Consider the following 57,008-nt stretch of genomic DNA (forward strand, 5'->3'; position numbering starts at 1 on the left):
GGTGCGTAGCGCGGGTGGGGGGTGGCCGGCGCTGGCGAGGGTGCAGTGGCGGGAGATGGGGTCGTAGACGGCGTAGAGGCAGGTGGCGCCGAGGTGGTCGGCGCCCTGGCTGCCGCTGGCGGTGTCCTGGTCGGTCGTCAGACGGGTGACGACGTCATCGAGACGGGTGAGGAGTTCCTCGGGGGTGGGGTCGGCGTCGGCGAGGGTGCGCACGGCGGTACGTAGCTGGCCCATGGTGGCGGCGGCGCGGATGCCGTGGTCGACCACATCGCCGACGACGAGGGCGACGCGCGCCCCCGACAGGGGGATGACGTCGTACCAGTCCCCGCCGACGCCGGCTTGGGCGCCGGCGGGCAGGTAGCGGGAGGCGATCTCGACGGCGGCCGGTTGGGGGAGTTGCTGGGGGAGCAGGCTGCGTTGGAGAGTGAGTGCGGTGGCGCGTTCGCGGGTGTAGCGGCGGGCGTTGTCGAGGCAGATGGCGGTGTGGGCGCCGAGCTCCTCGGCGAGGAGGAGATCGGCGGGGGTGAAGGGTTCGGGACGCCGGTGGCGGGCGAGGAGGGCGATGCCGAGGGTGGTGCCGCGGGCGCGTAGTGGGACGATCATGATGGAGCGGATTCCGTATTCGCGGATGCGGGCGGCTCGGGCGGGGCTGTCGGCCACCCAGCGGGTTATCTCCGGGTCGGAGATCCGGTAGTACGCGGCCTGGCCGGTGGCGAGGACTTTGGATATGGGTGAGTGCGGTGGGTAGGTGTCTGTCTGGCCGAGTGCGACAACGGCTTCGGACTGGCCTGGGAGGGCGGACTGGTGGGCGGTGCGGCGTAGGGCTACCGGGGTGGTGATGGGGCCGGGTGCTGGTTCGTTGCCGTGGTAGACGGCATCCAGCAGGTCGACGCTGGCCCAGTCGGCGAAGCGGGGGACGGCGATGTCGGCCAGTTCCTGGGCGGTGCGTTCCACGTCCAGGGTGCTGCCGATGGCGGTGTTGGCCTCGTTGAGCAGGGTGAGGCGCTGCTCGGCCCAGTACTGCTCGCTGATGTCGAGCGAGGTGAGGAACACGCCTCGTACCTGGCCTACTGGGTCGCGCACGGGAGACATGGTGACCGCCCAGGCGCGCCTGTAGGACTCGGCCTGTGCCCGGCGGAAGGCCTCGTACCGTGCCGGCTCACCGGTCTCAACCGCCCGGCGCAGCTTATCCCATGCCTCGCGGTACGCGGGGTGGGAAAACGCCTCTGTTGCGGGACGCCCGCGTATGTCGTCTTCTCCTACCCCGAGCATGCGGACCCCCTCGGCGTTCAGCCGTCTGAACCGCGCCTCGGTATCGAAGATCGCCAGACCGATCGGAGCCTGGGTGAACGCCCAGTCCACCAGCGCCAGATCAGCCCGGTACTCGCGCAGGTCCGGCGAGGCGACAGCGGTCACGAACCATTGGGCCACCGCCTCGTCGCTGCCCAGCAACGGCTGGGCGCGCAGCCATACGTCCAGGCCGTGCCCGTCGCGGTGGCGAAGGGCCACCGTCCCGCTCCAGTCCTGCCTGTTCGCCAGGCGGCGCCGGGCCGGCTCCGGAAGTGGGACGGCAAGAAGATCGAAAACCGCCCGCCCGACGATCTCGGCCGGTGGGTATCCGAGCAGCCGGCACGCGTTCGTGCTCCATGCGGTGACCGTGCCGTGCGCATCGACACCGGCCGTTACCACATGTTCCAGAGGGAGATCGCCGAACTGCTCTCCTGACATGATGTTGTGTGCTCCCTCGCCGCTCAATCTCACCCCCGTCTTCCCCGTGCGGACGCGGACGAACCGGGATCGCCACACCCTCCTTGTCTTGCATCCACGCCCCTGGTGCCGGGCGCGCGCTCTTATCCGCCGTGGTAGAGCCGTTGCAGATCGACGAGCTGGATGGTGCGGTCCCCGGTGGTGGCGGTGGGGTGTGCGTGCAGTAGCCCGCGGACGTCATCGAGGTGCTGCAGGTGACCGATGCCCATGGTCTCGTTCCATCTCAGTGCGTGTCAGTGCGTGTCAGTGCGTGTCAGTGCGCATCGGGCATCCAGCCGGTGGTGTGCGCCCACTCCTGCGCCCGGTGCGTGATCTCGGTGATGAGAGCGCTTTTCGCGTCGGCGTAGGCGTTCATGTCGGGCCAGTCCCGGGCGGCAAGGCTGCGCTTGAGGGTTTCGTAGGCTGCACGGTCGGTGGCGTTGCGGCGCAGCCAGTCACGGAAAAGCAGGTGCCGGCGCTCCCAGCCACTGCCGGCCGTGCAGACATGCACGTGGACGGCGAGGTCGGGCGTACGGAACATGCGATGCCCCAGCTCGCGGACCCGCAGGACGTACCCGGCTGCGACCAGCGGTCCGGCGTAGTGCTGCTCGGCGTCGACGCCGGGGACGCTGACCTGGACGTCGACGATCGATTTGGCGGCCAGTCCCGCAACCGCGGTGGAACCGACGTGGTCGACACGGACGGCGGTGGCGGCGAGCGCGGCGCGGATGCGGCGCTGTTCCCGGGCGAACCGGGTCGGCCAGTTCGCCGAGTAGTCCACGATCACGATCGGGCGGTGCTCGACACCGCCGACAAGCTCACGACGCACGGTCACGTCCACGCCTCCTCGTTACTCTCGCTGTTCTCGTCCTTCTCGACGTTTGTCGGTCCGCTGCGCGGCGGTGTGCTCGGAGCAGGTTCTTATATGGAGCAGGTTCTTATATGCGGTACAGCCGGCGTTCCTCGGGCGTCAGGTGCCGGACGAGCCGGTTTTCCGCCTGTTCGAGCAGCAGATCCACGTCGCACGGCCACAGCCGGGCGGTCCGGTCGTTGCTCGCGGATGCCAGCCACATTCCGTTGGGGCTGAAGGCGACCGCGCTGACCCAGTCGTCGTGTGACATCCGGCAGACCTCCGCACCGGAGGGGACGTCCCACACTCGAGCGGTACCGTCCCTTCCACCGGTTGCGATCATGGAGCCTGTTGCGTTGAAGGCGGACGTTTTCACCCAGCTGCCCCCGCCGATGCTCCTGCTTTCCGCCCGCAGGTCCCCGGCGTCCAGGCTCACTGTCCAGATCTGCAGCAGGCCGCCTGAGCCTGCGACCGCCAGGTCGCAGCCGTCCGGGCTGAACGTGATCGACCGGATCTCCCGCGAGCGGCACACCTCGTCAATCAGGTCGGATCTCAGGAAATCCCACAGCCGGACCGAGCCTTCGACGTCGGCTGTCGCCAAGACGGATCCGGATGGATGGAAGGCCGCCGCCGTCGTGTCGATCCCCCGCCATACCTCGGTTGCGGTGTGACAGTCCCAGACCGCCGTGATGCGGTCGTCGGTGAGGACGGCGACGTGTCGACCTGCCGGATCGAACTCGACGCTGGTGATCCATCCTCCCGGTCTGGTGGCAAAACGCTGATGGTTCCCGGGAGCCGTCAGGTCGAGGACGCGGACCGTTCCGCCGGCGTCCGCGGTGGCGAGCAGGCGGCTGTCCCGGCTGATCGCGACATCGTTGACCATGCTCCTATGCTCGACGCGCCTGACGATCTCCCCGGATGCGGTCTCCCAGACGGTCGCCGCACCGTCGTCCCCGCCGGTCACCAGCCAGGAGCCGTCCAGGTTGAAACGGACCCGGTTGGTCGCGGCGGCGCCGCCGACCTCCAGCACCTTCTCACCGGTCCGGATGTTCCACAGTCTGACCGGTCCGTCCTCGCAGGCGGTGGCCAGCCGTGAACCGTCGGGGCTGAAGCAGACCGCCGTCACCAGGTCGGGGTGTGAGAAGCGGAGGAGCTCCGCCTCCGCCCGTGCCTTCCACATCTGTGCCGTGCGATCGGCGGAAATCGTCGCCAACCGGGTGCCGTCGGCGCTGAGCTTGATCTGGATGAACTGGTGACTGTGGTCGATGCGGGCCGTCTCGTCGCCTGTCGCCACGTCGTGGACCCGGATCGGGCCGTCGCGGTAGGCGATCGCCACACGTGAGCCGTCGTCGTCCGGTGACATGGCAACCGGGGAACTGCGGGCCCGAAACCTGATGATTTCCTTTCCGGAGTGCGTGTCACGGGTCGAGACGGACCGTTCGAGGCTGGCGGAGAAGCAGACCCCGCCGTCACGGGTGAAGACGACGTCCTGAAGCTGTTCGGGGTGGTCCACCCGGAACACCTCGCGGCCATCGGCGGCACCGACCATCTTCAGCGGGACGCGGTCGGTCGCCGTCACGATCCGGCTTCCGTCCGGGGTGAACGTGACGGCGTGGATCGGTTCGTCGTGCGATATGACGAAGAAAGGGGCGCCCATACCCAGACGGACCAGAGCCTGCCCCTTCTCGTTGGTCGTCACGATCCGGAGGCTTCCCGGGCTGAAGGCAACCTTGTCGACCGTGTCGTCGGTGATGTGTATGAGTTCCTGGACGAGGCCGAGGCCGACGCCGAGATCCCAGATCAACGCCGATCCGTCAGCTCGAATCGTGGCCATGAAGGTGCCGTCGGGGCTGAAGATCGGAGCTTTTACGCAACTGTCGTCGCTGATCAGCTGCTGCGGGCCGTCCGGGGAGTCCAGACCCCACAGCTGCAGCCGTCCGCGGACGCTGACGGTCGCCAGTCGTTGCGCGTCCGGGCTGAAAAGGACGGCGAAAGCAGGCTCGACGTGCCGAAACTCGACGTGCCGGAAAGGGCGAATCGCCGAAAGGTGGGCCGGCCCGCCGCGGATGGTGTTCCATATCGAGATCTTCCCGGTACTGTCGCCGACGACGACGAGGGATCCGTCCGCACTGATGTCGATCGCGTTCACCGCGACCGTGTCCTCGGTGCTCCACACCAGCTCCGGAGAGCTTGCGAGTATCCGCCGGACGGCCAGATCGCCGGCGAAGGTCGGTTCGCGGCGCAGGGATTCGATGGCGATTGCCAGCGCTGTCGCCAACGCGGCCGTGCCGTCGACTCTGAGCAGATCCGCGGTGGCGGCCAGCCGTAGCGCATCCGCTCGTCGAGCGTTGCGTTCCGCGTTCTCGCGATCCTGCTCGGCGCGTCTGCGTGCTTCTTCCGCCTGCGCGAGCGCGGCCGCAGCCCGCGCGTTCGCCTCCTCCAGCTCGGTGATTCTTCGCTGCTGGGCGTCGCGGCTTCGCAGCATGAGGGAGCGGACCACCTCCGGAACCTCTTCGGAGCGCTGCTGAAGATACTGCTCGGCCTCCCATAGCGCCGCTCCCGTCAGCAGGTCGTTGGGGCCCCGGTCTTCCATGCGCTGCCGCCAGTCGAGGAAGTCGGCGTCCTCCCGCATCCATCCGGCAAGCAGATTCCAGGAGGTGATGAGTGCTTCATGCGCGATTTCCGCGCGGTCATTGTCAATCATGACCAGTCGTGCCCGGCGTCCTGAGAGCGCGGTGAGCGTCCGCCATTCCTCGGGTGGCATTTCCGTGCGCAGCGCGGTGCGTCGTACCGCCGGTCGGCTGTCTGCTGCCGCGGTGACCAGGCGCAGCAGCGCCCTGCGCAGGAGAAGCTCGTCCCCTGGCGTGCCTCTGAGCCCGGCGACGACCGAGGCCGCGTGACGGTCCAGCGCTCCTTCGACCCCGCCGATCGCCTCGTACTCCTCCTCGGTCAGCCGACGGTCGTGTTGGTGTTCCCACATCTGCGACAGCGTGAACTCCAGCAGCGGGAGCGCGCCTTCGCCGACGGTTTCCCTGGCGATCCTGGCTGCCAGCCCACGTCCATAGCTGACGCCATGGCGCCTCGCCGGTTCCTGGATGACCCGGCGCAGGGCGGCCGAATCCATCGGTGACACCGAGAACAACCGGTCGCGCAGCAGCCAGTCGATACCCGGAAGCTGCGTGAGGGCGGCGATGAAGTCGGATCGGATCGCCGCCACGATCGTGAACCGCGCGTCGCCGTCCTGGCCGGCTGCCGCCGCCTTCTCCAGCAGCCCCAGGAATTCCGACCGTTCCGCCTCGTCGACCTCCTCCTGCAGCAGTTGCTCGAACCGGTCGACGACCACCAGGACGGAACGAGATGCGATCCGGCTCAGCCGGCGGAGTGTCTTTGCCAGTCCGTCGTCTCTGAGCTGACCGATGAACGCGTCGAGCCGGCCGGTCGACGAACCCGGCGGGAGTCCGTTTGTCCGGGCCAGCTCGAGCGCGAGTGTGTCGAGGGGATCCTGGTCGAGCTCGACCAGCACGGACAACCAGTCGCCGCGGTCGTCGAGCCTTGGAATCAGGCCGGCGCGCAGCAGTGACGACTTTCCCACCCCGGATGCGCCGAACAGAACGACCAGCGATTTTGTCTCGACCTCGGTGATCAGCCGTTCGGTGTCCGCCTCGCGGCCGAAGAAGAGATTTCGATCGCTGCTGCGGAAAACTGACAGACCGCGATAGGGATTGGGTGGAATGGTTCTGTCGGCCAGTACGTCCGGCCATACCTCACGCAGCGCCGTGACGGGCACCGCATATGCTTCGCCGCTCCCGTCGGCAGCCGCTATCGAGAGCATTCCGGTGACCGTCCCGGACGCCCTGTCCCAGACGGGTGAGCCGCTGTAACCCTGTTGGGCCCGGAAGAAGGAGCTCGCCGCCGGGTCGAGCTGGAGGCGTCCAGCTCCGGTCCGCCCGAGAAGCGTGCCCTGGGACCAGGCGCCGGCAGACCGTCGGGGCAGGGAGGGTATGCCGTACATCTCGACAACCGCACCTGATCCCGGATCCTCGTGCAGCCGTGCGGCAACAGCCCCGGCCGGCATTCCCTCGCCGACGTTTTCCATACCGGCCACGTCCCAACCGCCGGTGTCGGAATGCACCGGTCCCGGTGGCGGCGACCACGCCTTCACTCGTACCCGTCGCGTGGGTGCCCCGTCCACACCTGCCAGCAGGGGAAAGTCCACGGTGAGGATGACGTCCGTCGCGGGCCGAGGGGGGTCGTTCCGGTCCCGGCCGAGGGCGCTGTTGACCACGTGGGCGCAGGTGAGCAGATGGCGCTCGCCGACGACGAAGCCGATCCCGACGGGACGGTCGCGGTGTTCGCCGTCCCGGCCCAGCACACGGACGATGACCCCGTCCCTCGACACGGTACCCATCGCGGATCGTTTCAGGACCCGGGTGCCGGGCTGGGTTCCGGTCCGGGATCGGACGCGGCCAGGGCGGCGGCCCGCCCGGCCGGCTCCACCTGTCCGTCCGGCTCGGTCCGTCCGGCTCGCTTCCAGGTCATGGAAACCGCGAAGTTCACCTCGGTGGTGCCCTTCGCGAAGATGATCCCGGTCTCGCCGCCCACGTTGAGCCCGAACTCGACGGTCACCTCGTCCGGACCGACCGCACGCAGCCCGCCGACCACGGTGGACAGCGCGGGTCGCAGGCCGTTCATCATCTCCTCGAGTGCCTGCCGGGCGCGGGCGGCAGCCTGCCCGGGGCTGATCGAGGCGAGTTCCAGGCCCTCGTCGAGGCCGCTGGGGCGAACCTCCGCGCCGGCGAGGTCGTGCTCGTCGACCTCGACGACCATCCGGCCATCGCCTCCCACCGGTACTTCCAGCAAGGCCATGCCCATACCCCCGTCATCGGCTCACGGCCCGCTCCCATGCGGCGAACCGGGTCGATCGTGAGAGTACTGCCACGTTCCGACGCGGCCTGGATCCAGGAACCCGGGCGATCTGGGCCGGGGGAGGAGCCGTGGACGGTTCGGCCGACACGGGCTCCGTCCCCGTCCGGGGTTGTCCTCGGGGTCTATTGCCGGATAACGCGTCACCGTCGATTCTGTACCGGTAGCCGCTTCTGTACCGGTAGCCGCTTCTGTACCGGTAGCCGCTCGTCCCGGCAGCCTCCGCTGGTCCGCGTGGTTTCGCTGGACCCCTGGTCGCCGGTGCGGTTACATTTGGACGATGCGCGCCGGATCTGCGTCCTGGACGGTGATGCTCGATCCGTTCTGGGTCTCCCGTCGCGCGCATCACTTCGACCAGATCTGTTGCTGATCCGATCCCACAGACGCGCGGGCGGTCCGACGGATCGCCGCCCGCCGTCGCGACCGCTGGCCATGCCGACCACACTCGTGCCGCGTGCGGCGTTCCCGGCGGTGGTGACGATCCGCATTGCGGCCGGCGCCGCCGGTCACGCGGCTGTGTGACGCGGCCGTGTTGCACGGTCATGACGCACCAACGACCCGTCCCGCTGCCTCGGCGTGCCCCGGCCGCTGCCGGCACGGAGAGGACCTCGACATGACCTCCTCCGCGGACGCGGGGCCGGCGCCGGGCCGGTCCCGGCGCCGGATGGCCCTAGGCGCGATCCTGCACGGTTCCGGCGGGCACATCGCCGGCTGGCGGCACCCGTCCTCGCCGCCGGACGGCCAGCTCGACCTCGACCATCACATCCGGCTGGCCCAGACGTTGGAGCGGGGGACGTTCGACGCGCTGTTCGTCGCCGACGTCGTGGCCATCTGGGGGCACCAGTACGACTCGTTGCGGCGCACCGCCCGCGCCGATCACTTCGAGCCGTTGACCCTGCTGGCCGCATTGTCCACCGTGACCGAGCGGATCGGTCTGGTCGCCACCGCGACGACGACGTACAACGAGCCGTTCCACATCGCGCGCAAGTTCGCCTCGCTGGACCACCTGTCCGCCGGTCGGGCCGGCTGGAACGTGGTGACGTCGGTGGTCCCGCTGGAGGCCGGCAACTTCGGTCGGGACACCCATCTCGAGCACAGCACGCGCTACCTGCGGGCCGAGGAGTTCGTCGAGGTCGTCCGGAGGCTGTGGGACAGTTTCGACGACGGCGCGGTCACCCGGGACACCGCATCGGGGCACTACTACGACCCGGCCGGTCTGCGTACCCCGCATCATGGCGGGCCGCATTTCACGGTGCGCGGGCCACTGAACATCTCCCGGCCGCCGCAGGGCCATCCAGTGATCTTCCAGGCCGGCTCGTCGGAGGTCGGCAGGGCGTTCGCCGCCCGCCACGGCGAGGTGCTGTTCACCGTGCAGACCTCGCTGGCCGGCGCCCAGGCGTTCTACGCCGACGTCAAGGCGCGGGCGGCGGCGTACGGCCGGGACGGCGACCACGTGCTGGTCTGGCCGGTGCTCTCGCCGTTCGTCGCGAGCACGCAGGCGCAGGCCCGCGCACGCCTGGCCGAGCTGCAGGAACTGGTGCACGACGACGTGGCCCGCCGGCTCGTCCAGGACAACATCGGGGATCTCGACCTGTCCGGATACCCACTGGACGGGCCGCTGCCGCACATCGGCGCGACCAACCGGAGCAAGAGCCGCCAGGAGCTGATGCTCGACCTGGCCCACCGCGAGAACCTGACGATCCGCCAGCTGGCGCTGCGGTTCGCCACCGGCGGCGCCGTGGTCGGCACCCCGGAGACGGTCGCCGACCACATCGAGGAGTGGTTCACCGCCCGTGCCGCCGACGGTTTCAACATCAATTTTCCCTACCTGCCGGGCGCCGCCGAGGACTTCGTCGACCACGTCGTTCCCGAGCTGCGCCGCCGCGGCCTGTTCCGGCACACCTATGAGACGGCGACGCTGCGCGGACACCTCGGGCTGCCGCGTCCACGGGTCGGCGCCTCCACAGGTCGGCGCCGGACGGCGGCCGGTGACCGCGGGGCAGCGGGGCAGCGGGAAGGATCGGGGGAGGGGAGCCGATGATCGCCGCGCGCCGCAGTAGGCAGCTCCACCTCAACGCCTTCCTCAAGCCTCCGGGGGAGTTCCTGGCCGCCTGGCGGCACCCGAACGCCGTCCCCGACGCGGGCGTGAACATTCGGCACCTGATCGAACTGGCGCGGACCGCCGAGCGGGCCCATTTCGACGCGCTCTTCTTCGCCGACCTCGTCGGGGTGCCCTTCGCCGACCAGGAGGTGCTGCGCCGGGTCTCGGTGGTCAACGACTCCTTCGAACCGACGACCCTGCTCGCGGCGCTGTCCACCGCCACCACCCGCATCGGGCTCATCGCGACCGCGTCCACCACCTACAACGAGCCTTACCACCTGGCGCGGACGTTCGCCTCGCTGGACCACCTCAGCCGGGGACGGGCGGGCTGGAACCTGGTCACCTCGCTCAACGACGCCGAGGCGCGCAACTTCGGCCTCGCCGAACACGTCGAGCATGAGGAGCGTTACCGGCGGGCCGCGGAGTTCCACGAGGTGGTGACCGGCCTGTGGGACAGCTTCGACGACGACGCGTTCCGCTACGACCAGACGTCCGGGATCTACTTCGACGACGACAAGCTGCACCGGCTCGACCACCGGGGCAGGTACTTCTCGGTGACCGGGCCGTTGAACATCCCCCGGTCGCCGCAGGGCCGGCCCGTCGTCGTCCAGGCCGGGTCCTCCGAGACCGGCAGGTCGCTGGCGGCGGCGGTCGCGGATGTCGTCTTCACCCAGCATCCCGACGCGGCCGCAGCCCGGGCCTTCTACGTCGACATCAAGGCGCGGGCGGCCGCGGCCGGCCGTGACCCCGACCATGTCGTCGTCCTGCCGGCGCTGTCCACGATCGTCGGCCGTACCCTCACCGAGGCCGAGGACAAGGCCGACCGGCTGTACGCGCTGCTCGATCCCCGGGTGGCGTTGGCCGATCTCGCCTACTGGCTCGGTGGCGTCGACCTGTCGGCGTACCCGCTGGACGGGCCGCTGCCGCAGCTGCCCCTGTCGAATCAGAGCCGCAGCGCGCAGCGGCTCATCGTGGAGCGGGCCCGCGCGCGGAACCTGACCATCCGCGAGCTCGCCAGGGGCCTGGCCCGCGACGACCGGACCATCGTCAGCACCCCGGAGGGGGTCGCCGACCACATCCAGGAGTGGTTCGAGACACAGGCCGCGGACGGTTTCAACGTGATCTTCCCGTACCTGCCGGAGACGCTCGACGACTTCGCGAACCTGGTCATCCCGCACCTGCAGCGGCGTGGCCTGTTTCGGACCTCCTACCAGGGACGGACCCTGCGCGAGAACCTGGGGCTGCCCCGGCCGGCCAGCCGGTACGCCCGCGGCCGTGCCGGCGCGTGATCCCGGCCATGCACGTCCAACCGGACGGCGGTCGCCGGCCGCCGTCACCTCCGGTACGCGACCGACGAGGAGGCCGACGATGACCGACAGGCCCGACACCGTCACGTCCGACACCGTCACGTCCGACACCGTCACGTCCGACACTGGCAGGCCCGGCTCCGCCGCGTCCGAGACCGCCCTGCCCACCCTGGACATCGGTCCCTACCGCACGGGTGGCCCCGGGCGCGAGGCGTTCCTGGCGGCGTTGCGCGCGGCCTGCCACGGGCCGGGTTTCTTCTACCTCACCGGGCATGGGATCCCGGCGGCCACCAGCGCCGCCGTGCTGGAGGTCAGTCGGCGGTTCTTCCGCCTGCCCGAGCCGGTCAAGCTCGAGATCGAGAATATCCACTCGCCGCACTTCCGCGGCTACACCCGGCTCGGCCACGAGATCACCCGGGACAACCCCGACGTCCGCGAGCAGATCGACATCTCCGACGAGCGCCCCGCCCGCCGGCTCGGCCCCGACGACCCGCCCTACCTCCGCCTCGACGGCCCCAACCAGTGGCCGGCCGCGTTCCCGCAGATGCCGGCGATCGTCCAGACCTACATGGCCGAGCTGGGACGGCTCGCCCGGACGCTGGTCCGCGCGTTCGCCGAATCGCTCGGTCTGCCCGCCGGCCACCTGGACCCGACGTTCGCCGTCGAGCCCCGCTCGCACCTCAAGCTGATCCGGTACCTGCCCGCGCCACCGGACTTCGCCGCCGGCTACGACCAGGGCGTCGGTGCGCACAAGGACGGCGGCTTCATCACGTTCGTCCTTCAGGACGACACCGGCGGTCTCCAGGTCGCGCGGAGCCCGGCCGCGGGCGCCGGCGCGCAGGTGGCGCGGAGCCCGGAGGCGGCCGCGGGCGCGGGCGCGCAGGCGGCGGACGGCGACTGGATCGACGCCAGCCCGGTACCGGGGACCTTCGTGGTCAACATCGGCGAGATGTTCGAGCTGGCGACCCAGCGCTACTACCGGGCGACCGTGCACCGGGTCGTCAGCCCACCGGCCGGGACGGAGCGGGTGTCGGTGGCCTTCTTCTTCGGCCCGCGGCTGTCGGCGACGCTGGCGCCCCTGCCACTGCCGGAGGAGCTGCGCCGGCAGCTGCCGGCGGTGGAACCTCCCGACCCGCGCAACCCCATCTTCGCCGAGCACGGCGTCAACACCCTCAAGAGCTGGCTGCGCAGCCACCCCGAGGTCGCGCGGCGGTACTACTCCGAGGTCGAAGCGCCCTCCGGACGGGGTGCGTACTGACCATGCCGGCCATGCCACCGCGCAGACGTCCCCGACCGGTTGGTCGTCTCCGACCGGTTAGGCTGAACATCCGTCACACAGCCCTCATCGGCCGCAAGACAGCGAGAGGAAACCCGTGACGACCGCGCCCGCGACGCACAGCTTCGACACCCGGCAGATCCATGCCGGCGCCCAGCCGGACCCGGCGACGGGCGCCCGTGCGGTGCCGATCTACCAGAGCACGTCGTTCGTCTTCGACGACACCCGTCACGCGGCGGACCTGTTCGCGCTCGCGGAGGTCGGCTTCACCTACACCCGTGTGGTCAACCCGACTCAGGACGTCCTGGAGAAGCGGGTCGCGGATCTGGAGGGCGGCGTCGCGGCGCTGGCGACCGCCAGCGGCCAGGCGGCGCAGGCGCTGGCGATCCTCACCGTCGCCTCCGCCGGCGACCATCTGGTCTCGTCGTCGTCGCTGTACGGCGGGACCTACGCGCTGTTCGCCCACACGCTGTCGGAGTTCGGCATCGAGACGACCTTCGTCGACGACCCGGACGACCTGGGCGCCTGGAAGGCCGCGGCGCGTGCGAACACGGCTGCGTTCTACGGGGAGACGATCGGCAACCCGCGCGGGAACGTCCTCGACATCGTCGGCGTGGCCGAGGTCGCGCACCAGGCGGGCGCGCCGCTCGTCGTCGACAACACCCTCGCCTCCCCGTATCTGGCCCGTCCGCTCGAGTACGGCGCCGACGTCGTCGTGCATTCGGCGACCAAGTTCATCGGCGGGCACGGCACGTCCATCGGCGGTGTCATCGTCGACGGCGGCCGGTTCGACTGGGGCAACGGGCGCTATCCGCGGTTCACCAGCCCGGACCCGGCCTACAACGGGCTGGTGTTCCTCGACGCCTTCGGGGAGACCGCCTACATCGTGCGGGCGCGGGCCAAGCTGCTGCGCGACCTCGGCCCGGCGCTGTCGCCGTTCAACGCCTTCCTGCTGTTGCAGGGGCTGGAGACGTTGTCGCTGCGGATGCAGCGGCACTCGGCGAACGCGCTGGCGGTGGCGCGGTGGCTTGCCGACCGCGACGACGTGCTGTGGGTCGCCTATCCGGGGCTCACCTCCAGCCGCTGGCACGCGGCGGCCGACCGGTATCTGCCAGCCGGCGCCGGCGCTGTGCTGGCCTTCGGGATCCGTGGCGGCGCGCAGGCGGGCCGGGCCTTCGTGGAGGCGTTGGAGCTGCACAGCCATCTGGCCAACGTCGGTGACGTCCGCTCGCTGGCCATCCATCCCGCCACGACCACCCACGCCCAGCTCACCGAGGCCGAACGGGCCGCGAGCGGGGTCAGCGGGGAGCTGGTCCGGCTGTCGGTCGGCCTTGAGGGGATCGACGACATCCTCGCCGACCTGCAGACCGGCTTTGATGCGGCGGCCGGACTATCCGACGGTCAGCCATGACCGGCTGACCAAGGGGACGTTCGACGCAGTCACCCGGAGCCGACCGCCGCGGGAGTGTTGTCGCCGCGGAGGAGGGGGAGCAGGCAGGGCTCCAGCAGGGCGATCAGCCGCTCGGGCGACGCCTGCTCCACCTCGTCGATCTTCAGCAGATGTCGGGTGACGATGAGCCCGACGAGCAGCGTGCAGATGAGGCCGGAGCGCAGGGCCGCCTCGTCGCCGTCGAGCGCTCCGGAGATCTTCACGGCGCCGTCGTCGAGGAAGGCGTAGCGGACCGCCTCGGCGGCCTGTTCGTGGGTGAGCATCGACCGCAGCGTCGCCAGCATGGCGTCCGGCTGCTTGTCGAGCTGTTGCAGGAGGTAGCTCAGGACGCGTCCGCCCAGCTCGTCGGGCGGTCCGGGCAGGCAGCCGGCCAGGTCGAAATCGATGGCGGAGGCGGCTTGGAACAGCGCTTCCTTGGAACCGAAGTGTTGCATGACCAGCGCCGGGTGAACGGGCCGCGTCCGTCTGGTCCCGACGGGGCGCCCCGGCGGGACCCCCCGTCCTCCCGTCGTCGCGGGCTATCTACTCTGGTGAAGATGGAAAGCGTGATCATCGCGGGCGGTACGGGAATGGTCATCGGAGACGACGGCTCCCGGCCGGGCAGTGGTGACCGTGACATCACACGTGGAACCGTCACAGGGTAACCATCACGGAGTAACCGTCCCCTTCAGCAGCCGAGGAGCCGTTGCATCCCATGACCGAGCTTTCAACGCCGCCCGCGGAACCTGGGCGCGAGATCCTGGTGATAGGCGCCGGTCCAGCGGGTCTGAGCGCGGCGTTCCAGCTGCACAAACACGGGATCTCATCCACCGTGCTCGAGGCGGACACACAGGTCGGTGGTATCTCCCGGACGGTTGAGCGCGACGGCTGGCGGTTCGACATCGGCGGTCACCGGTTCTTCACGAAGGTCCGGGCGGTCGAGGAGCTGTGGCACGAAATTCTCAGTGACGCCGATTTCCTGCTGCGGCCGCGTAGGAGTCGCATTTTCTACAACGGCGCCTACTACGACTACCCGATCAACGCCGGGAATGCGTTGCGCAATCTCGGCCCGGCCGAGGCCGCCCGGTGCATCGGCTCGTACCTGTGGGCCAGGGCCCGGCCGCCGAAGGATCAGACGGACTACGAAAGCTGGCTGGTCGCCCGTTTCGGTTGGCGTCTCTACCGCACTTTCTTCAAGACCTATACCGAAAAGGTCTGGGGTGTTCCGGTCAGCGAGATGCCGGCCGACTGGGCCGCTCAACGGGTGAAGAGCCTCTCCCTGGCGAACGCCATCGTCAACGCGGTCTCGCCACGTCGTAACCAGAAGAAGATCACCTCGCTGATCGAAGAATTCCAGTACCCCAAGTTCGGCCCCGGGATGATGTGGGAGGTATGCCGCGACAAGGTCACGGCTGCCGGCAGCAAGATCGTGACGGGTACGACCGTGGTGGGCATCAGGCACGCCGGCGGCCGCGCGACGGCGGTTGTCGCGCGCGACGGCGGCGGGGGAACCACCGTCTACCCCTGTACCGACGTCGTGTCGTCCATGCCGATCTCCGAGCTGATCACGGCGATGGATCCGCCCGTCCCACCCGCTGTCGCCCAGGCCGCCCGCGACCTGCGCTACCGGGACTTCATCACCGTCGCGCTCGTGGTGCCCGCCGAGAAGGTGCCCTGGGACGACAACTGGATCTACATCCACGACCCGCAGGTCCGGACCATGCGCATTCAGAACTTCGGTTCCTGGTCGCCGTTCCTGGTCAAGGACGGCCGTAACGTGCTCGGTCTGGAATACACGGTCTTTGAAAGCGACGCCGCCTGGACGGCACCCGACGACGACCTCATCGAGCAGGGCAAGCGGGAGCTGGCCAAACTCGGCCTTGTCGGCTACGACGACATCGAGTCGGGATACGTGGTTCGCCAGAGCAAGGCCTATCCCATCTACGACGACCGTTACCGGGCGAACGTCGATGTGATACGCGGCTGGCTCGGCGGCAACACGACCAACGTGTACCCGGTCGGCCGCAACGGCATGTTCCGGTACAACAACCAGGATCATTCGATGCTCACCGCGATGCTCACCGCCGAGAACATCGCCACCGGCACGAACCACGATGTCTGGTCGGTGAACGTCGAGGATGAGTATCACGAGGAGAAGAGCGGCTCCGGGGCCGGACGACCCGGCGGGTCCCTCGGTACCGGACGTGACGCCCCGGTCCTGTCGCGTGTCTCGCTCGACGCTGCGGCAGGCCCCACGCCGCAGTCGTGACGGCTGCGACCCCTGTCTCATCCGGGTTCTGGGCGAGGGAGGAGTCGCGGCCCAGCCGCCTGAGTCAACCACCTACCGATCTCAGGATCGTCACAGCACCGTGAGTGGCGTCAGCCCGTCCACGATCCGGGTTCCGTTGTCGGACCAGACGTCCACCTACCGAGTCCGCTCGCTGCTGACACAGAGCCGTGCCCGGCGGCTCATGACAGTTGTTGTCGTTCGCTGTGCTGCCGTTCGCTGTGCAGCCAGATCGACACCGCCTCGGTGCGGCTGGCCGCGTTCAGCTTGCGCAGGATGTGTTTGACGTGGGACTTCACGGTTCCCTCGGAGATGATCAGCTTGTCGGCGATGCGTGCATTGGTGTCGCCGGCGGCCATCAGCCTGAGTACGTCGAGCTCTCGTCTGGTCAGGCGGGAGTCCGCTGGCCAGTGGTCGTCGTGCAGCGGGCGTTCGGGTCGGGCGAGCTCGTGATCCGCGCCGTGTGCGCCGAACCCGATCTGACCCTCGAAGTCGTTCATCGCCGTGGCCAGTCCCTCGGTGTAGCGCAGCATCTCGGTGCGCATCTGGGCCAGTCGTTCGAGGAGGATCGCGCGTTCCAGGGCGTAGCCGAAGCCTTCGGCGAAGATTGCCAGGACGTCCCGGTCGAAGTCGGTGAGTTCGCTGCGGTGGAAGTAGCGGTCGGCGTGCAGGAAGCCGATCACCCGGGCGCAGGGCATGATCGGCACCGCGACGTAGTTCCTGCACTGGGAGACCTCGGCCATCGGCCGGTGCACGCGTGATTCCTGCTGGACGTTGGTGACGGTGAGTGGTCGTTTCCGTCGCACGATCTCGGTTTCGAACAGGTTGGGCACGAGCTTCTGCGGGTTGTCCCGGCCGGCCTGTAAGATCGCTTCCGCCCACTGCTTGTCCCCATCGACATGCAGTGCTTCGGCCACCCAGGTCGATTCGTGGATGCGTGACATGATCGCCCGGTCGAACCCCATCGTGCACACGATGCTCGGGGTGGAGGCGATGAGTTCGGATACCGAAGCCGTCTGGTGTAATCGGCCGAGGGCGGTCTGCGCGTTGCGCATCGTGCTCGACCGGTGGTGGGCGCGTTCCTCGCGCACGCTGTTGTCGGTGTTCTTGAGCTGGATGAGCAGTGGCAGCAGGTCGTCTGCGCATGCCAGGCGGTCGGCGGTCGTGCGGTCACTGGTTGCGGCTGTGTGTACGCCGTGCCAGATGGCATCCAGGGCGGTGCTGGCGGCGGGTAAATCGTTGATCTCCGTGACGTCGGGCAGGCGCTGCGAGTTGAGTAGTTTCTGAGCTTTGCAGATGATCGCGAGTACCTCGCTCAGCGTCTGATCGGAGATCGACCGCTGGTACACGCGGTCCCCGATCGTCGGTTTGTGGTTTCTCCCGTGACACCTGATGTCCCCGGTAGACACGATGAGCCTCCTCGACTGGCGCAAGCGTCCGGCGCTGGACGCTCGGCGGATCATAAGCTAAAGTTCGACTTTGTTACGTTTTGTCCATATTCATCACCCGATCGCACTATGGACACACCAACCTTCCGGCTAACTGGCCCTCCGGGTCACTGGTGCCGGTGCGGCCGAGCTCCTTTTTCGGAGAGAGTAACGGGTCTATTGCATACAACGGAGTTAATTCATGGCAGACCCCGCCGAACCGGTGATCGGAGGAACCGGACGGGTCGCTCGTCGTGCTATCCGGCGCAGGCAGCCTGCGAGAGGGAGCGGGCGCTGCGTCAGCTGTCCCCCCACTGTGTGCGCATCCTTGTACTGCACCGTCTGGGGACGGCGTGGCGGACGTCGAGGAGATCGCCGATCGGCTGCCTTGTACTGCACCGTTTGGGGGCGGCTGCGGCAGGGGGCATGGCGGCCGGGTCCGGGGCGGGGCTTCCTTCCCGTACCTGCTCGTTCACGGCCGGCTCTACCGGCAGACGACCTGCTTTGTCGCACCGTGACAGGAATACCACTTTTTGTGATGAAACTCCAGTCGTCGCAGCCTCCTCCTAGCGGCAGGCCGGCGGATGGGGACGGATGGACGCTGACATCGACGCATCCTTCCCACTGGACCTGGCCCCACCCCGTCACGTCCCTCCCGGACGTCGAGACGACGCGCCTCACCAACGCGACACAAGCCCCGCCTCTACAGGAGTCCACGTCGCCGGGAGACTTTTGAGGGTGCCGAAAAACTCGTGATCACCAATGGTGCCGTGAAGTCACATGTGAAGCGCATCCTTCGCAGGTTGGGCGCGGAGAACCGCGCGGAGTCCATCTCCCAGTACCTGCGCCCGATGATCGGTCAAAATCATCTGTGGACGGGTTGCTTGCGTCCTCGCGACCGTCGGCACTAAGGTCCAATGGTCGGACCTTTGCTTGGAGGTAGGGTGCGCGCAGTTGTCCTCCGCGAGTTCGGTGGGATGCGGAACCTGCGGTTCGCCGACTCTCCCGGTTCGGAACCGGAGCCGGGATGGGCAACGATACGTAGTGAAATAATAACTCACTGAAGCAAGCGTTGGGAGATAGAATACTCAGTGAAACTGATCCATTTCTTTATGCTACCAGGCGTCCAGTCGCAGACCGGTCGGCCCCTCGAAAGCGCAGGCCGCGACCCCGCCCCAGCCATCAGATCCCGGTCGGCCGTCCCGCCCGCCGATCGGCGCGGACGAGCGGTGCGACAAGGCCCCATCCGCCCACCACGGGACGGGCCGGCGCAGGCCCGTCACCCCGGAGAACGCCTCACCTCTCCAACCATCATTCTCCGGCCATGGTTCCCATTCCCCTTCGGTGGGAATTCCCATCCTCCTCAGCGGTGTTCAAATAATCCGTTAAGCGTCCACTTGAAAACGACCGTCCGCGCTAGTACGTTTACCCCCCGGCACGCCGGTATTTGCCGGACGGGCAACCAAAAAGATCATTCCATCTACTCCGCGACGAGCAGCGGCCCTGCTCGCTTCCTGATCGAAGAGGGTCATCAGTTCAATGGACCAGTTCACCGACCACTTCACTGACGTGACGTACACGGTCGACAACGGCCTGGCCTGGATCACCATCAATCGACCGGAACGTTACAATTCGTTCCGCGCCCGTACCGTCGATGAACTGATCAAAAGCTTCAAACATGCATGGGGCAGCGAAGACGTCGGCGTCATCTGCCTCACCGGCGCCGGCGAGAAAGCCTTCTGCACCGGCGGTGACCAGAAGCAGCGCATGGAAACAGGCGACTACGGACCATCGGACAGCGGCCTGTTCGAGGTGGACGCACTGCACCGGGTCATCCGTGACGTGCCCAAACCCGTTATTGCGGCGGTGAACGGTTTCGCCATCGGCGGTGGCCACGTTCTGCACCTGTTGTGCGACCTCACCATCGCCGCCGACAACGCCCGTTTCGGTCAGAACGGTCCCCGGGTCGGTTCGTTCGACGCCGGCTTCGGCACCGGCTACCTCGCCCGCGTGATCGGCGAGAAGCGTGCCCGCGAAATCTGGTTCCTCTGCCGCCAGTACAGCGCCGACCAGGCCGCGGACTGGGGCCTGGTCAACAAAGTCGTCCCGGCCGACCAGCTACGGGCCGAGGTCCGCGCCTGGGCGGACGAGATCCTCCTGTTGTCACCGACCTCCCTCAAGGTACTCAAGCAGTCGATGAACACCGACAGCGAGCATTTCGCGGGCATCGGGCAGATGGCCTACTCCAGCCTCAAGATGTTCAGTGACTCCGCCGAGGCCAAGGAAGGTATCACCGCCTTCAACGAGAAGCGCGCACCGGACTTCTCCGCGCACCGGGGCAACTGACTCCCATGCGCTGCACAGCGGAATCCACCGCGGCGCCGGCGAGGGAGACCTATGGCTGACACCACAACGTCGATCTACGCGCCGGACCTGCTGCGGGGCAAACGGATCCTCATCACCGGCGGTGGGACCGGCCTCGGCCGAGGGGTGGCAGCCCACCTGGTTCGCCACGGCGCCCAGGTCCATCTGTGGGGACGCCGCCAGGCAGTCCTCGACGAGGCCGCCGCGCAGGTCTCGGCCGGCCGGCCGGGAACCGTACACGTACAGACCGTCGACGTGCGCAAGGCCGATCTCGTCGACGCGGCGATCGGCGAGATCTGGGCGCGGCACGGGCCGTTGACCAGTGTTGTCAACAATGCCGCGGCAAACTTCATCGCGCCGACCGCCAGCCTGAGCGCACGGGCCTTCGAGGCCGTCAGCGCGACCGTGATGAACGGTTCCTTCAACACCACCCATGCCGCCGGCCGCCGGTGGATCGCCGAGGGCCTGCCCGGAGCGGTGCTGTCCACCCTGACCACCTGGATCTGGACCGGTTCGGCGTTCGTGGTCCCGTCCGCGATGGCCAAGGCCGCTGTGCACGCCATGACCATGTCGCTGGCGGTCGAGTGGGCCCGTTATGGGATCCGCCTCAATGCCGTCGCGCCCGGGCCGATCCCGACGGACTACGCCTGGGAGATGCTCAACCCCACGGACAAAAGCGCGGTCGGGGCGACCCAGGCCGACCAGATCCCGATGCGCCGCATGGGCACCATCGAGGAACTGGCGAACCTCACGATGTTCCTGCTGTCGGACGCCTGCGACTACCTCACCGGTGAAACGATCACGATGGACGGGGGGCAGAAACTGGCTGGCCCCGGCACGTTCGCGGGCCTGACCGCACTGAGCGACCAGGCCTGGGCGGACATCCGCGAGCGCAGCCAGCTGGCGACCGTGCAGAGCAAATCCCAGCGCAGCATCTGACGGTTCATCAGCTGGGCTGCCCACCAGAGCCGCGCAGCCCTGCCGCCAGAAACACTTTCCTACCCCCAGAGGTGGGCACCCTAACCCGAAGATTAAAAGAATCGCCAGGAAGACGCGTCCGGTGCGGCACCGGCCTCGACAGAATAATCGAGCACGGCACAGTATCAGGCAGGAGAGTCAGCCGCCGCTGTAGTCGCGGAGGCGCTTGGTGTACGTGGCGCTGAACTCGGCATACAGCTTGCGGAGTTCAGCGCCCGGCCAGTCCTCGGGTAGCAGTTCTGGGGGCAGATAGGGGTCGATCAGGAGGTGCCGGAGAACCTCGGCGGTGACCATGAATCCGGCGGTCAGAGCGCCGGCAGTGTCGAGCTCCGTACAGAGGCGGCGCGCTTCGTACGCCCAGCCGGGTAGGTCCCAGAGCAACCCGACCAGCTTGAGAGAGTCCGGATAGCGGCTTTCGAAGAAGGTGCACTGTTCGGCGACGGTGCCGCTGAGCTGCCGAAGCAGGTTGTCCGGGCGAATCCATACACCTTCCCGAAGCTCTGCCAATCGGAAGCCGACCATGCTCTTGCGCCGACCTATGACTTCCGTCCCGCGCAGACCGGCTGGCGCCGAGCCACCTACAACGACGACATGACCAGCCGGAGCTTGGACGTGCCCCTTGCGCCGCTGGTGGGTTCGGACCCAGTGTTCAACGAGGCCGCCCGCCGGAGCGGCGTCAACAGGGAAGCCGGCTGGGGCCAATCCGAGACACGATGGCTCCCCTCGTACGTCTCGCACGTAATCAGGATGCAGACATGACTGACGAGGAGATCCCGTTCGACGTCAGTGCGCTGGAGAGATGGCTAAAGGCCAAGGGCCTCTGCGTCGGGCATGTGCGGCTACGACGCATTGGGGACGGTCACTCCAACCTCACCTACACTGTCACGACCGGCGAGCAGACTCTCGTGCTGCGCCGACCGCCGCGACCGCCCCTGCCCAGGGGCGCGAACGACATGCGGCGTGAGGCGCGCATCCTTCAAGCGCTGGCGGACACCGACGTTCCGGTCCCACGGGTACTCGCCGTCGCCGAGGAGGGCGACGTGATGGACGTTCCCTGCTATGTCATGGAACATCTCGACGGCGTGGTCGCTACCGACACCCTGCCGCCGGCTTTGGACACCGTTGAGGGACGTTCTGCCGCAGCCGAAGCCTTCATCGACGTCCTTGCCGCGCTGCACACCGTCGACTGGCGTGGCTGCGGGTTGGGCGATCTCGGACGGCCCGACGGGTTCCTCGAGCGCCAGCTCGACCGATTGCCCCGCCTGATCGCCGACGAGGACGGGGTACTGGACTCGCCGTTCGACGAGATCCGTGACCAGCTGCGTACCACGGTGCCCACATCGGGTGAGCCGGCGCTGCTGCACGGCGACTTCCGGTTCGGCAACGTCATGCTCGCGCCCGACGGACCTGCCCGGCTCCTCGGTGTGCTCGACTGGGAGCTGGCCGGGATCGGCGATTCACTCGCAGACCTCGCCTACACGCTCGTTACATACGCTGTTCCCGGTGAGCCGCTGCACGCCCTGACTGAGATGTCCACGGTGACCCTGCGGGACGGTTTCCCGGGACGGGATGTGCTTGCTGCGCGCTACGCGACCGCCACCCGCCGAGAACTGTCACGGCTGCCCTGGTATGAGGCATTCCAGCTGTTCAAGCTCGCGGTCCTCTTCGAATACAGCCGCCGTAAGACCGTCACGGGCGAGGGCGACCGCTACTACGCCGATCCTGCGCTCGTCGACGGCCTGCTCGGTGCCTGCCGACGCACTCTGCGCCAAGCCGCGGGGTCGATAGCCGGGAGGGCCTATTGACCGGCCTGCCCGATTCAGTTTAGACCACGACCAGCTCGGAACAGCGAGGAAACCCAATGTCGAAGGTTCTCTACGAGAAAGGCGGCGAGATCGCCTACATAACCCTCAACCGCCCCGACAAGCGCAACGCCATCGACACCGAGACCGACAACCTGCTTTTTCGGGCATGGACCGACTTCCGCTGCTGGCCGGAGAGACTGTCAGCTACGAGGGCGAGTTCTTCTCGTTGGACGAGGCACGGCTTCGACCCACGCCGGAGCAGCCCATCCCGCTGGTGCTAGGCGGCCGTTCCAACGCCGCGCTGCGACGGGCGGGGCGACTGGGCGACGGCTGGCTCGGCATCTGGACCTCGGCCGCGCGCTGCGCCGAGGCGATCGACGCCGTCGAGGAGCACGCAGCGGACGTGGGCCGTGCCGATGTCGGCTGGAAGCACGGCATGACATTCTGGTGCGGGTTCGGCTCCGACCGGGCCGCGGCGCGCAGCAGGGTGGCCCCGGCGATGGAAGGCCTCTACCGCACTCCGTTCGACAAATTCGAGTCCTATGTCCCCTACGGCACGGCGGAGGACGTGGCCGAGTTCGTCGCGCCTTTCATCGAAGCCGGTTGTAGCACGTTCAACTTCATCCCGTTCGCGGGCAGCGACGAGGCCGGTATCGACGCCGTGGCCGATGTGCGCAAGCTGCTGCAGGGCGGTTCGTGATGGTCACCGGCTACGATTCCGACTCGTTGATGGAGGCCCGTTCATGCTGAACCACCGCAAGGTCTATGACGACGACCAGCGCATGTTCCGGCAGTCGGTCCGGCGCTTCGTCTCCAACGAGGAAAAACAATGGTGACGCTGGGAGGTGTCGACCCAGGTTTCGGCCCTCGGGACGACCTGCGGCACTGGCCGGCCCCGGGCGGGAAGATGCGTGACAGCCTCTTCTGGGAGCTGATCATGCCTGAGGAGCGGCTGGGTATGCAGATCTACCTATACCTCACCGACCGGGGCAAGACCGGCTACAACGTTTCCGTCTGGGGACCGGGCACCGAACCGGTTGCGCTCAAGCTGGCGAGTGGGGGCGTACCGGCCGACATGGACTTCGACAACTTCGAGTTCCAGGGTCTCACGGTCAAACAGCCGGAGCTGCGTCGTAGCGCCGAGGTCGTGTTCCATGATGAGGAACTGACCATTGAATACACCTTCGCAGCGATCCACGACGCGTTCAGCTACCGCTCGAACCCCGACGGTCTGCCCGCCTGGTTCGCGGAGAACCGGCTGGAGCAGACCGGTCGCGTCACGGGCTTCATCGACGTCGGCGGACGCCGGATCGAGTGGGACCGGATGGGGCACCGTGACCATTCGTGGGGGAACCGCAACTGGGGGATTCCGCACCATTGGAAGTGGTTCGTCGCGTACACCGAGTCCGGCCGGGCCGTGAACGGCTGGATCTGGATCGCCAAGGGTGAGTGGGGATTCGCAGGCTATGTCGTCAAGGATGGCGTGACCGTTCCGGTCTCGCACATCAAGCACAAGGCCTCTTACAACGAGGACATGACCCAGCGCCGGCTCGATGCCGAACTGATCGACATCGCCGGCGAGAGCACACATCTCGTGCTTGACAGCTACGGGGTCGTCAAGCTGCCCACCAACGACAAGATGGCCACCGAGATCTGGGAGGCGGCTTGCACCGCGACAATCGACGGTGAGGTCGGCGCCGGACAGTTCGAGACCCACTGGCCGACGCCCTACCTGCAGCACCTGATTGAGAGCAAGGCGTGATCTGGGGCTGATCAGTTACCGGTTGTAAGGCGCTGGGGGAGCGCCTGAGTGCGCACGGCCTGCGTGAAAGGCCCCTGACGACTTGTTCTCCTCTACCGTCCACCGAACGTTCCGGCGGGGAAGTGGCCCTGGACCCGTTCCGGGCGAGTGTCCCGGCCTCGGGCGTCGATCAACGGCAGGCTTTCGGTATGGCGAGCATGTGGACAACCGATGGGTGTGGCAGAAGGCGCGCAGGTGCGGGTCCTTGTCGTAGTCGGCGTCGGCGATCGGCCAAGATCATCTGTAGGCGGGTTGTTTGCGCCCTCGCGACTTCCGACACTAGGGTCCAATGATCAGACCTTTGCTTGGAGGTAGGGTGCGCGCAGTCGTCCTCCGTGAGTTCGGTGCGGCGCGGAACCTGCGGTTCGCCGACTTTCCCGATCCGCGACCGGAACCCGGGTGGACGACGGTCCGACTCCGTGCCACCGCCTTGAACTGGCATGACGTGCTCGTCCGGCAGGGCAGGTATCATTCCCCGCTGCCGCATGTGCTCGGTGCGGACGGCGCGGGCGTGCGCGTGGACACCGGCGAGGAAGTAGTGATCGTGCCCTCGCTGTGGTGGGGCGAGGACGACAGTGCGCCGGGTGCGGACTGGCAGATCCTGGGTGACCACCAGCCGGGCACCTACGCCGAGCTGGTGCGGGTGCCCGTCGAATGCGTGGTGCCGAAGCCCGCCGGACTCAGTTGGCCTGAGGCGGCGGCCCTGCCGCTGGTGGGGCTGACCACCTATCGCGCGCTGTTCACCCGCGGCAGGCTGCGCGCCGGGGAGTCCGCGCTGGTGCTCGGTGCCGGTGGCGGTGTGGCCACGATGGCGGTCGGTCTCGCTGTCGGCATCGGTGCCTCGGTGGTGCTCACCTCGTCCTCGGCCACCAAAATCGCGCGGGCCCGCAGCCTCGGGGCCAGCGGTGGAGTTCTCTACACCGAGCCCGACTGGGCGCAGGCGGCGAAGGAGCGCTCACCCGGGGGACGAGGTTTCGACCTCGTGCTGGACTCGGTGGGAAGCTGGCGGGAGTCGATCCAGGCGTTGCGCCCCGGCGGCCGGCTGGTGGTTCTCGGTGCTTCGCGCGCGCAGGAAGCGCTTATCGACGTACGGCGCTTCTACTTCGGCCAGTACGACCTGCTCGGCACCACGATGGGCAGTCCTCGCGATTTCGCCGGGCTGCTGGCGCTGCTGGAATCCCGGCAGGTGGCACCTCCGATCATCGACAGGGTTTTCCCGCTCGATCAGGCTGAGCAGGCGCAGCAGTACCTCGAGCGGGGCGACGGGTTCGGCAAGATCGTCCTTGCTCAGGACTGAACAAGGACTGAACACTCGTACCGGGAAGGGACAACGTCGATGGCAGACAAGCTCGTCCGTTACGAGGCGGATGACCGCGGTGTCGCCTTCGTGACACTGGACCACCCGCAAACCCGCAACGCGCTCAGTGACGAGCTCCTTGACGATCTTCTGGCTGCGCTGGAAGCGGCGAGGAACGACAGCGCCGTGCGGGTCGCGGTGCTCACCTCGTCGCATGATCGGATCTTTTCCGCGGGTGGCAATCTCAAGGCGTTCGCCGATGATCGTACGACGATTACCAAGTACGCCGGACTTGATCGCTTTCCGCGTCTTTTCAAGCTGATCGGGGCTTTGGGCAAGCCGGTGATCTGTGCCGCCAACGGTGACGTGCTCGCGGGGGCGTTCGGGTTGGCGCTGGCCTGCGACCTGGTGATCGCGAAGGAGTCGGTCCGGTTCGGCTGTCCGGAGATCAACGTGGGCGCGTTCCCCTTCATGATCTCGGCTCTCATCTACCGCAACGTCGATCGGATGAAGGCCAACGAGCTGATGATGCTCGGTGACCTCATCAGCGCTTCGGAAGCCCGTGACCTGGGCATCGTGAACACGGTAGTGCCCGACGCCGAGTTCGACGATGTCGTCCGTGCCTGGGCGCACAAGGTGGCGTCGAAGTCGCCGCTGCTGATGAAGCTTGGCAAGGATGCCATCAACGCCACTCGCGACCTCGGTCTGGGCGAGGCCCTGGATGTGCTGCAGGCTCAGCTCGCCCTGGCCTTTACCACCGAGGACCTCGTCGAGGGAGTGCGGGCGTTCCGTGAGAAGCGGGCCCCCGAGTGGAAGATGAGGTGATCGTTTCTTCCTGACCGGCTACCGGCACCGGGGTCAAAGTCATTGCTTTTTTGGTCTAACCATTCTAAGGTCGACTAAAGTACTGTGACCTGGCACACGGTCGTTGTTGACTGCGAGGAAGATCACGATGACGTTCACAACGGTGACGGACCGCTACTCACAAGACGACATCGCCACCTTCTATGCCACCGGCTTATGGTGTGAGGAGACCCTGTTCGACGTCCTGGACGTTCAGGTTTCCGGGCAGCCCGACAAGGTGTTCATCACGGACGACACCACGTCCCTGACCTACCAGGAGCTCCGGGATACCGGGTTGCGTCTCGCGGCGAGCCTCAAGCGTCTGGGTCTGGGTAAGGGGGACCGCGTCTGCGTCCAGATCCCCAACTGGACGGAGTTCGCGCAGATCGCGGTGGCGCTGTCGCGGATCGGTGCCATCATGGTACCGATCATGCCGATCTACCGGCGTGACGAGGTCGGCTACATCCTGCGCGACGGTGGCATCCGGGTGGCCATCACCTGCGAGAGGTTCAAGAACTTCGACTACCTCGACATGTACACCAAGCTCCAGGCCGACTGCCCGGACCTGGAGAAGATCGTTGTAGCGCGGGGGCATTCCTCCGACGAGCGTGACTCGGTGATTGCGTTCGGGTCGCTGTTGGCGGCCTCCGGCCCGGTGGTCGCGGCCGAGGAACTCGGTGCGGGTGCCGGCGCCGATGACCCTTTCGTCATCGTCTACAGCTCGGGCACGACGTCTCGCCCCAAGGGCTGCCTGCATACCTTCAACACCTTTGCCGCCGGCTCGCGGTTGCTCGGCAAGGGCCTCGGTTACCGCCGGTCCGACGTCCAGTTCGGCCCGTCGCCGGTGACACACACGACGGGGTTCATCACGAGTCTCCTCATACCGATGATCTACGGTGCCGCCTCGCACCTCATGGAGACATGGGAGCCCAGCGCAGGGTTACAGCAGATCAGCAAGTTCCACTGCACCGTCGCGGTGACCGCGACGACGTTCCTGCAGATGCTCATGGACGTCTACGATCCCGACCAGCACGATCCCAGCAGCCTGCGCATCTGGGTCTCCGCGGGTTCACCCATTCCGGGGGCTTTTGTGGAACGGGCTCGCAAGCTGTTGCCGGACTGCCAGATACTAAGTCTCTACGGCCGTACAGAGAACGCCGTGACCACCATGTGCACGGTGGAGGACGACCCAGGTCGTTCGATCACCTCCGACGGATCGGCCCTTCCCGGAACCTCGATCAAGGTCGTCGACGAGGTGGGCCTTGAGCTGCCGCGCGGTCAGGAGGGCGACATCGCCTTCCGCGGGCCCAGCCACATGCTCGAGTACATCAACAACCCGCAGGAGACCGCCGCCCTGTTCACCCCGGACGGCTATTCACGGTCAGGTGACCTGGGGGTCATGGACGAGGAAGGCTATGTCCGGGTGACCGGCCGGTTGAAGGACATCGTCATCCGCGGTGGCATGAACATCAGCGTCCGCCAGGTCGAGGATCTGCTCACGGCGCACCCGGCCGTCAGCGGTGTCGGGGTCGTCGGGATGCCGGACGACCAGCTGGGGGAGCGGCTGTGCTGCTACCTCGTGCTCGCCGCGGGGCATGAGTCGCTGACGCTGGAGGACATGCAGACCTACCTTCTCGATCAGGGTCTGGCCATCCAGAAGATGCCCGAACACCTGGAGATCGTGCCACGGCTGCCGATGACCGCAACGGGCAAAATCCAGAAACACATCCTCCGCGCCGACATCGCCGAAAAACTCAAGTCGTGATCTGTGCCGGCGTGGTGATGCCAGCACGGTGACGCGTCGCGTCGACGTCAGGATGAGGCGACGACGACCTGCGCGCTGGCCTTCACCACCGTGTCGTCGCCCCGGCTCGCCGACAGGGCGACATCGGCGATCGAGACAGGGCCCTGTCCGTCGATCGCGACGATTTCACCCGAGAGACGTAGTACGTCGCCCAGGAAAACCGGGGCGACGAAGCGCACCTCGAACTCCCGCAGGTGCTCCACGCCGAGCCAGTCCGACAGCCAGCCGGCCAGCATCCCGGCCTGCATCTGCCCCATCGAGATGACACCGGGAAAGCCGGTCGACCGGACGAACTCGGGGTCGTGGTGCAGCGGATTGAAATCACCGCCCGCGCCGGCGAAGCGCACGATGTCGGTCTGCGTGAGCGGCCCGATGTCCCTGGCCGGGAATGTGTCTCCGATCGTGACCTGAATGGGTTGCCTCATGCGCTCTTTCCCCGCTCGATGAGCACGTCCTGCTGACGGACGACCGGTGTTCCCGCGGAGTCGACGTACTCGGTTTCCAATGTCACTATGCGCATGGAACCGCCGCGTTTCCCGTCCCGACGTTCGTCGCCGACGACGCGGCGCACACCTCGAAGCGAGTCCCCGGCCTGGAGCGGGCGCAGGTACTGCCACCGCACCGAACCGACGACCACACGTTCGAGGGCTAAGCCGAGCTTTTCGACAAAGGCGCGCTGGTCACGCCGATGCCCGGCGACGACGACATGGGTCGGGGTGGCCAGCAGATCGTCGAAACCCGCGGTGCGTGCGGCGTCCGCGTCCGTATGCACGGGGTCCGTGGTGAACGTCGCTCGGGAGAATTCCCAGATCTTGCCGCGCTCGACATCGAAGGCGACCTCGTCCACGACCGTGCCGATGAGTTCCCCGCTCAACCGTAGTTCCTCGCCAACGTGAAAACCCCTTTTCGGTCTGACCTATAGTATCATCGCATGAATCGCGGATGAGGGGTGCTAGCATGGATCTTGCGGACTCGCCAGAGGAACAACACTTCCGCACCGAGGTCCGGCAATGGTTGGCGACGGCCCTTCCGCGGCTTCCCTGGCCGGAGCCAGCCGACCTGGTCGAGCAGCTGCCGTTCTGGCGGCAGTGGCAGCGCATGCTGTTCGACGCCGGTTATGCCGGACTGTCGTGGCCGAAGGAGTACGGCGGCGGTGGTGTCAACCTGAAAATACGTGCGATCTTCATCGAGGAGACGGACCGCGCCGGCGCACCCGAGCGTCTGAACATCATCGGCGAGGACCTCGCCGGTCCGACGATCATCGGGTTCGGCACGGACGCGCAGAAGGAACGGTTTCTCCGGCCGATCCTCTCCGGTGAGGAGATCTGGTGCCAGCTCTTCTCCGAGCCGGAGGCCGGATCGGACCTGGCGTCGCTGCGGACCAGGGCGACCAAGGTCGACGGTGGCTGGCGGCTGCAGGGCCAGAAGATCTGGACCAGCCGGGCCCACCTCGCCGCCCACGGCATCCTGCTCGCGCGTACCGGCGGCGGGCCGCGCCACAAGGGCATCACCTACTTCCTGCTGCCGATGGACGCCGAAGGCGTCACCGTCCGTCCACTCGCGCACATGTTGGGAGAGGTCGAGTTCAACGAGGTCTTCCTCGACGACGTGTTCGTCCCGGACGACATGGTTGTCGGTGAGGTGGACGGCGGCTGGCGCGTCGCGATGGCCACGCTGTCCTACGAACGGGTCGCCATCGCCACGGGCCGGGTGAACACCAAGCGCGCTGTCGATGACATCGTCACGGACGTCAGCCGGCTCACCGACGACAACGGGCGCCCGCTGGGGGGCGACCCGGCGGTCCGCCAGAAGGTCGCCGACCTCTACGGACGTGCCCTGATCCACTACCTCATCGGTCAGCGGGTGATCACGCTCGCCGCCGACGCGGGTCCGCCCGGGCCGGTCACCTCGATCGGCAAGCTCTACTTCTGCCCGCTCGTCGAGGACCTGGCCGATTTCCGGCTCTCCCTCGAGCCGCTCGGCGGTCAGTTCTCCCCGGACGACGAGCGGCTCGGCAACTCGCGGTGGCTCCGGTTGGCCTATCAGGCTCGCGGCACCGCGATCGCCGGGGGATCCACCTTCATCCAGCGCAACATCGTCGCCGAGCGCATCCTCGACATGCCCCGGAGATGATCGTGACCGAGTGCACCTGGACTCCCACCTCCGAGTACGTCGAGAACGCCAACGTCACGCGGCTGGCGCGCGCGCACGGCCTGTCGTCGCTCGCCGAGCTGCGCGAGCGCTCGGTGCGGGACATCGGCTGGTACTGGGACGCAGTGGTGAAGGACCTGAACCTGCCGTTCCGCACGCCGTACTCGCGGGTGGTCGACCTTTCCGCGGGCATCGAGCATCCCGACTGGTTCGTGGGCGGCGAGCTCAACATCGTTGACGCCTGCCTGGGGCGTTGGGACGGGGACGAGCCGGTCGCGAATCAGCCGGCCGTCATCCACACGGCCGAGGATGGCAAGATCAGGATTGTGACCTACCGCGAACTCGTGCGGCAGGTGAACAAGGTCAGTGCGGGCCTGCGCGGGCTGGGGATCGGGAAGGGCGACGCGGTGGCCCTGTTCCTGCCGATGGTTCCCGAAGCCGTTGTCGCCTGCTACGCGCTCGCTCGCCTCGGTGCGGTCCTGGTGCCGTTGTTCTCCGGGTTCGCGCCCACCGCCATCGCCTCCCGCATCCAGGATGCTGACGCCAAGGCGGTCATCGTGGCCGACGGCACCGTGCGGCGTCGACGCGCGGTGCCCATGAAGCCACTGCTCGACGAGGCGCTGCGGTCGTGCCCGACCGTGGAGCATGTCATCGTCGTCGGCAACCTCGAGGGCGTCCCGGAGACCTCCGGGGCCAGGGACACCCGGTGGAGCGATCTTCTCGCCGGCCCGGGCGACGCCGGCGAGGCCGAGGTGATGCACGCGACCGACACCTTGCTGCTGGCGTACACGTCCGGCACGACGGGCCGGCCCAAGGGTGCTGTCCACACCCACGCCGGTTTCCTCGTGAAGGTGGCCAGCGAGGTCGCCTACTCCTTCGACGTCGGCCCGGGGGGTGTGTTCTGCTGGGTGACCGACATGGGCTGGATCATGGGCCCACTGTCGATCTTCGGCACGCACGCCAACGGCGCGACGCTGCTGCTGTACGAGGGCTCGCCCGACGTGCCCGACTCCAACCGACTGTGGGACCTGGTGGACCGGCACGGCGTCACCATGCTCGGGGTCTCGCCGACCCTGATCCGGACGCTTCGCTCCAGCGAGAAGGCCTCGGTCGACGGCTTCGACCTGTCGTCGGTGCACGTGCTCGGGTCGACGGGCGAGCCCTGGGATCCCGACTCCTACGAATGGCTGGCGAAGGACGTCTTCGGGGGACGGGTCCCGATCATCAACTTCTCGGGTGGCACCGAGGTCGGCGGATCCTTCCTCGCGCCGTACCCGGTTGAGCCCATCCGGAGCTGCTCGCTGGGCGGGCCGTCGCTCGGCATGGACGTCGACGTGGTGGACGACCGGGCGCAGTCGGTGCGTGGCGAGGTCGGCGAGCTGGTCTGCCGTCAACCATGGCCCGCGATGACGCGAGGAGTGTGGCGGGACGAGGCCCGCTATCTCGAGGCGTACTGGTCGACCTTCCCCGGGGTGTGGCGCCACGGCGACTTCGCCATGGTCGACAAGGACGGGCAGTGGTTCATCCTGGGCCGCTCCGACGACGTCATGAACGTGGCGGGCAAGCGCCTGGCACCCGCCGAGGTCGAGTCGATCATGATCACCCATCCGGCTGTGGCCGAGGCGGCCGCGGTCGGCGTTCCGGACCCCAAGAAGGGCGAGGCCGTCTGGGCGTTCTGGGTCCCCCGCCCGGACACGACCGAGGACGTCTCGGCACAGCTGCGGGAGATGGTCGCGGCCGAGCTCGGCAAACCCTTCGCTCCGGGGCTGGTTCGGCGGGTTTCACAGCTGCCCAAGACGCGGTCGGCGAAGATACTCCGACGCGCGGTGCGGGCGGCGGCCCTGGGCCGGGATCCCGGGGATCTCTCGGGTGCGGAGAACCCGGACGCGGTGGACGAGATCCGCGCGGTGGTCGGGCTGGGCAACTGAGCGCGGGTGGGTCGAGATCGATGGTCCCCGGCGAGGCGTGCCAGCGCCTGTCATGCCTCTTCGGGGACCGAGATCTCGGTGCGTTCCTCGACCTCGAGGACTGCCTGGGCGTAGGAGTGGACGTGACGGTTCATCCGGCGTATCGCGGCCTCGGGGTTCTGCGCTCGAATGGCTTCGGTGATGGACAGGTGCGCCTTCGCCGTCAGCCGTCGTACCTCGGCGTCGATGAACCTCTCGTTCTCGGTGGCGGTGTAGATCGCTCGCGAAAGGGCGGTCATGAGACCGGTCAGCAGCTCGTTGTGACTGGCGATCGCCACGCCCACGTGCCAGTCGACGTTGGCCTGCAGGAACGCCGCCAGCGTGCTGTTCTCGTCGGCGATGGCCTCGTTGGCGGCGTCGAGCACCTTGAGGTCGTCCGCCGTGCGGTATCGGGCGGCAAGCTGGGCGCAGAACGGCTCGATGGCCTCGCGTGTCTCCAGCAGTGCGGCCAGCCGAATCTGCTGGCCCCGGATCACCAGGCTCACCGAGGTCGCGACCGCCTCCTTGCTCGGCCGCTGGACAAAGGCGCCACCGGCACGACCGGCCTTGATACGGACCAGGCCCTGAACCTCAAGGATGCGCAGGGCCTCACGCACCGTTGAACGACTCATCCGGGTCTGCGTAACCAGCTCACGCTCTGGCGGAAGCGGTGTGTTCTCGGTGAACTCGCCGGTGAGGATGCGCTCGCGAAGCTCGTTGGCGAGCACGTCCGATGCCTTGGGGACCTCCATAGGACCGAGCTGGATCGCCGATCGATCCTTCTTCAGCGTGTCAGCCATGTGCTTCTCTCCACAGATGGTCTATTGGTCAGACCTAAGTTACCATCCGAACATCGTGCGCGATGCAATCGTGGAACCGAGCATGACAGGAGCAGACATGCGGTGGGATCTGGCCGACGAGCAGGAGATGTTCCGGGACTCGTTGCAGGAGTGGCTGGATCGTTTCGCTCCCGCCGAGACCGTGCATGGCTGGCTGGGCACCGGTGACGTCGCCGCGTTCGAGCGGCTGCTGGTCTCGAACGGCTGGTTGGCCGTGGGGTCCGCGGAGGACTACGGCGGCCAGGGCGGTGGCTTGCTGGAGCTCGCGCTCACAGCTGAGCAGCTGGGACGCCACTGCGCCCCGTCCAGCGCGTGGATGGCGTCGGTGCTGGCCATCCCGGCGCTGGCCGGCGTACCGGAGCGGGCCGCGGCGGTGCTTGCCGACGGCAGCTTCGCGGCTCTCGCCGTGAACGCCGACAGGCCGCCGGACGAGCCCGGCCCCGTCGTCGAGGTACGGGACGGCCGGGACGGCGGCGTCCTGCGCGGCACCGTGCGGTCGGTCCTCGGCGCGGACCGCGCACGGCAGCTGGTCGTCCCGGCGAGTACGGCCGCGGGACGTGCGTTGTTCCTGGTCGACGCCGACGGCGTCGGGATCAGTGGCCGCACGCTGCTCGACCGCAGTCGCTCGGTCGCCGATGTGGATCTCGCCGACGTTCCCGCACGGCGGCTGGGCGTCGACGCCGAGCGGGTGCTCGCCCAGGCCGCACTGCGGGCGGCTGTTCTCGTCGCCGCCGACAGCCTCGGGGCCTCGGAGCGCATGCTGCGTCTCGCGGTGGAGTACAGCAAGCAGCGGCGGCAGTTCGGGGTTGTGATCGGTTCGTTCCAGGCGATGAAGCACGCGGCGGCGTCGATGCTGGTCTCCGTCGAGGCCGCCCGTTCCATCGTCTACTTCGCCGCCGTGTCCGTGGAGCAGGGGCACGAGGAGGCGGCACTGCACGCGGCGACCGCGAAGGCGCAGGTCACGGCCGCTGGTGAGCAGACGGCCGACAGTGCGCTGACCATGCACGGTGCCATCGGGTACACCTGGGAGCACGAACTGCAGCTCGTTTACAAGCGGGCGAAGCTGAACAAACGGCTCTTCGGCGCGCCGAGCGTGTGGAACGAGCGCCTGGCCTCGGAACTCCCTCTCGTGCCCGTCGGCTGATGCGGCATTTTGGTCTGTCCTTTGATACAATAAGTCCAAAAGATGTCGTGCCTGGCCGAGTGGGAGGCCTGCTGTGGACTTTGAATTGACGGAGGACCAGGCGACGATCCGCAAAGCCGTCGCGGACCTTGCGGGCAAGTTCGACGACCAGTACTGGCTGGAGAAGGACGCCGCGCACGAGTTCCCGAGCGAGTTCTACGACGCGTTCGCCAGGGGCGGCTGGTTAGGGATCACCACGCCCGAGAAGTACGGCGGTCACGGTCTCGGTATCACCGAGGCGTCGATCCTGCTCGAAGAGGTGTCGGCATCCGGCGGTGGCATGAACGCCGCGAGCTCGATGCACCTGTCGATCTTCGGGATGCATCCGGTCATCGTCCACGGCTCGGAAGAGCTCAAGCAGCACAGTCTTTTCCGCATCGTCAACGGCGACCTGCACGTGTGCTTCGGGGTCACCGAACCGGGCGCGGGGCTCGACACCACGCGCATCACCACCTTCGCCCGCCGGGACGGCGACCACTACGTGGTCAACGGGCGGAAGGTCTGGATCTCCAAGGCGCTGGAGTCGGAGAAGGTCCTCCTGCTCACCCGGACGACCAGGTACGAGGACGTGAAGAAGAAGACCGACGGCATGACCCTCTTCCTCACCGACCTCGACCGCAACGCGGTCGACATCCGTCCGATCAGGAAGATGGGGCGCAACGCGGTCAGTTCGAACGAACTGTTCATCGACGATCTCCACATTCCGGTGGAGGACCGGGTCGGCGAGGAGGGCGAGGGGTTCCGGTACCTGCTGGACGGGCTGAACCCGGAACGGATGCTGATAGCAGCCGAAGCGCTCGGGCTGGGGCGGGCCGCGCTGCGTCAGGCCGTCCGGTACGGCAACGAGCGCGAGGTGTTCGGCCGTCCCATCGGCATGAACCAGGGCCTGCAGTTCCCGCTGGCCGACTCCCTCGCCCGGCTCGACGCGGCCGAGTTGGTACTGCGCAAGGCGACCTGGCTCTACGACCGGGGAAAGCCCTGCGCCCGCGAGGCGAACACCGCCAAGTATCTCTGCGCCGACGCCGGTTTCCAGGCGGCCGACCGGGCGCTGCAGACGCACGGCGGAATGGGGTATTCCGAAGAGTACGCCGTTGCCCGGTACTTCCGGGAGGCGCGGTTGCTGCGGATCGCCCCGATCAGCCAGGAAATGGTCCTGAACTATCTCGGCTCACACGTCCTCGGTCTTCCCAGGAGCTACTGATGTTCGGTTTGAACGGTCGCTCGGCAATGGTGACGGGCGCGGGTAGAGGAATCGGGGCGGCGGCCGCGGAGGCGTTCGCGGCCGCGGGTGCCGCGGTCCTCGTCTCCGACATCGACGAGCAGGCGGCGAAGTCGGTGGCGGAGCGGATCCGCGCGGCCGGGGGCACAACGGACTCCTGCGCCCTCGACGTGCGCGACAGCGCGGCCGCGGCCCAGGCCGCCCAGCGTGCGGCGGCACTCGCCGGCGGCACCCTGCACATCCTGGTCAACAACGCCGGCGCGATCGCACCGGCGATGTTCCCCGACCTGACGCAGGAGGCGTTCCGCCGGATCCTCGACATCCACCTGCTCGGCAGCTTCGTCTGCAGCCAGGCCGTACTGCCCTACCTTCCCGAGGACGGCAGCGGACGCATCATCAACGTGACCTCGGCCGCGGGGCTGCAGGGCACGATCGGACAAGCCAACTACGGGGCGGCGAAGGCAGGTGTCATCGGCCTGACGAAGTCGCTGGCGAAAGAGCTCGCGCGCCGCCACATCACGGTCAACGCGCTCGCTCCGCTGGCGGCCACACCCATGACGCAGAACATCCGCAGCAACGAGAAGCTGGCGCAGAAGACGCTGGCGAGAATTCCGCTCGGCCGGTGGGCGCAACCGGCGGAGATCGCCGGCAGTTTCGTGTTCTTCGCCTCCGACGCGGCCGCGTACATCACGGGCCAGGTGCTGCCCGTCGACGGTGGGACGGTGATGTGATGACCAGGGCGACCACGAGTCCTTTTCTGAACACCGGACGCGAGGTGCTGATAGCGGAGGCTGTCCGCGCGCCCATCGGAAAGTCGCACCCGGAGCGGGGCTGGTACCGCGACACCCACCCCAACGCGATCCTCGCCGCGTGCTACACCGAACTGGTCTCCCGTAGCGGCATTGCTCCCGATGCGGTCGAGGACCTCGTCATCGGCTGCACGGCGCCGTTCGGTGAGCAGTCGCGCAACATCGGACGCAACGCCTGGCTCCAGGCCGGCTATCCGCCCGAGGTGCCCGCCGTCACCCTCGACCGGCGCTGCGGATCGGCGCAGACCGCGGTCGCCATGGCAGCCGCGTTGATCGGCTCCGGCACGCACGACGTGGTCATCGCCGGTGGTGTCGAGCACATGGGACGCGTCCCCATCGACTCGCCGCAGAAAATCTCCGATCTGTACGGCGATCCATGGCCGCAGGAACTGCGCGACCAGTACTCCTTCGTCCATCAGGGCGAGAGCGCCGAGCTGATCGCGGACCGTTGGCAGATCAGCCGCGGGGAGATGGACGAGTTCGCGGTGCGCTCGCACCGGCTGGCCACCGAGGCGATCCGCGCGGACCGCTTCGCCGCTGAGATGGTGCCCCTGGACCTGGCGGGGGAGACCCGCACCACCGACCAGAGCATCCGGCCGGAAACCAGCCTGGACACGTTGGCCGGGCTCAAACCCGCCTTCCGCGCGGAGGGCGGACGCATCACGGCTGGAAGCTCGTCACCGATCTCGGACGGCGCCGCCGGTGTGCTGCTTGCCTCTCGCTCGGCCGCGCAGCGGTACGGCCTGAACGTCCGGGCCCGCATTCTCGACCAGACCACGGTCGGGGTCGACCCCATCATCATGTTGACCGGCCCCATCCCCGCGACACGCAAGCTGCTCGACCGCAACGGACTCACGATCGCCGACATCGACCTGATCGAGATCAACGAGGCGTTCAGCTCCGTGGTGCTCGCCTGGGAACGCGAACTCAAACCCGACATGGACAGGGTCAACGTCAACGGCGGGTCCATCGCGCTCGGCCATCCCGTCGGTGCCACCGGCTCGCGCCTGATGGCCACGATCCTCGCCGAGATGCAACGACGTGACGTCGAGCTCGGTCTGGTCACGATGTGCTGCGGCGGTGGGCTCGGCACTGCCACCCTGGTGCAGCGGCTCGACGGATGATCGAGCTGGCGAGGTACCTGGCACCAGGCGCCGGTGTCTGGTGGAGTCAGGCGAGCGCGGAACCGCGGCCTCTCGTGCATGCTCTGCTCGACCAGATCGGCGAGCTGGGTCCGCGGCGCGCCTTCTGCGGGCTGACCTGGGACGAGCGGCTCACCCGAGAACTGCCCGACACGCTGTCACTCGTCTCGTACGGCGGCCTGGGCGAGTTACGCGCGCTCAGCCGCGCCGGCCGTCTCGATGTGCTGCCGTGCCACTACTCTGTCCTGCCGCGCATGTTCGCCGAGGGACTCGTTCCCCGCGACGTGGGGTTCGTCCAGGTCTCACCTCCGGACGCCGACGGCACCTGTTCGCTCGGTATCGGCGTGGACTACGCGGCTGATGCCGTGCGACACACACCCGTGCTGATCGCCGAGATCAACCAGCGGATGCCGGCGACCGTCGGCACGCCACGGATCCCGCTGAGCCGGTTCGCGGCCGTGGTGGAGACCGACCGTCCGCTGCAGCAGGCGCCCGAGCGTTCACCGGACGCCACGGACCAGGCCATCGCGCGCAACGTCGCGGACCTCGTCGAGGACGGGAATACGCTCCAGATGGGTGTGGGTCCGCTTCCCTCCGCGGTTCTCGACTGCCTCGCCGGCCATCGGGATCTCGGCTTCCACTCCGGAATGATCTCCGACAGCATCATGCGTCTCGTCGACAAGGGTGTGCTGACGGGGGCGCGCAAGGAGATCGACCAAGGAACCATCATCACCGGCGCGGCACTCGGCAGTACCGAACTGTACGAACGGTTGGTCGAAATGCCGATCGAGTTCCGCCCCGCCAGTTACACCCACGCCCCGGCGACGCTGTCTCGGCTGCGTTCGCTGGTGTCCATCAACTCGGCTATCGAGGTCGATCTGACCGGGCAGGTCGGAGCCGAGATACGACGTGGCGTTCTGATCGGAGCGGTCGGCGGCCAGGTCGACTTCTCGCGTGCGGCGGCACTCACCGGGGCCCGTTCCATCATCGCGGTGCGTGCGCGCTCCGGAGCGGAGTCCACGATCAAGCCGGTTCTCGAGGGCGGCGTGGTGACGACGTCCCGTTCGGACGTGGACGTGGTCGTGACGGAGTACGGCGCGGCGCACCTTCGCGGCTGTGACCTCGCGGAGCGCGCCCGACGCCTGATCGCTGTCGCCGCACCGGAGCATCAGGAAGCCCTCGAGAGGTCTGTACCAGACAGGTTCTGAGAAACAGACAGGTCCGGAGAAAACAGAGAGGAGCCGAGCAATGAGCACTCGCCGCCCCGACCATGTGCACATCCGGGAGGTCGGCCCGCGGGACGGTTTCCAGAACGAACCGGAACGCATCGCCACCGACGACAAGATCCGGCTGATCAACGCTCTGGGAAGAGCCGGTTTCAAGCGGATCGAGGTGGCCAGCTTCGTCCGCGCGGACGTGATCCTGCAGCTTTCCGACGGGGTGCAGGTACTCGACCGCGTCGATGTGCCCGACGACGTGTCGCTCATGGTGCTCGTCCCGAACAGCAAGGGGCTGGACAACGCGTTGAAGATGCGGCACAGGTTCCACGAGGTCGCGGTTTTCGTGTCCGCTTCGGAGACACACAACAAGAAGAACGTGAACCGTACCGTCGACGAGACGATGGCCGACAACGACGTCATGGTCGGCCGGATCAAAGCCGAGGGCCTGAACTGTGCCGCCGTCATCGCGACCTCCTTCGGGTGCCCGTACGAGGGCAGAATCGACCTGAAGCGGGTGCTGGACCTCGCGGAGCGGTTCGCCGAGGCCGGGGCGACCGAGGTCGGTTTCGGTGACACGACCGGGATAGCCAACCCCGCGTACGCCGGCGAGTTCTTCACCGCGGCGCTCGAACGGCTGCCCGGGGTCGAGGTCACCGCTCATTTCCACAACACGCGGGGGCAGGGACTGGCCAACGCGTTCGCCGCGCTGAAAGCCGGTTGCGCCAGCTTCGAGTCGAGCTTCGGCGAGCTCGGCGGCTGCCCTGTGCCGGCCGGATCGACCGGCAACATCGCCACTGAGGACCTGGTGAGCATGTTCCACGAGATGGGCGTGGCCACCGGCCTGTCGCTGCCCGCGATCATCGAGGCCGCCCGCGAGGCGCAGTCGGTGCTCGGCCGCACCCTCACCAGTCACTCGATCATCGCCGGGCCGGTCACGTGGCCGTCCAGCATCGCCTGACGAGTTTTCCGCAGACACGACGAGCACATCGGAGACAGACATGAGTAATCGGGTTGCCTTCGTCACCGGCGGCGCGCAGGGCATCGGTGCAGGTATCTCGCGGACCCTCGGGGCCAAGGGTTTCCAGGTCGCCATCGCCGATCTCAACCTGGATGTGGCGCAGGCAACCGCCGGGTCCATCAACGCCGACGGCGGCAGGGCCGTCGCCGTCCAGGTGGATGTGACGGACACAGCCTCCGTCCAGGCCGGGGTGAAGACGGTGACCGACGAGCTCGGTCCGATCGAGATCGCCGTGAACAACGCCGGTTGGGACGACTTCATGAAGTTCGTCGACACCACCGAGGAGTTCTGGAACCGCATCCTGGAAATCAATTTCAAGGGGGTGCTGCGGGTCACCCAGACCGTCGTGCCCGGCATGCTGGAGCGGGGCTGGGGGCGCATCATCAACATTGGCTCCGACGCAGGACGCGTCGGTTCCTCGCTCGAGGCGGTGTACTCCGGTGCCAAGGGCGGCATCATCGCCTTCACCAAGACTCTCGCGCGCGAGGTGGCGGCCAAGGGTGTCACCGCGAACACCGTCTGCCCTGGTCCCACCGACACGCCGGCCCTGCGCAGGTTCGCCGACAATGCCGGCCAGGACGCCGAGAAAGTCATCTCCGGGATGACGAAATCCGTGCCCCTGCGCCGACTGGCACAGCCCAGCGACGTGGCGGCGGCCGTCGCCTTTTTCGCCTCCGACGACAGCGGCTACATCACCGGTCAGACTCTGTCCGTCAGCGGCGGACTCACCATGGCCTGACCGATCTGGGATCGGCCACCGCAGTCAAGGACATCCACAAGAAAAGATATCCACAAGAAAAACAGGCGGCGGCCGGCACCCGTTCTTTGGTCGTCTCCGCAGCCCCGTGGATCCATGAGCTGTTGATGAGGATGGCACGATGCCCGACCCCAGTAACACGGCCGTCAGCTGGAACCGCGTGGCGGACGGCGTTCTGCGCATAACCCTGGAGCGGCCGCCCGCGAACGCGCTCGGTCGGCCCATCATCGAGGGGCTGACCGCCGCTCTGGACGCTCTGGACGCTCTGGACGCGGCGGGCAACATCACGGTCGTCGTCACGTCCGCCATCCCGGGCTTCTTCGCCGCCGGCGCGGATATCAAGCACATGTCCTCGGTGGACGCCGAGTCCTTCATGGCGTACGGCGACTCGCTGCGCGGCGTGCTCGACAGGCTCGCCGCGCCGAGTCGTATCACGATTGCGGCCGTCGACGGACTCGCGCTCGGTGGCGGGCTCGAGCTGGCGATGGCGTGCACGCTGCGGGTCGCCGGGGCCGGTGCGCGCTTCGGTCTTCCCGAAGTCAAGCTCGGCCTGATCCCCGGTGCGGGTGGCACCCAGCGACTACCTCGGCTCGTCGGCCGCGGCCGTGCCCTCTACATGATGCTGACGGCCAGGCAGGTGGCCGCGCCGGAGGCCCACGCGATCGGCCTTGTCGACCGGCTCGTGGAGGGTGGAAAGGCTGAGCAGGAGGCGCTCAAGCTGGCGGTCAAGCTCCGCACCATGTCACTGCCCGCTCTCCAGGCTGTGATCCGGACGGTTGATGCCTCGTTCGATCTGCCCCTACCGGAAGGTTTTGCCTACGAAGTGGCCCAGGAGCAGGCTTTGTTCGAATCCGGCGAAGCCAAGGAAGGACTGATGGCCTTCCTGGAGAAGCGTCCCCCGAACTTCGTCTGACGGTCAGGTCGGGTGGTCGGCCAGCTGGCCGCCGGGCCGAAATGGTGTCCGTAATAGCGGTGGATTTACTTCTCGAAATTTGGCATGGTTTCTCTATGGCGGCGAACCGTTATATGTTGACTGACGAACAGAGATCCGAGCTGATCATGCTGGTCCGTAACTCGGTCGAGGAACGGGCGATTGCCGACCGGGCGCGGATGGTCCTGTGGTGGGACGAGGGTATGTCGGCCCGTGCGATAGCCGCTCTGCTGCGTGTGTCGCCGCCCACCGTATATCTGTGGCCGGCACGTTTCGCCAAGGCCGGGATCGAGGGACTGTATGATGCGTCTCGGTCTGCTCCGCCGCTGGTTCATGATGGCCGAGTGCGCGCGAGGATTCTCGCGCTGATCCGGCAGTCGCCCCCCGCGGAGACGAGGCTGCGGCACTGGTCGAGCCGTGAGATGGCGCGGTACCTGCGACGGGCCGAGGGGATTGTGGTGTCGCACACCTTCATCGCCGACCTATGGCAGAAGAATAATCTTCAGCCGTATCGGCGGGGCCTCTTCAGGCTGTCGACCGACCCGGACTTCCAGATGCTGGACACGGCCGCCGTCGATCGGCTGCGGCATTCACTGAGCGGCGAGATTCACACGAGCAGCTGAGGAGAAGGATCGTGCGGAGCACCGGGGAGATGGTATTCGAAACCATCCGGCTCGAACGTCCCACGGACGGCATTGTCGTCGCGACTCTGAACCGTCCGGAGCGGCTGAACGCGATGACGGTGCTCATGTTCCAGGAACTCGAGGAAATGGCCCTGGCAGTGGACGGCGATGACGACGTACGCGTTCTGATCATCACGGGCGCGGGCAGGGCCTTCTGTGCTGGCTACGACCTCGACGACGCCGAGGAGCTGTCGAGCCTTTCGCCCATGGATATGCTGAAGCGCCAGGAGCGCGCCGCTCGTGCGCTGGCAACGATCCGGTCGATCCGGATTCCGGTGATCGCGGCGATCAACGGAACCGCCGCGGGCGGAGGTCTGTCGCTCACGCTCGTCGCCGACATCCGCCTGGCCGCGCCGTCGGCCAGGTTCAACGCCGCTTTCGTGCGTATCGGCCTGTCCGCCGGGGACATGGGCGCATCCTGGCTGCTGCCGCGCATCGTCGGGCCCAGCCGCGTCGCCGAGATCGGCTTTACCGGACGTTTCGTCGAGGCGGAGGAGGCCGAGCATATCGGTCTCGTCAACAAGATCGTCTCTGCGGGCACCCTGCTGGCCGAGGCCGTCGCCATGGCCGAACTCATCCGTGCCAACTCACCCGGCGGCGTACAACTGTCCAAACGGGCGCTGCAGGCCAACATGGAGGTGCCCTCGTACACGGCCGCCCTGGAGCTGGAGAACCGTGGCCAGGTGGTGCTTACCAGGGACGAGGACATCCCGGAGGTCCTCGACGCCTTCAAGCGGGAGCACACCGACATACCGGGATACACCAGCATCCCGGAACACACCGGCATTCCTGTTCCCGGGTCGCCTGTTCCTGGGCCGGTGACGACGGATCGGACCAACAGTGGGGAAGGCGGTTTCATGCTCCAGTTTGAGCCACCGAAGTTGGAGACGCTGACGCTCGAGCCACTCGAGGGCGGCAACGTGTTGTTGACGGTCAACCGTCCCACCCGGATGAACTCGCTGACGGTCAAGATGTTCGAGGAGTTCAACACCGTCGCCTACGCTCTGCGGGACACCGACGCCAGGGCGCTGATCCTCACCGGGGCGGGCGACCGCGCGTTCTGCGCGGGTTTCGACCTCGACGAGATCGGCGTCATCGGCACCATGGGTGTGCGTGAGTTCCTGCGCTTCCAGGAGATGGCTGCCGGGGGGTTCGCGGCGATTCGTAGCCTTCCTTTCCCCGTGATCGCGGCCATTCACGGAGCGGCCTCGGGGGGTGGCCTGGCCCTCGCGCTCGCCGCGGACATCCGCCTGGTCGCACCGACCGCCAAGTTCAACGCCCCGTTCGTCCGGCTCGGGCTCTCCATCGGGGACCTGGGCACCTCATGGCAGCTGACGCGGCTGGTCGGGCCCGGACGGGCTGCTGAGATCGCCTACACCGTGCGTACTGTCGAGGCCGAGGAGGCGGTCCGGATCGGGCTGGCGAACCGGCTTGTGCCGTCGGAGACGTTGCTGGAGGAGGCGCTGGCGATGGCGAAGCAGATCGCCGGCAATTCACCCGCCGGTATTCGCATGTCAAAGCGCGCACTGCAGTACAACCTGGAGAACGCCTCCTTCGCGGCGGCGCTCGAGCTGGAGAACCGCGGCCAGGCGCTGCTGACGCGCGGCGAGGACATGACCGAGGCGCTGGCGGCGTTCAAGGCACGCCGACCGCCGCAGTTCACCGGAAAGTAAGGACACGGCAGAGTGCCCCGGGAAGGAGATCCCCCGGGGCACTCTGCCGTGTGTGCTTGCCGTGTGCTTGGAGAAGAACCGTCAGACGTTGCGCTGGGCCTTGCTCTGCGCGGTCGCGAGCTGGCTGCGCTCGCGGATGTCCGCCCAGGCCTGGTCGCTCAGTGTGGTCAGGCCCGCGAACGTGCAGGGGCCAGCCAGTTTCTGCCCCCCGTCCATCGTGATCGTTTCACCGGTGAGGCAGTCGCAGGCGTCCGACAGCAGGAAAATCATGAGGTTCGCCAGTTCCTCAATAGTGCCCATGCGGCGCATCGGGATCTGGTCGGCCTGGGTCGCCCGACCGCGCTTTTGTCCGTGGGGTTGAGCATCTCCCAGGCGTAGTCCGTCGGCTTGCCCTTCCATGGGCAGGTTGGCCTGCGACTGAACGCTTGGTAGCGCAGGAAGAGGTAGTGGTCGCACTGAGTTCAGAAGGCGGTGTCCGTCGTACCCACAAGAGGTATGAGGACTTCCCCTATGGGTGATGCAGGACACAGTCCGGCCGCCTACCGTTGACCCGACCACGCGCCAACGTCGCCGCGTGGGGTTCGCCTCCGGGCAACGTCGACAGGGGAGAGAGGTTGTCGATCATCGTCCTCCCTCCTTCGGCGGACCTGGATCTGGGATCAAGTACAAGGAGAGTTCATGGCCGCGATTAAGACTGCGGACAGCCGCCCGATACCGGACGACATTGCCCGGCAGATTGTGTTACCTGAAGGGCACAGCGACGAGAATCTGCTGTTTGCCGCTTACCGCTGGCTGCGTGAGAACAATCCGCTCGGCCAGGTCAGGGTAGAGGGCTACGATCCGCTGTGGCTGGTCAGCAAGCATGCCGATATCATGGAGATCGAGCGTCAGCCGGAAATTTTCACCAGCGGTGGCGGCGTCCAGCCGGGTTCCCACAACCCGATCCTGCAGAACCAGGCTGGTGACGAGTTCACCAAAAGCCTCACCGGCGGTAGCCTCCGCATTCTTGATGCGCTCCCCTATCTCGACCCACCGGAACACACCGCGGTCAAGGACATCGCGAACGACTGGTTTCGGCCAGCGAGTCTGAAGAAGTGGGAAGATATCATCCGCGGGCTTGCCCGTGAGGCCATCGGTAAGCGTCTGCGCGAAGGCGAGAACGAGATCGACTTCGTTAATGACTTCGCGCTCTTCTATCCGCTGCACGTCATCATGAGCCTTTTCGGCGTGCCCGAGGAAGATGAGCCGAGGATGATGGCGCTGACCCAGGATTTCTTCGGTACGAGCGACCCCGATGCGCAGCGGGCCGATGTCGAAGCGCTCTCACCGGAGGCAGCCGCGCAGCAGTGGTCTGCCGCGATCAGGGACTTCTATGCCTACTTCGACGTGTTCGTGGAGGAGCGGCGGAAGGAACCACGTGATGATCTCGCCACGATCATCGCGTGTGCGAAGAAGGAAGACGGTGAGTTCTATCCGAAGGAATTCGCCTACGGTTGGTTCGTCGCGATCTCCACAGCCGGTCACGACACGACGTCGAGCACGCTCTCGAGTGCGCTCGAACAGCTCGCGATCCATCCTGAGCAGCTGAAAAGGGTCCAGCAGGATCCGTCGCTCATCCCGCACCTGGTCAATGAGGTGCTGCGCTGGGCGTCTCCGGTCAAGCAGTTCACCCGCCAGGCCGCCCGGGACTACACGTTGAACGGAAGCGAGATCAAGAAGGGTGACCGGCTGATGCTGCTGTACCAGTCGGCCAACCGCGACGTCGACGTGTTCGAGGACCCCGACTCGTTCCAGCTCGACCGCCGACCGAACAAGCACATCGCTTTTGGCTACGGCCCCCACATGTGTATTGGTCAGCACGTGGCCAAGCTCGAACTCCGCATCATTTTCGAAGAGCTGCTGCCGCGTATCAAGAGCGTCGAATTGGCCGGTGAACGAAAGGTCGTCCAGACGAACTTCGTCGGCGGGCTGAAGAACCTTCCGATACGTCTGGAGCTGTGGTGACCCAACAGCGGGTTTCCTCCGACGATCGCCGGGTGGTGGTCGTCGGAGGGGGTCATGCCGGTGGCACGCTGGTGGGGATGCTCCGGCAGGCCGGCTTCGCCGGCGAAATCGTGATGTTCGGTCAGGAGACGGACTTTCCCTACCACCGCCCGCCCCTGTCCAAGAAGTTCATCGACGGCGATCTCGAGCAGTGGCTGCGCGCGCCGGAGTTCTACCGGGAGCAGAACATCTCCGTCAGGCTGGGCGAGTCGATCGAGTCGATCGATCCCGCCGCGTACCGCGTGTACTCGAGCAGCGCGCAGGCCACCGAGTACGACCTGCTTGTTCTCGCCACCGGAGCCGAGCCCCGACGCCTGCCGGTGCCCGGTGCCGATCTTGCCGGCGTTCTCGCCCTTCGCACCCTCGCCGACGCCCGTCTCCTGCGCGAGGCCGTCGTCAGCAGGGGCCGGATAGCGATCATCGGTGGGGGGTACGTCGGCCTGGAGGTCGCGGCGGTGGCGCGGGCCAACGGCGTCGACGTGACGATCATCGAACGCGAGGACCGGGTGCTAGCGAGGGTCGCGAGCTCCCGACTGTCGGAGATTCTGGCGGCGTATCACCGGGAGCGTGGCACAAAGATCCTCACCGGGGCGCAGATTGTCGGCCTGTCAGGTGACGACGGCCATGTTCGTGGCGTGCTCCTCGGCGACGGGACACAGGTGCCGTGCGACATCGCCCTCGTGGGTATCGGTGCTGTTCCGCGGGACGGGCTCGCGGTGGCGGCCGGCCTGGCCTGCGAGCAGGGGATCCTGGTCGACCATCGGGCGCGCACCAGCGATCCAGCGATCTTTGCGATCGGGGACGTCACCCGTCGACCGCTGGCAGGTGTCGACGGACTACAGCGGCTGGAAAGCATCCCCAGCGCGGTGGAACAGGCCAGACAGGCCACGGCCTCGATCGTCGGCGCGGCGTCTGCCCCCGCGGAAGTGCCCTGGTTCTGGTCCGACCAGTTCGACCTGAAGCTCAAGATAGCCGGAGTTGTGTCCACACCGCCCGGTACCGTCCTGCGCGGCGATCCGGCGTCGGGACGCTTCGCCTTGTTCCATCATATGGACGGAAAGATCATGGCGGTGGAGTCCGCGAACTCGCCAGGCGAATTCATGGCCGGCAAGAAACTCATCGCCGGCGGCGAGCGGATCGATCCGAGGAGGCTGACCGACCCCGCTGTTTCACTTCGCGACACTGTCATCAAATAAACACGGAGCGCGCAATGCCCATGGTCACCTATGTTCTACCCGACGGCTCCGAACACGCGATCGACGTTCCTTGTGGACAAACCGTGATGGATGGTTCGGTTCGTAACAATCTTCCAGGGATCGTCGCCGAGTGCGGCGGCAGCTGCTCGTGCGCGACGTGTCACGTCTACGTCGACCCGGACTCGCAGGCGCTGTTCGACGAGATGACCGACGAAGAACGCGAGTTGCTGGAGTTCGCCGACGGCGCGCAGGCCGACTCTCGACTGTCCTGCCAGCTCGTCGTCACCACTGAATGTGACGGCGTCCGGGTGACGGTGTCGGCCGCCAACGGTTGACCCGGATTTTTCCGGGAATGCCACGGAACAGCCGTCTCATCGGTCGTCAATGTCACGTCGGCGCCTCGGCTGTGATCGGCCGTATCCGGGAGCTCGACAGCCAGCACGCGAAATCAGCAGAACAGACGAGGGAGCAGACATGGATATCACTGCGGCCGTGGTAGCCGAGATCGGTGGAGAATTTTCGCTGGACAAGGTCTCCCTCGACGCGCCGGCGGCGGACGAAGTGCTTGTCGAGATTGCCGGTGTCGGACTGTGCCACACCGATCTGGCGGTCAAGGAGGGGCATCTTCCCTTCCCGTTACCCGGTGTCTTCGGTCATGAAGGCAGCGGCGTGGTGGTCGAGGCGGGCAGCGCCGTCACCAAGATCAGAAAAGGCGACAGGGTTGCCCTGAGTTTCAACAGCTGCGGAAGATGCACGCAGTGCAAAAAGGGTGCGCCGGCGTACTGCCACGAGTTCATGGCCTTCAACTTCAGCGGTGCTCGGCCTGATGGAACCAGTGCGCTGAGCCTTGCTGGAACCACGGTGGGCAGCAATTTCTTCGGGCAGTCGTCGTTTGGAACACACGCCATCGCGCACGAACGAAACGTGGTGAAGGTATCCGATCTCGCTCCACTGAGTCTGGTGGGGCCGTTGGGATGCGGAATCCAGACGGGTGCCGGCGCGGTGCTGAACTCGCTCGACTGCGAAGCCGGCGCCTCGCTGGTGGTCCTGGGCGGCGGATCCGTCGGCCTGTCCGCCGTACTCGCCGCGGTCGTCCGCGAACTCACCACGATCATTGTTGTCGAACCACTCCAGGCACGCCGGGACCTAGCCCTTTCACTGGGCGCAATCCACGCGATCGACCCGGCGGACGGGCCGCTGTCCGAGCAGATCCGTTCGATCGTCCCTGACGGCGTGGACTACGCGGTCGACACGACCGCGATCGTCCCCGTTCTCGAACAGACGTTGCTGTCGCTGGCGCACCGCGGAACCCTGGGGATTCTCGGCGTTCCGGCCGACCCGACGTCCGCGCTGTCGGTCAACCTGATTCAGGCCCAGGTGCTGGGAGTGACCATCACCGGGATCGTGGAGGGTGACAGCGACCCGGACAGGTTCATTCCCGAACTGCTTGAGCTGCACCAGGCAGGGAGATTTCCCTTCGAAAAGATGATCACCACGATGCCGTTCACACAGATCAACGAAGCCGTGGCAGCGCAACATCGCGGTGAAGCGGTGAAGATCGTGCTTGTCCACGAATGAGGGTTGCGGCGTGAACGGGCTTCAGTGAACAGGATTCTGCTCCTGGAAGGAGAACGAAATGACGACGATCGACTATGATCAATTCTACATTGACGGCGGGTGGAAGGCGCCGGCATCGAGCGGCAGCATTGCCGTGCACTCGGCCAGCACGGAGGAGCGTGTGGGCAGCGTTCCGGAGGGAACCGAACGTGACATAGACCTGGCGGTGGCGGCGGCGCGCCGTGCCTTCGACGATCCGGACGGGTGGTCACGATGGTCACCGGTGCGCCGCGCGGAGGTTCTGGAGCGATTCGCGGCCGCGCTGGAGGCGCGCGGTGCAGAAACCGCGCGCCGGGTCAGCGTCCAGAACGGAATGCCGATCTGGTTAGCCAACCAGTTCGAAGGGGGTTTCCCACCGCTGCTGCTCCGCTATTACGGCGGCCTGGTCGCGGACTCCGGCCTCGAGGAGACGCGCCCCGGCATGTTGGGCGGCCGTTCCCTGGTCATCCGCGAGCCCATCGGCGTGGTCGGCGCCGTGGTTCCGTGGAATGTGCCGCAGGCGATCTCTTTTCTGAAGATCGCGCCGGCCCTGGCCAGCGGCTGCACCGTGGTGATCAAGCCTGCGCCGGAGACCGTCCTGGACGCCTTCCTCGTGGGCGAGGCCGCGGCGGAAAGCGGGCTGCCCGACGGCGTACTCAACATCGTTCCCGGCGGCCGCGAACTCGGTGCCCACCTTGTTTCGCACCCCGGGGTCGACAAGGTGTCCTTTACCGGCTCGACCGCCGCCGGGCGTGTGATCGCCGAGACATGTGGTCGGCTGCTGCGGCCGGTGACTCTCGAACTGGGTGGCAAGTCGGCCGCCATCGTGCTCGACGACGCCGATCTGGCGGCCAACATTCAGAGCTTCTTCGCGTCGACCCTGCTCAACAACGGTCAGATCTGCTGGCTCAGCACGCGTGTTCTCGCACCCCAGCGCCGGTACCGGGAAGTAGTCGATACTATTACCGGACTCGTCAATTCGATAGTGGTGGGGGATCCGCTCGACCCCTCGACTCAGATGGGCCCGCTCGTGTCGGCCCGACAGCGCGATCGGGTGGAGTCCTACATCGCCAAGGGCGAGAGCGAAGGGGCCCGACTGACAGCCGGTGGCAAGCGGCCCGAAGGCCTCGACAAGGGATGGTTTGTCGAACCCACGGTGTTCGCGGATGTGGATAACAAGCACACCATCGCCCAGGAGGAGATTTTCGGGCCGGTGCTGGCGGTGATCCCGTACTCGACCGAGGAGGAGGCTGTCGCCATCGCGAACGACAGCGATTACGGTCTTGGTGGATCGGTGTGGACGGCCGACCCGGAACGCGGCACCGCATTCGCGCGGAAGGTCCAAACCGGCACGATCGGGATCAACGCCTACGTCAACGACCCCACCGCGCCGTTCGGTGGAATCAAATTGAGCGGAATCGGTCGCGAACTCGGTCCGGAAGGACTGAATCCCTTCCAGGTCTTCAAGACGATCTACCTCGACGTGTCCGGCAGTTAGCGAGCTTCGTTCTCCGATATCCATGTGACGTGTTCGCGAAAATGGGAACGCTTCAGCCAGCCGGTTGGGGCGGTGGTCGTCGCCGAGCAGCCTGACGATTGCGGTGTGAAGGTCTCCGTCACACGAAGCCGGTTACCGCCGGCATCGTGTGACGGGAATGCCGCCGAGTCGAGTGGGCTGCGGCGTTACCACGACCAGTCGAAGAGGAGAGACCGTGGGAACCTCGGTACGTGAGGCCATAACATCTTATCCCGCACGCTATTTCGCAGCCTGGAACGGGCGGGATCTGGAGGTCGTCGCGGGTCTTCTGGCGAGCCGTTTCAGCTGGGTCGACCCGTCGCTGCCGGCCGAGATCACCGATCTCGAGGGTGCGCACGGGTTCTTCCGGGCCGGGTGGCAGGGGTTTCCCGACCTCCGTTTCGACCTGGTGGGCGACCCGCTCGTCGACGAGGCCACCGGCCGTGTCGCGCAGGAATGGCGAATGATCGGGACCCATACCGGTGAGGGTTTTCCTCCGGGGGTACCGCCCACCGGCCGGGCGTTCGACCTGCCGGGCACCGACATCTTCACCGTCGACGCCGAGGGCCGCGCGACCGCGATCCACGCTTATTGGGACGTCACGACGCTGGCCCGTCAGCTCGGACTCGCCTGAAACAGGCCAGGTCATCTTGTGTCTCGCCTCATCCAACCAGGCGCAGCTGGAAAAGGAACGTCATGAGTACCCTTTCGACACCGGTCACCTCAGAGCTGCGCCTCGTTGAGGAGTTCACCGTCCGCGCGGAGATCAGACCGCCGCTCGAGGTAGGAAGCGGTCCGTTCGGCTCCCGCATGATTTTCGAGCTCGTCGCTGGCCGCGCGACGGGCGAGCGGTTCAACGCCGAGGTGTTGAGCGGCGTCAAGACCAGAGAGCTCGGTTCGGAGGTTCTTGCCGCCCACCAGAACCTGAAGTCCGTCTACCGCTGAGAAGGAACGAAGATGACCATCGAAGAGAATCTCTGTGCTGACGGGCTGTCGCAGGAAGACCCCCGGCAGGACGAGCCCGTCCCCCAGCCTTCTCCGAGCGGGCGGGAGAGCCAGTGGTCGCGGGAACCGAAGCTCACGCGCAGGGCGGGTTCCGGTGCCGAGCGGGTTGATGTCGTCATCGTCGGGGCACGGGTGGCGGGAACCGCGGCGGCCGTCCCGTTGGCCCGCGCCGGCCGGAAGGTGGTGCTGATCGACAAGTCCCGGTTCCCGTCCGACCGTCTCTCCACCCACGTGCTGGTCCCGAACGGTGTCGCGGAACTGCGGCGGATGGGCGCGCTGCCCGAGGCACTCGAGCTGAATCCCGCCATAGTGCGTTACCTGGAACTGGTCATCGGCAATGTCCGGGTACGGGAGCGCTTCACCCCGGTGGACGGCATCGACTACGGCGTCTGCATCCCTCGTCTCCAGCAGGACATGGTCCTGGTGAACGCGGCGCGAAAGGCCGGCGCCGAGGTCCGGGAGCGGTGCTCCCTCGAGGAGATTCTCTGGCGGGATGGTCGCGCGGCCGGGATCCGCTACCGCCACGGCTCCGACACCCACGAGATCCACGCGAAACTCGTGATCGGCGCGGACGGTCGCCGTTCTCACGTAGCCGCGGCGGTCGGTTCCTGGACGCCGTACCGGGGTTCGCGCAACGGCCGCGGTTTCGCCTTCGCCTACCTGGACGACCCACGGGTCGGCACCCCGGATCACGAGACCTATGGCATCTACCGGGCCGGCAGCTCGACGTGCCTGACCCTGCCGTCCTGCCCCACTCGGCCGGATGCTGGTCGTCTGGATGGCTCCCGTCGAGGACATCCCCCGCTTCCGCCGGGATCCGGAGGGTGTCTGGGCGGAGAAGCTCGCCGAGGATCCGGACCTGGCCCAGCGCATCGAAGGCGCCACGAACAAGAGCAAATTGCTCTCCACCACGGACCTGTCGGCCTTCTACCGCGCCTCGAGCGGGTCGGGGTGGGCGCTGGTGGGTGATGCGGGGCACTTCAAGGACCCGGTGGTGGGTCAGGGCCAGCGCGACGCGCTGCGTCACGGCCGGCTTCTCGGTGAAGCCGCCCAGCAGACCCTCGACGACACCGCTGCTCTCGACCGGGCTCTGCAGGCATGGGAGCGCGGCCGCGACCGCGACACGATCAGCACGTACCACTGGGGCAACCGGGAGACCCGCGCCGCGGCGCCCTCGGCGTTGATCCGCGAGGTGTTCCGCGGCTTCGCGGGCGGCGAGGACCCGGACGTCACCGACACGTTCAACCGGATCCGCAGGGTCGAGCGCGTGGTCGGCCCCGGTCGGATGGTGAAGGCACTGGCCAGGGTGCTGACCACCCCAGGGGCCGACCGCCGGGCGATCCTCCGGGAGGTGGCCGAGGAGATCCCTATCGAGATCGGCATCCGCAGGGAATGGTGGTTCGGCGGATTCCGCTACGCCGGCAGGTCCGCGAGCGAACACCCGGGCTGGGAGCTGGGAGCGGCGCCCAGGACGCGCCGTGCGGTGGTCGCGCCGAGGCCCGGCGACAGCGCCGTTCCCGCTCCCACCGCCGATCAGAACCCTGCTTCCAGGGACGTGATGATCCGGGGCAACCTTGGGCCGGACATTGCCGGTCCCAACCCGCTGCGGTAGCCGTTCGGCAGCCGCGGGCTTCCTGCCGGTGCCGACGGCGAGAGGAACGCGTATCCGGCTGGGTCGTCTCCCGGCGTCTTCCCGGCGGACCGCAGTCGGCTCAGGCGAAGTACGGCCGGTTGTCCTGGGCGCCCACCAGATCATCGGTTCCACCCTGGACAAGGTGTTGCGTGGACACGAGCTGGGTCGCACCGCGTACCTGCTGATGACGACGCCGCAGATGTCGGCCGGCCACGCCCGCCCGCTGGGTCAGGCGATGCGGACCATGTCCTGACGGTGGAGCGCGAGGATCTTTTCCAGCGCGACCGCGTCCTGGTCCCGGATCGCGGCGACGAGGTTGCTGTGCACGTCGAGGTTGTGGCGCCGCAGCTCCTCGCTGCCTTCCACGTAGGTCGCCTTCGTGAGCGTGGCGCCGAGGATCGACACGATCGTCTGGTAGAGCCCGACCAGCACCTCGATCCGGGACGCCCGGGCGATGGCCAGGTGCAGGCGCATGTTGGCGTCCAGGTAGGCGCGTGGGTCGTCCGACGCCGCCTGCATGTCGTGCAGAGCCCATTCCATCGCCCGCACGTCCTCGGGACTGGCGCGTTGCAGCGCCACCGGAGGGAAGAGCGCGTCGAGGTAGGTGCGTGCCTCGAAGAGCTGTTCGGGGTCGACGGTCAACCCCTGGTGCCACAGGTCGACGCCGCCGAGGCGCACCTGAGGCGGCGGGTTGGCCACGAACACGCCACCGTTGGGCCCGGTCCTGACCGCGATCAGGTCGCGTTCACGCAGGATGCCCAGCGCCTCGTTCATCACCGAGGGGCTGACCTCGAAACGGCTGATCAGTTCGGTGCGTAGCCCGAGCCGGCTGCCGGCAGACAGGTGGTCGGCGAGGATCCGGGCTTCTATCTCCGCCGCGACCTGCTGCGCGCGAGAGCCTCCGCGAGAGCCTCGAGGCGTCGCGTCACCCGGCATCGTCTGCGCTCCTTCTGATCCGCATCGGTACTCCAGCGACAGTGCCACGCCGGCCGGGACGGACCTGTCCAGTCCGGACGCACAGCTAGTCATTACTGAATCTCATAACAAGACTATGTGACATCCCGCTGTAAGACTCCACAGTTCGTAGCTGTTCATGAGGGGGAGGCCAGGTGCTGTATACGAGATCTTTTGATATGTACTTGAAACATATATGCAGAATAGCTATGGCTGCGCCAGCCGGGCGACAGACCTGGGCGGTCCCGGGAAGGGCGGGCACCAATTGATCATTTACCAATTGATCATTGAGTGGATGTCCGCGAACGCGCAGTCCTCGTCCGCCGACGATGCCCACAGCGGGTAGCGCCGTGGTAGGTGAGGTGGCGGCGGGTGAGGCGGTGGCCGACGAAGGGCTGGTCGACGTGCACACGCACGCGATCGCGCCGTGGTTGCCCGATCTTGCTGGACGCGACGGCTGGCGGCGGTGGCCCTCCGTCGAGCGGCTCGGCGACGCTCGGGCGCGCATCCTCGTCGGCGGGAGGCCGTACCGCGACATCGATGACCGCTGCTGGTCGGCGGATCGCCGGCTGGCCGACATGGACGTCGAGGGCGTCGCGGTGCAGGTGGTGTCCCCGATTCCGATCACTTTCTGTTATGACGCTCCGGCTGACGGTGCCGCGGTTCTCGCACGGTCGCAGAACGACTTCCTCGCAGGTCTGGTCGCCCAGCGACCCGGGCGCTTCCGCGCGTTGGGCGCGGTGCCGTTGCAGGACCCTGACGCGGCAGTCGCCGAGCTGCGCCGGTGCATGGAGGAACTGGGTTTCCTCGGCGTCGAGATCGGCACCCGGGTTGGCGAGGCCGAGCTGGGTGACCCCGAGTTCGACCCGTTCTTTGCCGCGGCCGAGCAGCTCGGCGCCCTGGTCCTGGTGCATCCCGCCGACTCGACCCTGGATCCGCGGCTTGCCCGGCTCGGGGTGGGCTTCGGCGCGGGAATGCCGTCCGAGACCGGGATCGCGATCGCCCTCGGGTTGACCCATTATCCGTTACTCGCAGGGACCGACGAGCACATGGCCGGGCTGCTCCGCTGGACGTTGCAGGATCCGGACATCCCCGCGGACAAGAAGGATCCGGCGTCCTGGCCGGAGCTGATGCGCCGGGAGTGGGCCGACGACGGGGGAGCCGCGGCCGCCGCCGGACACCGCCGCGAGCTACGAGCGGGTCTTGCCCGCTGCCGTGCCGCGATCGACGCCTTCCGGCCGGACCGGCTCGTGGTGTGGGGCGACGACCAGTACGAGAACTTCCGCGAGGAGGTGGTGCCGCCCTTCTGCGTGCTGGCCTACGACGACACCGAGGTGCATCCGTTCGCGCTGATGAACGAACGGGGCAGCCCGAACGCCTGGGGCCGGCCGGATGACATGACGTTCATCCTGCGCGCCGACGCCGCATCGGCCCGAGCGCTCGCCGACGATCTGCTCCAGGACGGTTTCGACGTCGCGTACTCCTACCGGAAGCGGACCGGTGCTCACTTTCCCCATGCGATCGTCAACACTCAGCTGTTCCTGGACTACGACCACGCCGGTACCGAGTTCCCCTATCGGATGCTGCCGATCACGGTGAACTGTTATGGCCAGCATGCGATCGCACGCAGGGGCGCGCTGGCCCGGTTCGCCGAGATCCGCGACGAACGACTGGACCCCGTCGGCCCGTCCCCGGCACGGTGCTTCGCTCTCGGCCAGGCCGTGGCGCGCGCGCTGCGGGCCGGCGACAAGCGGGTCGCGCTGGTGGCCTCGTCCAGCTGGTCGCACGCGTTCCTGAACGACGCAGACTGGCACCTTCGTCCCGACACAGTGGCCGACCTGCGGCTCTATGAGGCGTTCGTGCGGGGTGACTACGCGACCTGGACCAGCGTCACCGGCCCGGAGATCGTCAAGGCCGGCCAGCACGAGATGCTCAACTGGTTCTGTCTGGCGGGCGCCATGGACGAACTCGGCATGTCCCTGAGCTGGTCCAGCTTCGTGGTCACCGACGTCTTCAAACTCCAACAAATGTTTTGCGATCTTCGAAGGAAAGGTCGGTTTGTGAGCATGACGACGACGGTCACCGACGAGGCCACCGGGCGGACAGTCGACGCCGGTGGCATCCAGACGCACTATCACGACCTGGGTTCCGGGGACCCGGTGCTGCTGCTGCACGGATCGGGGCCCGGGGTCTCGGCGTGGGCGAACTGGCGCCTGACGATCCCCGCGCTGGCCCGGCAGTACCGGGTGATCGCCCCCGACATCGTCGGCTTCGGCCACACCGAACGGCCCGCCGACGTGCACTACTCGCTGGCCACCTGGATCGACCACATCTGGGTGTTCATGGACGCGCTGGGGATCGAACGGGCTTCGGTGGTCGGCAACTCGCTGGGCGGACGGATCTCGCTGGGGATGGCCGCGCAGCACCCCGAGCGACTGGCCAGGATGGTGCTGATGGGTGTCCCCGGTGTAGGGATGACGCCCACCGAGGGCCTACGCGCCCTGCGGGAGTATGAGCCGTCGCTGGAGAACATGCGCCAGCTGTTGCTCGGGTGCTTCGCGGTCGACCCGACCATCATCACCGACGACCTGGTGCGGATCCGGCACGAGGCCAGCATCGCTGCGGGCGCCTTCGAGGCATACCGTGACATGTTCTTCAGCCCCCGCCACGCCGGCAGCCAGCTCGCCATCGAAGCGGACGAGGTCGTCACCATCAACACCCCGACGTTGCTGGTGCACGGGCGCGAGGACAAGGTCGTCCCGGTCGACGTCGCCTGGAACATGGTCCGTCTGCTGCCCGACGCCGACCTGACGGTCTTCGCCCGCTGCGGGCACTGGACGCAGATCGAGCGCGCCGACGACTTCTCCGATCTCGTGTGCCGCTTCCTGGCGCGTCCTTCCTCCACTTGTTCGTGACTTCTTGTTCGTGACTTCCCCGTGGAGATGATCTCGTGACTTCTTTACCGAGGACACCGACGGCTCTGATCGACGCCACGCCCGCTTCGAGGCCTGCTGCGAGCACACGGTTTCCGCTGGTTACCGAGGATGCCGAACACCACCGGTTCCGCGTCCACCGCTCGACGATGACCTCGCCGGAGGTTTTCCGTGCGGAGCTGGAGCGGGTGTTCGGCCATTCGTGGCTCTACGTCGGTCACGAGTCGGAGGTGTCCAAACCGGGCGACTGCGTACGCCGGCCGGTCGGCGGCAGGCCGGTGTTCATGGTCCGCGGGGCCAGGACCGGCCGGGTACACGTCTTC

Annotated in this window: 50 protein-coding genes and 4 pseudogenes (1 of these 54 running past the window's edge); 40 read left to right on the forward strand and 14 right to left on the reverse strand. The window is 67.2% G+C overall.

Features of this window, described 5'->3' with window-relative positions; translation table 11 throughout:
• The 5 genes from CV1CTNOD_RS10565 to CV1CTNOD_RS10580 form a co-directional block, all read right to left on the reverse strand.
• Nucleotides 1-1,728: SpoIIE family protein phosphatase (locus CV1CTNOD_RS10565; protein WP_207386326.1), on the reverse strand; the 1,728-nt coding region annotated here is incomplete at its 3' end.
• Nucleotides 1,729-1,850: 122 nt separating this feature from the next.
• Nucleotides 1,851-1,976: a hypothetical protein gene (locus tag CV1CTNOD_RS27320; protein WP_278043890.1), complete on the reverse strand. Its 126-nt coding sequence runs from the start codon at nt 1,974-1,976 to the stop codon at nt 1,851-1,853.
• A 44-nt stretch (nt 1,977-2,020) separates the two neighbouring features.
• On the reverse strand, nt 2,021-2,581 hold the full coding sequence (locus CV1CTNOD_RS10570) for a GrpB family protein (protein WP_242606579.1): 561 nt from the start codon (nt 2,579-2,581) through the stop codon (nt 2,021-2,023).
• A gap of 103 nt (nt 2,582-2,684) precedes the next feature.
• Nucleotides 2,685-7,004, reverse strand: a complete 4,320-nt coding sequence (locus CV1CTNOD_RS10575) for a trypsin-like peptidase domain-containing protein (protein ID WP_131785941.1) — start codon at nt 7,002-7,004, stop codon at nt 2,685-2,687.
• An 11-nt stretch (nt 7,005-7,015) separates the two neighbouring features.
• Nucleotides 7,016-7,462 carry a CU044_2847 family protein gene (locus CV1CTNOD_RS10580; protein WP_131785942.1) on the reverse strand — a complete coding sequence of 149 codons (447 nt, stop codon included), beginning with the start codon at nt 7,460-7,462 and terminating at the stop codon, nt 7,016-7,018.
• 670 nt (nt 7,463-8,132) lie between these two features.
• Between CV1CTNOD_RS10580 and CV1CTNOD_RS10585 the strand changes: the two genes are divergently transcribed.
• From CV1CTNOD_RS10585 to CV1CTNOD_RS10600, 4 genes are all read left to right on the forward strand, one after another.
• Complete coding sequence (locus CV1CTNOD_RS10585) at nt 8,133-9,560, forward strand: LLM class flavin-dependent oxidoreductase (RefSeq protein WP_131785943.1); 1,428 nt, start codon at nt 8,133-8,135, stop codon at nt 9,558-9,560.
• Nucleotides 9,557-10,909: an LLM class flavin-dependent oxidoreductase gene (locus CV1CTNOD_RS10590; RefSeq protein WP_131785944.1), complete on the forward strand. Its 1,353-nt coding sequence runs from the start codon at nt 9,557-9,559 to the stop codon at nt 10,907-10,909. The genes CV1CTNOD_RS10585 and CV1CTNOD_RS10590 overlap by 4 nt, the downstream gene beginning before the upstream one ends.
• 79 nt (nt 10,910-10,988) lie before the next feature.
• Nucleotides 10,989-12,185, forward strand: a complete 1,197-nt coding sequence (locus CV1CTNOD_RS10595; RefSeq protein WP_131785945.1) for an isopenicillin N synthase family dioxygenase — start codon at nt 10,989-10,991, stop codon at nt 12,183-12,185.
• Between the two features lie 115 nt (nt 12,186-12,300).
• Nucleotides 12,301-13,614: a bifunctional o-acetylhomoserine/o-acetylserine sulfhydrylase gene (locus CV1CTNOD_RS10600; protein WP_131785946.1), complete on the forward strand. Its 1,314-nt coding sequence runs from the start codon at nt 12,301-12,303 to the stop codon at nt 13,612-13,614.
• A 29-nt stretch (nt 13,615-13,643) separates the two neighbouring features.
• On the opposite strand, the gene CV1CTNOD_RS10605 is transcribed toward CV1CTNOD_RS10600, so the two are convergent.
• Nucleotides 13,644-14,087 carry a hypothetical protein gene (locus CV1CTNOD_RS10605; RefSeq protein ID WP_131785947.1) on the reverse strand — a complete coding sequence of 148 codons (444 nt, stop codon included), beginning with the start codon at nt 14,085-14,087 and terminating at the stop codon, nt 13,644-13,646.
• A 260-nt stretch (nt 14,088-14,347) separates the two neighbouring features.
• Here CV1CTNOD_RS10605 and CV1CTNOD_RS10610 point away from each other — a divergent pair, with 260 nt between their 5' ends.
• Nucleotides 14,348-15,901, forward strand: coding sequence for an NAD(P)/FAD-dependent oxidoreductase (locus CV1CTNOD_RS10610; RefSeq protein ID WP_131785948.1), 1,554 nt, complete (start codon nt 14,348-14,350; stop codon nt 15,899-15,901).
• Between the two features lie 200 nt (nt 15,902-16,101).
• Here the strand turns inward: CV1CTNOD_RS10610 and CV1CTNOD_RS26530 are convergent, their stop codons facing one another.
• Nucleotides 16,102-17,268 carry a LuxR C-terminal-related transcriptional regulator gene (locus CV1CTNOD_RS26530; RefSeq protein WP_165485437.1) on the reverse strand — a complete coding sequence of 389 codons (1,167 nt, stop codon included), beginning with the start codon at nt 17,266-17,268 and terminating at the stop codon, nt 16,102-16,104.
• Nucleotides 17,269-18,086: 818 nt separating this feature from the next.
• Here CV1CTNOD_RS26530 and CV1CTNOD_RS27755 point away from each other — a divergent pair.
• The 3 genes and pseudogenes from CV1CTNOD_RS27755 to CV1CTNOD_RS10635 all read left to right on the forward strand — a co-directional run.
• Nucleotides 18,087-18,257: pseudogene (locus CV1CTNOD_RS27755) on the forward strand (LuxR C-terminal-related transcriptional regulator); the annotation flags it as partial.
• A 628-nt stretch (nt 18,258-18,885) separates the two neighbouring features.
• Nucleotides 18,886-19,692 (forward strand): enoyl-CoA hydratase-related protein, encoded by an 807-nt coding sequence (locus tag CV1CTNOD_RS10630; protein ID WP_131785950.1) that lies wholly within the window; start codon nt 18,886-18,888, stop codon nt 19,690-19,692.
• Nucleotides 19,693-19,743: 51 nt separating this feature from the next.
• Entirely contained in the window at nt 19,744-20,649 is a 906-nt protein-coding gene (locus tag CV1CTNOD_RS10635) for an SDR family oxidoreductase (RefSeq protein WP_131785951.1), read from the forward strand.
• A gap of 177 nt (nt 20,650-20,826) precedes the next feature.
• Here CV1CTNOD_RS10635 and CV1CTNOD_RS10640 read toward each other — a convergent pair whose 3' ends face one another.
• Entirely contained in the window at nt 20,827-21,195 is a 369-nt protein-coding gene (locus CV1CTNOD_RS10640) for a PaaX family transcriptional regulator C-terminal domain-containing protein (RefSeq protein WP_207386328.1), read from the reverse strand.
• A gap of 248 nt (nt 21,196-21,443) precedes the next feature.
• Here CV1CTNOD_RS10640 and CV1CTNOD_RS10645 point away from each other — a divergent pair, with 248 nt between their 5' ends.
• The 7 genes from CV1CTNOD_RS10645 (at nt 21,444) to CV1CTNOD_RS10670 (ending at nt 28,199) form a co-directional block, all read left to right on the forward strand.
• Entirely contained in the window at nt 21,444-22,493 is a 1,050-nt protein-coding gene (locus CV1CTNOD_RS10645; RefSeq protein ID WP_131785953.1) for a phosphotransferase family protein, read from the forward strand.
• 166 nt (nt 22,494-22,659) lie between these two features.
• Nucleotides 22,660-23,193: an LLM class flavin-dependent oxidoreductase gene (locus CV1CTNOD_RS10650; protein WP_131785954.1), complete on the forward strand. Its 534-nt coding sequence runs from the start codon at nt 22,660-22,662 to the stop codon at nt 23,191-23,193.
• 43 nt (nt 23,194-23,236) lie between these two features.
• Nucleotides 23,237-23,329, forward strand: coding sequence for an acyl-CoA dehydrogenase family protein (locus CV1CTNOD_RS26535; RefSeq protein WP_165485438.1), 93 nt, complete (start codon nt 23,237-23,239; stop codon nt 23,327-23,329).
• Nucleotides 23,323-24,255: a DUF7064 domain-containing protein gene (locus CV1CTNOD_RS10655; protein WP_131785955.1), complete on the forward strand. Its 933-nt coding sequence runs from the start codon at nt 23,323-23,325 to the stop codon at nt 24,253-24,255. Before CV1CTNOD_RS26535 ends, CV1CTNOD_RS10655 begins: the two co-directional genes overlap by 7 nt.
• A 355-nt stretch (nt 24,256-24,610) precedes the next feature.
• The gene (locus CV1CTNOD_RS10660) at nt 24,611-25,591 is read left to right on the forward strand and encodes a zinc-binding dehydrogenase (RefSeq protein ID WP_207386329.1); all 981 of its coding nucleotides are present in this window, start codon (nt 24,611-24,613) and stop codon (nt 25,589-25,591) included.
• Nucleotides 25,592-25,630: 39 nt separating this feature from the next.
• Nucleotides 25,631-26,416 carry an enoyl-CoA hydratase/isomerase family protein gene (locus CV1CTNOD_RS10665; RefSeq protein WP_131785957.1) on the forward strand — a complete coding sequence of 262 codons (786 nt, stop codon included), beginning with the start codon at nt 25,631-25,633 and terminating at the stop codon, nt 26,414-26,416.
• Between the two features lie 127 nt (nt 26,417-26,543).
• A complete protein-coding gene (locus tag CV1CTNOD_RS10670; protein ID WP_131785958.1) occupies nt 26,544-28,199 on the forward strand; it encodes an AMP-binding protein in 1,656 nt (551 codons plus the stop codon).
• 47 nt (nt 28,200-28,246) lie between these two features.
• Here the strand turns inward: CV1CTNOD_RS10670 and CV1CTNOD_RS10675 are convergent, their stop codons facing one another.
• The gene (locus CV1CTNOD_RS10675) at nt 28,247-28,663 is read right to left on the reverse strand and encodes a MaoC family dehydratase (protein ID WP_131785959.1); all 417 of its coding nucleotides are present in this window, start codon (nt 28,661-28,663) and stop codon (nt 28,247-28,249) included.
• Nucleotides 28,660-29,112, reverse strand: a complete 453-nt coding sequence (locus CV1CTNOD_RS10680) for an FAS1-like dehydratase domain-containing protein (protein ID WP_131785960.1) — start codon at nt 29,110-29,112, stop codon at nt 28,660-28,662. The genes CV1CTNOD_RS10675 and CV1CTNOD_RS10680 overlap by 4 nt, the downstream gene beginning before the upstream one ends.
• Before the next feature lie 83 nt (nt 29,113-29,195).
• Here CV1CTNOD_RS10680 and CV1CTNOD_RS10685 point away from each other — a divergent pair, with 83 nt between their 5' ends.
• Nucleotides 29,196-30,371: an acyl-CoA dehydrogenase family protein gene (locus CV1CTNOD_RS10685; protein WP_131785961.1), complete on the forward strand. Its 1,176-nt coding sequence runs from the start codon at nt 29,196-29,198 to the stop codon at nt 30,369-30,371.
• A 2-nt stretch (nt 30,372-30,373) separates the two neighbouring features.
• Complete coding sequence (locus CV1CTNOD_RS10690; RefSeq protein ID WP_131785962.1) at nt 30,374-32,317, forward strand: AMP-binding protein; 1,944 nt, start codon at nt 30,374-30,376, stop codon at nt 32,315-32,317.
• A gap of 50 nt (nt 32,318-32,367) precedes the next feature.
• On the opposite strand, the gene CV1CTNOD_RS10695 is transcribed toward CV1CTNOD_RS10690, so the two are convergent.
• Entirely contained in the window at nt 32,368-33,135 is a 768-nt protein-coding gene (locus CV1CTNOD_RS10695) for a FadR/GntR family transcriptional regulator (protein ID WP_131785963.1), read from the reverse strand.
• Between the two features lie 97 nt (nt 33,136-33,232).
• Between CV1CTNOD_RS10695 and CV1CTNOD_RS10700 the strand changes: the two genes are divergently transcribed.
• The 11 genes and pseudogenes from CV1CTNOD_RS10700 (at nt 33,233) to CV1CTNOD_RS27765 (ending at nt 43,809) form a co-directional block, all read left to right on the forward strand.
• Nucleotides 33,233-34,318, forward strand: coding sequence for an acyl-CoA dehydrogenase family protein (locus CV1CTNOD_RS10700; RefSeq protein WP_131785993.1), 1,086 nt, complete (start codon nt 33,233-33,235; stop codon nt 34,316-34,318).
• A gap of 73 nt (nt 34,319-34,391) precedes the next feature.
• Nucleotides 34,392-35,558: an acyl-CoA dehydrogenase family protein gene (locus tag CV1CTNOD_RS10705; protein ID WP_131785964.1), complete on the forward strand. Its 1,167-nt coding sequence runs from the start codon at nt 34,392-34,394 to the stop codon at nt 35,556-35,558.
• The gene (locus CV1CTNOD_RS10710) at nt 35,558-36,307 is read left to right on the forward strand and encodes an SDR family NAD(P)-dependent oxidoreductase (RefSeq protein ID WP_131785965.1); all 750 of its coding nucleotides are present in this window, start codon (nt 35,558-35,560) and stop codon (nt 36,305-36,307) included. Before CV1CTNOD_RS10705 ends, CV1CTNOD_RS10710 begins: the two co-directional genes overlap by 1 nt.
• Entirely contained in the window at nt 36,307-37,509 is a 1,203-nt protein-coding gene (locus tag CV1CTNOD_RS10715; RefSeq protein WP_131785966.1) for a thiolase family protein, read from the forward strand. Before CV1CTNOD_RS10710 ends, CV1CTNOD_RS10715 begins: the two co-directional genes overlap by 1 nt.
• Nucleotides 37,506-38,735: an acetyl-CoA hydrolase/transferase family protein gene (locus tag CV1CTNOD_RS10720; RefSeq protein WP_131785967.1), complete on the forward strand. Its 1,230-nt coding sequence runs from the start codon at nt 37,506-37,508 to the stop codon at nt 38,733-38,735. Before CV1CTNOD_RS10715 ends, CV1CTNOD_RS10720 begins: the two co-directional genes overlap by 4 nt.
• A gap of 40 nt (nt 38,736-38,775) precedes the next feature.
• Nucleotides 38,776-39,705 (forward strand): hydroxymethylglutaryl-CoA lyase, encoded by a 930-nt coding sequence (locus CV1CTNOD_RS10725; protein ID WP_131785968.1) that lies wholly within the window; start codon nt 38,776-38,778, stop codon nt 39,703-39,705.
• A gap of 40 nt (nt 39,706-39,745) precedes the next feature.
• The gene (locus CV1CTNOD_RS10730; RefSeq protein WP_131785969.1) at nt 39,746-40,504 is read left to right on the forward strand and encodes an SDR family NAD(P)-dependent oxidoreductase; all 759 of its coding nucleotides are present in this window, start codon (nt 39,746-39,748) and stop codon (nt 40,502-40,504) included.
• Nucleotides 40,505-40,643: 139 nt separating this feature from the next.
• On the forward strand, nt 40,644-41,435 hold the full coding sequence (locus tag CV1CTNOD_RS10735) for an enoyl-CoA hydratase/isomerase family protein (protein ID WP_131785970.1): 792 nt from the start codon (nt 40,644-40,646) through the stop codon (nt 41,433-41,435).
• Nucleotides 41,436-41,548: 113 nt separating this feature from the next.
• Nucleotides 41,549-42,076 carry a helix-turn-helix domain-containing protein gene (locus CV1CTNOD_RS10740; RefSeq protein WP_165485439.1) on the forward strand — a complete coding sequence of 176 codons (528 nt, stop codon included), beginning with the start codon at nt 41,549-41,551 and terminating at the stop codon, nt 42,074-42,076.
• Nucleotides 42,077-42,105: 29 nt separating this feature from the next.
• Nucleotides 42,106-42,876, forward strand: a pseudogene (locus CV1CTNOD_RS27760) (enoyl-CoA hydratase/isomerase family protein); the annotation flags it as partial.
• A 117-nt stretch (nt 42,877-42,993) separates the two neighbouring features.
• On the forward strand, nt 42,994-43,809 hold the full coding sequence (locus tag CV1CTNOD_RS27765) for an enoyl-CoA hydratase-related protein (RefSeq protein ID WP_131785994.1): 816 nt from the start codon (nt 42,994-42,996) through the stop codon (nt 43,807-43,809).
• Between the two features lie 81 nt (nt 43,810-43,890).
• Here CV1CTNOD_RS27765 and CV1CTNOD_RS10755 read toward each other — a convergent pair.
• A pseudogene (locus CV1CTNOD_RS10755) lies at nt 43,891-44,195 on the reverse strand (SDR family oxidoreductase); the annotation flags it as partial.
• A gap of 292 nt (nt 44,196-44,487) precedes the next feature.
• On the opposite strand from CV1CTNOD_RS10755, the gene CV1CTNOD_RS10760 reads away from it, so the two are divergent.
• The 9 genes from CV1CTNOD_RS10760 (at nt 44,488) to CV1CTNOD_RS25650 (ending at nt 52,777) form a co-directional block, all read left to right on the forward strand.
• Complete coding sequence (locus tag CV1CTNOD_RS10760; RefSeq protein ID WP_131785972.1) at nt 44,488-45,813, forward strand: cytochrome P450; 1,326 nt, start codon at nt 44,488-44,490, stop codon at nt 45,811-45,813.
• The gene (locus CV1CTNOD_RS10765; protein WP_131785973.1) at nt 45,810-47,048 is read left to right on the forward strand and encodes an NAD(P)/FAD-dependent oxidoreductase; all 1,239 of its coding nucleotides are present in this window, start codon (nt 45,810-45,812) and stop codon (nt 47,046-47,048) included. Before CV1CTNOD_RS10760 ends, CV1CTNOD_RS10765 begins: the two co-directional genes overlap by 4 nt.
• A 14-nt stretch (nt 47,049-47,062) precedes the next feature.
• Nucleotides 47,063-47,383 (forward strand): 2Fe-2S iron-sulfur cluster-binding protein, encoded by a 321-nt coding sequence (locus tag CV1CTNOD_RS10770; RefSeq protein ID WP_131785974.1) that lies wholly within the window; start codon nt 47,063-47,065, stop codon nt 47,381-47,383.
• 139 nt (nt 47,384-47,522) lie between these two features.
• Nucleotides 47,523-48,626 (forward strand): NAD(P)-dependent alcohol dehydrogenase, encoded by a 1,104-nt coding sequence (locus tag CV1CTNOD_RS10775; RefSeq protein WP_131785975.1) that lies wholly within the window; start codon nt 47,523-47,525, stop codon nt 48,624-48,626.
• Nucleotides 48,627-48,684: 58 nt separating this feature from the next.
• On the forward strand, nt 48,685-50,142 hold the full coding sequence (locus CV1CTNOD_RS10780; protein ID WP_131785976.1) for an aldehyde dehydrogenase: 1,458 nt from the start codon (nt 48,685-48,687) through the stop codon (nt 50,140-50,142).
• 214 nt (nt 50,143-50,356) lie between these two features.
• The gene (locus CV1CTNOD_RS10785) at nt 50,357-50,794 is read left to right on the forward strand and encodes an ester cyclase (RefSeq protein WP_207386333.1); all 438 of its coding nucleotides are present in this window, start codon (nt 50,357-50,359) and stop codon (nt 50,792-50,794) included.
• Nucleotides 50,795-50,856: 62 nt separating this feature from the next.
• A complete protein-coding gene (locus tag CV1CTNOD_RS10790) occupies nt 50,857-51,105 on the forward strand; it encodes a DUF3237 family protein (protein ID WP_131785978.1) in 249 nt (82 codons plus the stop codon).
• Between the two features lie 12 nt (nt 51,106-51,117).
• Nucleotides 51,118-52,134: an NAD(P)/FAD-dependent oxidoreductase gene (locus tag CV1CTNOD_RS25645; protein WP_207386334.1), complete on the forward strand. Its 1,017-nt coding sequence runs from the start codon at nt 51,118-51,120 to the stop codon at nt 52,132-52,134.
• On the forward strand, nt 52,127-52,777 hold the full coding sequence (locus CV1CTNOD_RS25650; RefSeq protein WP_207386335.1) for a hypothetical protein: 651 nt from the start codon (nt 52,127-52,129) through the stop codon (nt 52,775-52,777). Before CV1CTNOD_RS25645 ends, CV1CTNOD_RS25650 begins: the two co-directional genes overlap by 8 nt.
• A 100-nt stretch (nt 52,778-52,877) precedes the next feature.
• On the opposite strand, the gene CV1CTNOD_RS27325 is transcribed toward CV1CTNOD_RS25650, so the two are convergent.
• Together CV1CTNOD_RS27325 and CV1CTNOD_RS10800 are read right to left on the reverse strand one after the other, a co-directional pair.
• Entirely contained in the window at nt 52,878-53,012 is a 135-nt protein-coding gene (locus CV1CTNOD_RS27325; protein ID WP_278043891.1) for a hypothetical protein, read from the reverse strand.
• 14 nt (nt 53,013-53,026) lie between these two features.
• The gene (locus CV1CTNOD_RS10800; protein WP_131785979.1) at nt 53,027-53,734 is read right to left on the reverse strand and encodes a FadR/GntR family transcriptional regulator; all 708 of its coding nucleotides are present in this window, start codon (nt 53,732-53,734) and stop codon (nt 53,027-53,029) included.
• A gap of 347 nt (nt 53,735-54,081) precedes the next feature.
• On the opposite strand from CV1CTNOD_RS10800, the pseudogene CV1CTNOD_RS27770 reads away from it, so the two are divergent.
• The 3 genes and pseudogenes from CV1CTNOD_RS27770 to CV1CTNOD_RS27780 form a co-directional block, all read left to right on the forward strand.
• Nucleotides 54,082-55,816, forward strand: a pseudogene (locus tag CV1CTNOD_RS27770) (amidohydrolase family protein).
• A gap of 2 nt (nt 55,817-55,818) precedes the next feature.
• Nucleotides 55,819-56,667: an alpha/beta fold hydrolase gene (locus CV1CTNOD_RS27775; protein WP_131785995.1), complete on the forward strand. Its 849-nt coding sequence runs from the start codon at nt 55,819-55,821 to the stop codon at nt 56,665-56,667.
• A gap of 167 nt (nt 56,668-56,834) precedes the next feature.
• Nucleotides 56,835-57,008, forward strand: the 5' portion of a protein-coding gene (locus CV1CTNOD_RS27780; RefSeq protein WP_347402919.1) for a Rieske 2Fe-2S domain-containing protein. It continues 99 nt past the right edge of the window; 174 of the gene's 273 nt are visible here — the first part of the coding sequence; its start codon is at nt 56,835-56,837; the stop codon falls past the right edge of the window.

Origin of the sequence: Protofrankia symbiont of Coriaria ruscifolia (genome assembly GCF_900634745.1) — a bacterium.
GTDB lineage: Bacteria > Actinomycetota > Actinomycetes > Frankiales > Frankiaceae > Protofrankia > Protofrankia californiensis.

Coding starts and splice junctions, on each gene's coding strand:
- CV1CTNOD_RS10770 (WP_131785974.1), top strand. CDS start 47,063: ATGCCCATGGTCACCTATGTTCTACCCGACGGCTCCGAACACGCGATC.
- CV1CTNOD_RS10685 (WP_131785961.1), top strand. CDS start 29,196: ATGGATCTTGCGGACTCGCCAGAGGAACAACACTTCCGCACCGAGGTC.
- CV1CTNOD_RS10585 (WP_131785943.1), top strand. CDS start 8,133: ATGACCTCCTCCGCGGACGCGGGGCCGGCGCCGGGCCGGTCCCGGCGC.
- CV1CTNOD_RS10740 (WP_165485439.1), top strand. CDS start 41,549: ATGTTGACTGACGAACAGAGATCCGAGCTGATCATGCTGGTCCGTAAC.
- CV1CTNOD_RS26535 (WP_165485438.1), top strand. CDS start 23,237: ATGCTGAACCACCGCAAGGTCTATGACGACGACCAGCGCATGTTCCGG.
- CV1CTNOD_RS10645 (WP_131785953.1), top strand. CDS start 21,444: ATGACTGACGAGGAGATCCCGTTCGACGTCAGTGCGCTGGAGAGATGG.
- CV1CTNOD_RS27765 (WP_131785994.1), top strand. CDS start 42,994: ATGCTCCAGTTTGAGCCACCGAAGTTGGAGACGCTGACGCTCGAGCCA.
- CV1CTNOD_RS10720 (WP_131785967.1), top strand. CDS start 37,506: ATGATCGAGCTGGCGAGGTACCTGGCACCAGGCGCCGGTGTCTGGTGG.
- CV1CTNOD_RS10595 (WP_131785945.1), top strand. CDS start 10,989: ATGACCGACAGGCCCGACACCGTCACGTCCGACACCGTCACGTCCGAC.
- CV1CTNOD_RS10670 (WP_131785958.1), top strand. CDS start 26,544: ATGACGTTCACAACGGTGACGGACCGCTACTCACAAGACGACATCGCC.
- CV1CTNOD_RS10790 (WP_131785978.1), top strand. CDS start 50,857: ATGAGTACCCTTTCGACACCGGTCACCTCAGAGCTGCGCCTCGTTGAG.
- CV1CTNOD_RS10695 (WP_131785963.1), bottom strand. CDS start 33,135: ATGGCTGACACGCTGAAGAAGGATCGATCGGCGATCCAGCTCGGTCCT.
- CV1CTNOD_RS27775 (WP_131785995.1), top strand. CDS start 55,819: ATGACGACGACGGTCACCGACGAGGCCACCGGGCGGACAGTCGACGCC.
- CV1CTNOD_RS25645 (WP_207386334.1), top strand. CDS start 51,118: ATGACCATCGAAGAGAATCTCTGTGCTGACGGGCTGTCGCAGGAAGAC.
- CV1CTNOD_RS10580 (WP_131785942.1), bottom strand. CDS start 7,462: ATGGCCTTGCTGGAAGTACCGGTGGGAGGCGATGGCCGGATGGTCGTC.
- CV1CTNOD_RS10735 (WP_131785970.1), top strand. CDS start 40,644: ATGCCCGACCCCAGTAACACGGCCGTCAGCTGGAACCGCGTGGCGGAC.
- CV1CTNOD_RS10775 (WP_131785975.1), top strand. CDS start 47,523: ATGGATATCACTGCGGCCGTGGTAGCCGAGATCGGTGGAGAATTTTCG.
- CV1CTNOD_RS10655 (WP_131785955.1), top strand. CDS start 23,323: ATGGTGACGCTGGGAGGTGTCGACCCAGGTTTCGGCCCTCGGGACGAC.
- CV1CTNOD_RS10650 (WP_131785954.1), top strand. CDS start 22,660: ATGGACCGACTTCCGCTGCTGGCCGGAGAGACTGTCAGCTACGAGGGC.
- CV1CTNOD_RS10610 (WP_131785948.1), top strand. CDS start 14,348: ATGACCGAGCTTTCAACGCCGCCCGCGGAACCTGGGCGCGAGATCCTG.
- CV1CTNOD_RS10590 (WP_131785944.1), top strand. CDS start 9,557: ATGATCGCCGCGCGCCGCAGTAGGCAGCTCCACCTCAACGCCTTCCTC.
- CV1CTNOD_RS10710 (WP_131785965.1), top strand. CDS start 35,558: ATGTTCGGTTTGAACGGTCGCTCGGCAATGGTGACGGGCGCGGGTAGA.
- CV1CTNOD_RS10700 (WP_131785993.1), top strand. CDS start 33,233: ATGCGGTGGGATCTGGCCGACGAGCAGGAGATGTTCCGGGACTCGTTG.
- CV1CTNOD_RS10630 (WP_131785950.1), top strand. CDS start 18,886: ATGGACCAGTTCACCGACCACTTCACTGACGTGACGTACACGGTCGAC.
- CV1CTNOD_RS10780 (WP_131785976.1), top strand. CDS start 48,685: ATGACGACGATCGACTATGATCAATTCTACATTGACGGCGGGTGGAAG.
- CV1CTNOD_RS10605 (WP_131785947.1), bottom strand. CDS start 14,087: ATGCAACACTTCGGTTCCAAGGAAGCGCTGTTCCAAGCCGCCTCCGCC.
- CV1CTNOD_RS10715 (WP_131785966.1), top strand. CDS start 36,307: ATGACCAGGGCGACCACGAGTCCTTTTCTGAACACCGGACGCGAGGTG.
- CV1CTNOD_RS10730 (WP_131785969.1), top strand. CDS start 39,746: ATGAGTAATCGGGTTGCCTTCGTCACCGGCGGCGCGCAGGGCATCGGT.
- CV1CTNOD_RS10800 (WP_131785979.1), bottom strand. CDS start 53,734: ATGCCGGGTGACGCGACGCCTCGAGGCTCTCGCGGAGGCTCTCGCGCG.
- CV1CTNOD_RS10675 (WP_131785959.1), bottom strand. CDS start 28,663: ATGAGGCAACCCATTCAGGTCACGATCGGAGACACATTCCCGGCCAGG.
- CV1CTNOD_RS10665 (WP_131785957.1), top strand. CDS start 25,631: ATGGCAGACAAGCTCGTCCGTTACGAGGCGGATGACCGCGGTGTCGCC.
- CV1CTNOD_RS10760 (WP_131785972.1), top strand. CDS start 44,488: ATGGCCGCGATTAAGACTGCGGACAGCCGCCCGATACCGGACGACATT.
- CV1CTNOD_RS27320 (WP_278043890.1), bottom strand. CDS start 1,976: ATGGGCATCGGTCACCTGCAGCACCTCGATGACGTCCGCGGGCTACTG.
- CV1CTNOD_RS10635 (WP_131785951.1), top strand. CDS start 19,744: ATGGCTGACACCACAACGTCGATCTACGCGCCGGACCTGCTGCGGGGC.
- CV1CTNOD_RS10575 (WP_131785941.1), bottom strand. CDS start 7,004: ATGGGTACCGTGTCGAGGGACGGGGTCATCGTCCGTGTGCTGGGCCGG.
- CV1CTNOD_RS10725 (WP_131785968.1), top strand. CDS start 38,776: ATGAGCACTCGCCGCCCCGACCATGTGCACATCCGGGAGGTCGGCCCG.